At 73.6% G+C, this 56,800-nt stretch carries 49 protein-coding genes and 3 tRNA genes (2 of these 52 only partly in view); 34 read left to right on the top strand and 18 right to left on the bottom strand.

Going from position 1 to position 56,800, the window contains the following annotated elements:
* Window positions 1–489 carry the beginning of a Na+/H+ antiporter gene (locus FHX73_RS18615; protein WP_145906061.1) on the bottom strand. The gene continues 1,092 nt to the left of window position 1, outside the view, so only the first 489 of its 1,581 coding nucleotides appear in the window; it begins with the start codon at window positions 487–489; the stop codon falls past the left edge of the window.
* 149 nt (window positions 490–638) lie between these two features.
* On the opposite strand from FHX73_RS18615, the gene FHX73_RS18610 reads away from it, so the two are divergent.
* From FHX73_RS18610 to FHX73_RS18600, 3 genes are all read left to right on the top strand, one after another.
* Window positions 639–712 (top strand) — tRNA-Lys (locus FHX73_RS18610).
* A 119-nt stretch (window positions 713–831) separates the two neighbouring features.
* Window positions 832–1,275 carry a hypothetical protein gene (locus tag FHX73_RS18605; protein ID WP_145906060.1) on the top strand — a complete coding sequence of 148 codons (444 nt, stop codon included), beginning with the start codon at window positions 832–834 and terminating at the stop codon, window positions 1,273–1,275.
* A 45-nt stretch (window positions 1,276–1,320) separates the two neighbouring features.
* Window positions 1,321–4,500, top strand: a complete 3,180-nt coding sequence (locus FHX73_RS18600) for a S41 family peptidase (protein WP_246213591.1) — start codon at window positions 1,321–1,323, stop codon at window positions 4,498–4,500.
* Between the two features lie 66 nt (window positions 4,501–4,566).
* Here the strand turns inward: FHX73_RS18600 and FHX73_RS18595 are convergent, their stop codons facing one another.
* Both FHX73_RS18595 and FHX73_RS18590 read right to left on the bottom strand, forming a co-directional pair.
* Window positions 4,567–4,803: a hypothetical protein gene (locus FHX73_RS18595; protein WP_145906059.1), complete on the bottom strand. Its 237-nt coding sequence runs from the start codon at window positions 4,801–4,803 to the stop codon at window positions 4,567–4,569.
* 95 nt (window positions 4,804–4,898) lie between these two features.
* The gene (locus FHX73_RS18590) at window positions 4,899–5,717 is read right to left on the bottom strand and encodes an SDR family oxidoreductase (RefSeq protein ID WP_145906058.1); all 819 of its coding nucleotides are present in this window, start codon (window positions 5,715–5,717) and stop codon (window positions 4,899–4,901) included.
* Window positions 5,718–5,814: 97 nt separating this feature from the next.
* Here FHX73_RS18590 and FHX73_RS18585 point away from each other — a divergent pair, with 97 nt between their 5' ends.
* Window positions 5,815–6,237: a MarR family winged helix-turn-helix transcriptional regulator gene (locus FHX73_RS18585; RefSeq protein WP_145906057.1), complete on the top strand. Its 423-nt coding sequence runs from the start codon at window positions 5,815–5,817 to the stop codon at window positions 6,235–6,237.
* 70 nt (window positions 6,238–6,307) lie between these two features.
* Here the strand turns inward: FHX73_RS18585 and FHX73_RS18580 are convergent, their stop codons facing one another.
* From FHX73_RS18580 to FHX73_RS18565, 4 genes are all read right to left on the bottom strand, one after another.
* A complete protein-coding gene (locus FHX73_RS18580) occupies window positions 6,308–8,344 on the bottom strand; it encodes a phosphocholine-specific phospholipase C (RefSeq protein WP_145906056.1) in 2,037 nt (678 codons plus the stop codon).
* Window positions 8,345–8,524: 180 nt separating this feature from the next.
* A complete protein-coding gene (locus FHX73_RS18575; RefSeq protein WP_145906055.1) occupies window positions 8,525–9,163 on the bottom strand; it encodes a pentapeptide repeat-containing protein in 639 nt (212 codons plus the stop codon).
* A gap of 24 nt (window positions 9,164–9,187) precedes the next feature.
* A complete protein-coding gene (locus FHX73_RS18570) occupies window positions 9,188–10,378 on the bottom strand; it encodes a low temperature requirement protein A (RefSeq protein ID WP_246213590.1) in 1,191 nt (396 codons plus the stop codon).
* Between the two features lie 418 nt (window positions 10,379–10,796).
* Window positions 10,797–12,506, bottom strand: coding sequence for an ABC transporter family substrate-binding protein (locus FHX73_RS18565; protein WP_145906054.1), 1,710 nt, complete (start codon window positions 12,504–12,506; stop codon window positions 10,797–10,799).
* Window positions 12,507–12,884: 378 nt separating this feature from the next.
* On the opposite strand from FHX73_RS18565, the gene FHX73_RS18560 reads away from it, so the two are divergent.
* The 11 genes from FHX73_RS18560 to FHX73_RS18510 all read left to right on the top strand — a co-directional run bounded on the left by FHX73_RS18560 (window position 12,885) and on the right by FHX73_RS18510 (window position 23,721).
* Entirely contained in the window at window positions 12,885–13,871 is a 987-nt protein-coding gene (locus FHX73_RS18560; protein WP_145906053.1) for an ABC transporter permease, read from the top strand.
* Window positions 13,868–14,836, top strand: a complete 969-nt coding sequence (locus tag FHX73_RS18555; RefSeq protein ID WP_145906052.1) for an ABC transporter permease — start codon at window positions 13,868–13,870, stop codon at window positions 14,834–14,836. The genes FHX73_RS18560 and FHX73_RS18555 overlap by 4 nt, the downstream gene beginning before the upstream one ends.
* The gene (locus FHX73_RS18550; RefSeq protein WP_145906051.1) at window positions 14,833–16,887 is read left to right on the top strand and encodes an ABC transporter ATP-binding protein; all 2,055 of its coding nucleotides are present in this window, start codon (window positions 14,833–14,835) and stop codon (window positions 16,885–16,887) included. The genes FHX73_RS18555 and FHX73_RS18550 overlap by 4 nt, the downstream gene beginning before the upstream one ends.
* Before the next feature lie 125 nt (window positions 16,888–17,012).
* A complete protein-coding gene (locus tag FHX73_RS18545) occupies window positions 17,013–17,771 on the top strand; it encodes a bestrophin-like domain (RefSeq protein ID WP_145906050.1) in 759 nt (252 codons plus the stop codon).
* Window positions 17,772–17,993: 222 nt separating this feature from the next.
* Window positions 17,994–18,962, top strand: a complete 969-nt coding sequence (locus FHX73_RS18540) for an MFS transporter (RefSeq protein WP_246213859.1) — start codon at window positions 17,994–17,996, stop codon at window positions 18,960–18,962.
* A complete protein-coding gene (locus FHX73_RS18535; protein WP_281292688.1) occupies window positions 18,959–21,184 on the top strand; it encodes a molybdopterin oxidoreductase family protein in 2,226 nt (741 codons plus the stop codon). The genes FHX73_RS18540 and FHX73_RS18535 overlap by 4 nt, the downstream gene beginning before the upstream one ends.
* Window positions 21,185–21,186: 2 nt before the next feature.
* The gene (locus FHX73_RS18530; protein WP_145906049.1) at window positions 21,187–21,780 is read left to right on the top strand and encodes a 4Fe-4S dicluster domain-containing protein; all 594 of its coding nucleotides are present in this window, start codon (window positions 21,187–21,189) and stop codon (window positions 21,778–21,780) included.
* Window positions 21,777–22,496 (top strand): Rieske (2Fe-2S) protein, encoded by a 720-nt coding sequence (locus FHX73_RS18525; RefSeq protein WP_145906048.1) that lies wholly within the window; start codon window positions 21,777–21,779, stop codon window positions 22,494–22,496. The genes FHX73_RS18530 and FHX73_RS18525 overlap by 4 nt, the downstream gene beginning before the upstream one ends.
* Window positions 22,493–22,873 carry a hypothetical protein gene (locus FHX73_RS18520; RefSeq protein ID WP_145906047.1) on the top strand — a complete coding sequence of 127 codons (381 nt, stop codon included), beginning with the start codon at window positions 22,493–22,495 and terminating at the stop codon, window positions 22,871–22,873. Before FHX73_RS18525 ends, FHX73_RS18520 begins: the two co-directional genes overlap by 4 nt.
* Window positions 22,874–22,960: 87 nt before the next feature.
* A tRNA-Lys gene (locus tag FHX73_RS18515) sits at window positions 22,961–23,034 on the top strand.
* 120 nt (window positions 23,035–23,154) lie between these two features.
* A complete protein-coding gene (locus tag FHX73_RS18510; RefSeq protein WP_145906046.1) occupies window positions 23,155–23,721 on the top strand; it encodes a DJ-1/PfpI family protein in 567 nt (188 codons plus the stop codon).
* Between the two features lie 11 nt (window positions 23,722–23,732).
* Here FHX73_RS18510 and FHX73_RS18505 read toward each other — a convergent pair whose 3' ends face one another.
* Window positions 23,733–24,125, bottom strand: coding sequence for a VOC family protein (locus FHX73_RS18505; RefSeq protein ID WP_145906045.1), 393 nt, complete (start codon window positions 24,123–24,125; stop codon window positions 23,733–23,735).
* A 62-nt stretch (window positions 24,126–24,187) separates the two neighbouring features.
* Between FHX73_RS18505 and FHX73_RS18500 the strand changes: the two genes are divergently transcribed.
* The 5 genes from FHX73_RS18500 (at window position 24,188) to FHX73_RS18480 (ending at window position 29,568) form a co-directional block, all read left to right on the top strand.
* The gene (locus tag FHX73_RS18500; RefSeq protein WP_145906044.1) at window positions 24,188–24,640 is read left to right on the top strand and encodes a MarR family winged helix-turn-helix transcriptional regulator; all 453 of its coding nucleotides are present in this window, start codon (window positions 24,188–24,190) and stop codon (window positions 24,638–24,640) included.
* 27 nt (window positions 24,641–24,667) lie between these two features.
* A tRNA-Lys gene (locus FHX73_RS18495) sits at window positions 24,668–24,741 on the top strand.
* Between the two features lie 65 nt (window positions 24,742–24,806).
* Window positions 24,807–26,012: a sensor histidine kinase gene (locus FHX73_RS18490; RefSeq protein WP_246213589.1), complete on the top strand. Its 1,206-nt coding sequence runs from the start codon at window positions 24,807–24,809 to the stop codon at window positions 26,010–26,012.
* Window positions 26,013–26,193: 181 nt separating this feature from the next.
* Window positions 26,194–28,473, top strand: coding sequence for a transglycosylase domain-containing protein (locus FHX73_RS46320; RefSeq protein WP_145906043.1), 2,280 nt, complete (start codon window positions 26,194–26,196; stop codon window positions 28,471–28,473).
* Between the two features lie 99 nt (window positions 28,474–28,572).
* Entirely contained in the window at window positions 28,573–29,568 is a 996-nt protein-coding gene (locus FHX73_RS18480; RefSeq protein WP_145906042.1) for an EamA family transporter, read from the top strand.
* A gap of 408 nt (window positions 29,569–29,976) precedes the next feature.
* Here FHX73_RS18480 and FHX73_RS18475 read toward each other — a convergent pair whose 3' ends face one another.
* Window positions 29,977–30,327: a chorismate mutase gene (locus FHX73_RS18475; protein WP_145906041.1), complete on the bottom strand. Its 351-nt coding sequence runs from the start codon at window positions 30,325–30,327 to the stop codon at window positions 29,977–29,979.
* 195 nt (window positions 30,328–30,522) lie between these two features.
* On the opposite strand from FHX73_RS18475, the gene FHX73_RS18470 reads away from it, so the two are divergent.
* From FHX73_RS18470 to FHX73_RS18460, 3 genes are all read left to right on the top strand, one after another.
* Window positions 30,523–31,290: a VOC family protein gene (locus tag FHX73_RS18470; protein ID WP_145906040.1), complete on the top strand. Its 768-nt coding sequence runs from the start codon at window positions 30,523–30,525 to the stop codon at window positions 31,288–31,290.
* Window positions 31,291–31,356: 66 nt separating this feature from the next.
* The gene (locus FHX73_RS18465) at window positions 31,357–31,782 is read left to right on the top strand and encodes an OsmC family peroxiredoxin (RefSeq protein ID WP_145906039.1); all 426 of its coding nucleotides are present in this window, start codon (window positions 31,357–31,359) and stop codon (window positions 31,780–31,782) included.
* A gap of 316 nt (window positions 31,783–32,098) precedes the next feature.
* Window positions 32,099–34,012, top strand: coding sequence for a putative bifunctional diguanylate cyclase/phosphodiesterase (locus tag FHX73_RS18460; RefSeq protein WP_145906038.1), 1,914 nt, complete (start codon window positions 32,099–32,101; stop codon window positions 34,010–34,012).
* Here the strand turns inward: FHX73_RS18460 and FHX73_RS18455 are convergent.
* Complete coding sequence (locus FHX73_RS18455) at window positions 34,009–35,082, bottom strand: LLM class flavin-dependent oxidoreductase (protein WP_145906037.1); 1,074 nt, start codon at window positions 35,080–35,082, stop codon at window positions 34,009–34,011. The two genes, FHX73_RS18460 and FHX73_RS18455, sit on opposite strands and share 4 nt — an antisense overlap.
* 116 nt (window positions 35,083–35,198) lie before the next feature.
* Here FHX73_RS18455 and FHX73_RS18450 point away from each other — a divergent pair, with 116 nt between their 5' ends.
* The 3 genes from FHX73_RS18450 (at window position 35,199) to FHX73_RS18440 (ending at window position 39,103) form a co-directional block, all read left to right on the top strand.
* Window positions 35,199–36,473: a multidrug effflux MFS transporter gene (locus FHX73_RS18450; RefSeq protein WP_145906036.1), complete on the top strand. Its 1,275-nt coding sequence runs from the start codon at window positions 35,199–35,201 to the stop codon at window positions 36,471–36,473.
* Between the two features lie 453 nt (window positions 36,474–36,926).
* Window positions 36,927–37,562, top strand: a complete 636-nt coding sequence (locus FHX73_RS18445; RefSeq protein WP_145906035.1) for a DedA family protein — start codon at window positions 36,927–36,929, stop codon at window positions 37,560–37,562.
* Between the two features lie 278 nt (window positions 37,563–37,840).
* A complete protein-coding gene (locus tag FHX73_RS18440) occupies window positions 37,841–39,103 on the top strand; it encodes a polysaccharide deacetylase family protein (RefSeq protein WP_145906034.1) in 1,263 nt (420 codons plus the stop codon).
* 52 nt (window positions 39,104–39,155) lie between these two features.
* Here FHX73_RS18440 and FHX73_RS18435 read toward each other — a convergent pair whose 3' ends face one another.
* Window positions 39,156–40,040, bottom strand: coding sequence for an alpha/beta hydrolase (locus tag FHX73_RS18435; protein ID WP_145906033.1), 885 nt, complete (start codon window positions 40,038–40,040; stop codon window positions 39,156–39,158).
* A 119-nt stretch (window positions 40,041–40,159) separates the two neighbouring features.
* On the opposite strand from FHX73_RS18435, the gene FHX73_RS18430 reads away from it, so the two are divergent.
* Entirely contained in the window at window positions 40,160–41,911 is a 1,752-nt protein-coding gene (locus tag FHX73_RS18430) for a glycosyltransferase family 2 protein (RefSeq protein WP_145906032.1), read from the top strand.
* Window positions 41,912–41,919: 8 nt separating this feature from the next.
* Window positions 41,920–43,845, top strand: a complete 1,926-nt coding sequence (gene glxA, locus FHX73_RS18425) for a radical copper oxidase GlxA (protein ID WP_145906031.1) — start codon at window positions 41,920–41,922, stop codon at window positions 43,843–43,845.
* Window positions 43,846–43,882: 37 nt separating this feature from the next.
* On the opposite strand, the gene FHX73_RS18420 is transcribed toward glxA, so the two are convergent.
* The 5 genes from FHX73_RS18420 to FHX73_RS18400 all read right to left on the bottom strand — a co-directional run bounded on the left by FHX73_RS18420 (window position 43,883) and on the right by FHX73_RS18400 (window position 49,033).
* Window positions 43,883–44,809, bottom strand: coding sequence for a glycoside hydrolase family 6 protein (locus FHX73_RS18420; RefSeq protein ID WP_145906030.1), 927 nt, complete (start codon window positions 44,807–44,809; stop codon window positions 43,883–43,885).
* Window positions 44,810–44,826: 17 nt separating this feature from the next.
* Entirely contained in the window at window positions 44,827–45,549 is a 723-nt protein-coding gene (locus FHX73_RS18415) for a uracil-DNA glycosylase (protein ID WP_425461397.1), read from the bottom strand.
* Between the two features lie 65 nt (window positions 45,550–45,614).
* Window positions 45,615–46,796, bottom strand: a complete 1,182-nt coding sequence (locus FHX73_RS18410; protein ID WP_145906029.1) for a low temperature requirement protein A — start codon at window positions 46,794–46,796, stop codon at window positions 45,615–45,617.
* 83 nt (window positions 46,797–46,879) lie between these two features.
* Window positions 46,880–47,467, bottom strand: coding sequence for a TIGR03086 family metal-binding protein (locus tag FHX73_RS18405; RefSeq protein ID WP_170304952.1), 588 nt, complete (start codon window positions 47,465–47,467; stop codon window positions 46,880–46,882).
* A gap of 147 nt (window positions 47,468–47,614) precedes the next feature.
* Window positions 47,615–49,033: a DHA2 family efflux MFS transporter permease subunit gene (locus tag FHX73_RS18400; RefSeq protein WP_170304951.1), complete on the bottom strand. Its 1,419-nt coding sequence runs from the start codon at window positions 49,031–49,033 to the stop codon at window positions 47,615–47,617.
* A 321-nt stretch (window positions 49,034–49,354) separates the two neighbouring features.
* On the opposite strand from FHX73_RS18400, the gene FHX73_RS18395 reads away from it, so the two are divergent.
* From FHX73_RS18395 to FHX73_RS18385, 3 genes are read left to right on the top strand one after another with little or no spacing between them, the layout of a single operon-like run.
* Window positions 49,355–50,065: an SGNH/GDSL hydrolase family protein gene (locus FHX73_RS18395; protein WP_211786220.1), complete on the top strand. Its 711-nt coding sequence runs from the start codon at window positions 49,355–49,357 to the stop codon at window positions 50,063–50,065.
* Window positions 50,062–51,129 carry a methyltransferase gene (locus tag FHX73_RS18390; protein ID WP_145906026.1) on the top strand — a complete coding sequence of 356 codons (1,068 nt, stop codon included), beginning with the start codon at window positions 50,062–50,064 and terminating at the stop codon, window positions 51,127–51,129. The genes FHX73_RS18395 and FHX73_RS18390 overlap by 4 nt, the downstream gene beginning before the upstream one ends.
* Window positions 51,130–51,149: 20 nt before the next feature.
* A complete protein-coding gene (locus FHX73_RS18385) occupies window positions 51,150–53,696 on the top strand; it encodes a hypothetical protein (protein WP_145906025.1) in 2,547 nt (848 codons plus the stop codon).
* A 111-nt stretch (window positions 53,697–53,807) separates the two neighbouring features.
* Here the strand turns inward: FHX73_RS18385 and FHX73_RS18380 are convergent, their stop codons facing one another.
* The gene (locus FHX73_RS18380) at window positions 53,808–54,587 is read right to left on the bottom strand and encodes an HAD-IIA family hydrolase (RefSeq protein WP_145906024.1); all 780 of its coding nucleotides are present in this window, start codon (window positions 54,585–54,587) and stop codon (window positions 53,808–53,810) included.
* A gap of 202 nt (window positions 54,588–54,789) precedes the next feature.
* Complete coding sequence (locus tag FHX73_RS18375; RefSeq protein ID WP_145906023.1) at window positions 54,790–55,023, bottom strand: hypothetical protein; 234 nt, start codon at window positions 55,021–55,023, stop codon at window positions 54,790–54,792.
* Window positions 55,024–55,204: 181 nt separating this feature from the next.
* Here FHX73_RS18375 and FHX73_RS18370 point away from each other — a divergent pair, with 181 nt between their 5' ends.
* From FHX73_RS18370 to FHX73_RS18360, 3 genes are all read left to right on the top strand, one after another.
* On the top strand, window positions 55,205–56,275 hold the full coding sequence (locus FHX73_RS18370) for a Gfo/Idh/MocA family oxidoreductase (protein WP_145906022.1): 1,071 nt from the start codon (window positions 55,205–55,207) through the stop codon (window positions 56,273–56,275).
* Between the two features lie 52 nt (window positions 56,276–56,327).
* The gene (locus FHX73_RS18365; RefSeq protein ID WP_145906021.1) at window positions 56,328–56,654 is read left to right on the top strand and encodes a DUF6412 domain-containing protein; all 327 of its coding nucleotides are present in this window, start codon (window positions 56,328–56,330) and stop codon (window positions 56,652–56,654) included.
* 79 nt (window positions 56,655–56,733) lie between these two features.
* Window positions 56,734–56,800, top strand: partial view of a YidC/Oxa1 family membrane protein insertase gene (locus FHX73_RS18360; RefSeq protein ID WP_145906020.1) — the 5' end (the start) only. The gene runs 656 nt beyond the window's last position; 67 of the gene's 723 nt are visible here — the first part of the coding sequence; its start codon is at window positions 56,734–56,736; its stop codon lies off the right edge, out of view.

Below are 56,800 nucleotides of genomic sequence, written 5' to 3'. Positions count from 1 at the left end.
CAGCGAGTAGATGACGATCGCCGTGACGTCGTTGAACAGCCCCTCGCTCTCCAGCACCGCGACCAGCCGCCGGGGCAGCCCGACGCTGCCGGCCACCGCGACCGCGGCCACCGGGTCGGGCGGCGAGACCAGGGCGCCCAGCGCCACCGCGGCGGCGGTCGGCAGGGCCGGCAGCAGGGCGTGGAAGGTGCCGGCCACGGCGGTGGTGGTGACCACCACCAGGCCGACCGCGAGCAGCAGGATGGAGGTGACGTTGGCCCGGAAGTAGGCCAGCGAGGCCCGCCGGGCGACCGCGAAGATCAGCGGCGGCAGCACCAGCGGCAGGATCAGCTCGGGCTCCACCGCGACGTTCGGGATCTGCGGCTCGATCGCCATCAGCAGCCCGAGCACGGTCATCAGCACCGGCTGCGGGATGCCGGACTTGCGGGCCAACGGCACGGTCACCACCGAGGCGAGCAGCACCAGGAAGAGCAACGACAGCTGGCCCACCGGTTCGCACCCTCCACCCCACTCGAACGGACAGAACGAGTGTAGATATGACAAACCAACACTTCGGTCCACCACGCCGCACCACCCGCGTCACCGGCCCCGATTCGGTGATTCCGGCCCCGACCAGGTACTGTTCTCGGTGTCAGCAGGCGCCGCTAGCTCAGTTGGTTAGAGCAGCTGACTCTTAATCAGCGGGTCCGGGGTTCGAGTCCCTGGCGGCGCACAGACACCCTGAGGGGCTCCTCGCAGCAGCGAGGAGCCCCTCAGGCGTTTCCCGTCGCACCACGCCGACCGCGGCCGCTATCCTGGCCGGCGGCACGGCCCTGAACGGAGGGCTACGAGATGCGAGTCGGAATCACCGGGTACCAGGGGCTGTCGGACGTCACCGAGCTGCTGGTCCGCGGCGAACTGTGGCGGCTGATCACCACCTACGGCCCCTACGAGCTGGTCGGGGTGACCGCGCTGCGCCCGGGCCCGGAGACCTGGTTCGCCGAGGCGGTCCGGGAGCACGGCGGCAAGGTCGAAGTGGTGCTGCCCGCCTCGGCCGGCCCACTGCCGGACACCGAGCTGGCCCGCGGGGCCACGGCGGTGCACCGGCTCGCCCCGGCCGAACGCGGAGGCCTCGGCGACGACCTCGGGCGGGCCCTGGTCGGCATGATCGACGAACTGGTCGCGGTCTGGGACGGCGGGTCGGACGGCGAACCCGCCCGGATCGCCGCGCTGACCCGCCGGGCCGGCCTCTGGGTGCACGAGATCTGGCCGGCCGGCTGCGAGCGCCCGGCCTGAGCCGCTCCGTTTGCCGGGTCCCGGGGCGCACCAAAGGATGGGCCTGTGAGTGGTTACCTGCGATTCCCCCACCTGCGCGGCGACCTGCTGGCACTGACCGCCGAGGACGACGTCTGGCTGGCCCCGCTCTCCCCCGACGGTGTGTCAGGACGGGCCTGGCGGCTCAGCGCAGACCGCACCCGGGTCTCCCACCCCCGCCTCTCGCCGGACGGCGCGACGGTCGCCTGGACCTCCTGGGCCGCGCTCAATCCCGAGGTGTGGACGGCCCCGAGCACCGGCGGCCCGTCGGTCCGGCTGACCTACTGGGGCAGCCAGGACACCCGGGTGCGCGGCTGGCTGCCGGACGGCGAGGTGCTGGCCGTCACCTCCTACCACGAGCCGTTCGCCCACTACACCTGGGCGCACGCGCTGCCGCTGAACGGCGCGCCCGGCCGGCGCGAGCCCTGGGGGCCGGTGCGCGACGTCCAGGTGACGGCCGAGCACACCCTGCTGCTCACCGGCGCCGCCCCGCACGAGCCGGCCGCCTGGAAGCGCTACCGGGGCGGCGCCACCGGCCGGCTCTGGCTGGACGGCGAACTGCTGCTGCCCGACCTGCCCGGCCACCTCTCCTCGCCGATGCTGGTCGCCGACCGGGTCGCCTTCCTCTCCGACCACGAGGGCATCGGCAACCTCTACTCCTGCGCCCTCGACGGCTCCGACCTGCGCCGGCACACCGACCACGACACCTTCTACGCCCGCGAGGCCAGCACCGACGGCCGCCGGGTGGTCTACCAGCACGCCGGCGACGTCTGGCTGCTGGACCGGCTCGACTCCCCCGCGCCGCGCCGCCTGGAGGTGCCGCTCGGCGGCTCCCGCACCGGGCGCCGCCCCTACCAGGTGACCGCCTCCCGGTTCCTCAACGACCTGGTCTGCGACGCCACCGGACGCACCGGCGTGGTCGGCGTGCGGGGCAGCCTGTACTGGCTGACCCACCGCGACGGCCCGGCGCGGGCGCTGGCCGACACGCCCGGGGTGCGGGCGCGGCTGCCCGCCGTGCTGGGCCGCACCGGCGAGGTCGCCTGGGTCACCGACGCGGAGGGCGAGGACGCGCTGGAGCTGGCCCCGCTGCCCGGCTCCGCCGCCCGGGGCGACGCCCGCCGGCTGGCCGCCGGGCGGCTCGGCCGGGTGCTGGAAATGGTCAGCAGCCCGGACGGCGGCACCCTGCTGGTGGCCTCCGACGACGGCCGGCTGCTGCTGGTGGACGCGGGCGACGGCGCGGTGCGCGAACTGGCCCGGTCCGCCTGGGGCCCGATCCGCGGCCTGGCCTGCTCGCCGGACTCCCGCTGGGCGGCCTGGTCGCAGCCAGTGGCCGGCCGCTCGCTGCGCCGGATCCGGCTGCTCCGGCTGGACCGGGCCGAGGCGCTGCCGCTGGACGTGACCGACGGCCGGTTCGAGGACGAGCAGCCGGTCTTCACCCGGGACGGCCGCTACCTGGTCTTCCTCTCCTGGCGCGGCTTCGACCCGGTGCACGACGTGCACACCGGCGACCTCTCCTTCCCGCTCGGCTGCCGCCCGTACCTGGTGCCGCTGGCGGCCGACACCCCGTCACCGTTCGCCGCGCCGGTCGGCGACGAGCCGGACCCGGCGCCGGGCGACGGCACGGTGCTGGTCGACCCGGAGGGGATCGGTGACCGGCTGGTGCCGTTCCCGGTGATCGCCTCCAAGTACTCCACCCCGGCGGCGGTCCGCGGCGGCCTGGTCTGGCTGCGCTGGCCGATCTCCGGCGCGCTCGGGCAGACCTTCGCCAGCCCCTCGGACACCTCGGGCCGCCCCTCGCTGGAGCACTTCGACCTGACCTCCGCCACCCGCTCGACGCTGCAGGAGCAGGTCGACGGCTTCGCGGTGGCCGGCGACGGCTCGGCGGTCTCCACCTTTTCCTCCGGCCTGCTCAAGCTGCTGCCGCTGGTCGGCGCGGCGGTCCCGGTGGACCTGCGCCGGATCACCCACACCGTGTACCCGGGCCCGGAGTGGCGGCAGTCCTTCCACGAGGCTGCCCGGCTGGTCCGCGACCAGTTCTGGGACGAGGGGATGGGCGGCCTGGACTGGCCGGCCCTGGTCGCCCAGTACGAGCCGCTGCTGGACCGGATCGCCTCCCCCGACGACTTCGCCGACCTGCTGCGCGAGCTGCTCGGCGAGTTGGGCACCTCGCACGCCTACGTCACGCCGGCCCGGCGCGGCGAGGGCCCGGCGCCGGTGCAGCAGCCGATCGGGCTGCTCGGCGCCTCGATCCGGCACGCCGAGGACGGGCGCTGGCTGCTCGGCCGGGTGCTGCTCGGCGAGACCTCCGACCCGCGGGCCCGGGCCCCGCTGGCCGGCCACCAGGTGCGCGAGGGCGACGAGTTGGTGGCGGTGGCCGGCCGGCCGCCGGACCCGGTGCGCGGCCCCGCCCCGCTGCTGGCCGGGGCCGGCGGCAGCACCCTGGAGCTGGCCTTCCGGCGCGGCGACGGCCCGGTGCGCCGGGTCGCGGTGACCCCGCTGACCGACGAGCGCCCACTGCGCTACCAGGACTGGGTGGCCCGCCGGCGGGCGCTGGTGCGGGAGTTCAGCGACGGGCTCTGCGGCTACCTGCACATCCCCGACCTGGGCGGCTCGGGCTGGGCCCAGTTCAACCGGGACCTGCGGCGCGAGCTGGACCGGCCGGCCCTGGTGCTGGACGTGCGGGGCAACGCCGGGGGCAACGTCTCCGAGCTGGTGCTGGAGAAGCTCAGCCGACGGGTGCTGGGCTGGGACCACACCCGGGGCCGCCGCCCGGTGCGCTACCCGAGCCACGCGCCGCGCGGCCCGCTGGTGGCGCTGGCGGACGAGGCGACCAGCTCGGACGGCGACGTGATCATCCTGGCGGTGAAGCTGCTGGGGCTGGGCCCGGTGGTCGGGCGGCGCACCTGGGGCGGGGTGGTCGGCACGATCGGCCGGCACGTGCTGGGCGACGGCACCCAGATCCAGATCCCGGCCAACGCCTCCTGGTTCACCGAGGGCTACGGCTTCGGGGTGGAGAACCACGGGGTGGCGCCGGACATCCGGGTGCTGCGCGGCCCGGCGGACTGGGCGGCGGGGCGCAACACCGAGCTGGCCGAGGCGGTCCGGGTGGCGCTGGAGCTGCTGCGCGAGCACCCGGCGGCGGCTCCCCCGCCGGCCGGCACCCCGCGGCCCGACCTGCGCCGGCCACCGCTGCCGCCGCGGGGTTGAGCGGGCGGACGGCAGCGGACGGGGCGCCCCTTCCGGGGCGCCCCGTCCGCTGCCGCGGTCAGCCGGTCACCGCTCCCACTCGTGGCCGCCCTCCTCGGTCATGTCGGACTTGGCCTGCTCGACCTGGTCCTCGTTGCCCGGGGCGGCCTTGCTCGACATGTTGCGCATGGCGTCTGCGGCCGGGCCCGGCATGTGATCGGCGGCCTGCTGGCCGGCGTCGGCGGCACGCTGCCGGGCGGCCTCCTCGACCTGGGCGGCCTTGTCGCTGTGGCCGCCGAGCATCTCCTTGATCCTGTCCATCATGCCCATGTCTCCTCCTCGCGGTTCGTCCGACCTGGGCAGTCACCAACATGTCACCGGTCGCACCGGCCCGCATGTCGGGCGGACGGGCGAGCGGCTCAGGCGATCCAGGCGGAGGTCACGGCCTGGACGGCGGAGCCGTCGGTGTCGGCCAGCTTGAGGGCGGCGACCGCCTTGGCGCGCTCGGAGGTCTGCACCCGGAACGGCGGCTGCTCGGCGGTGAGGGTGGCCACGATGACCTCGGCCGCCTCGCGGACCGGCTGGGCGGCGGCGAACGCGCCCTGGACGTGGGCCAGGTAGGACTGGAACGGCTTGCCGTAGCGCTCGTCCTGCTGGAGCTCCGGGCCGATCCCGCCGACGTTGGCCACGAACTCGCTGGCCACGGCGGCCGGCTCGATCACGCTGACCGTGACGCCCTGCTGTGCGGCGACGGGGGCCAGCGACTCCAGGTAGCCCTCGACGGCGAACTTGGCGGCGCAGTAGGCCTCGTTGAACGGCTGGCCGACCACGCCGCCGACGCTGGTCACGGTGAGCAGCCGGCCGCCGCTCGCCCGCAGCAGTGGCAGGGCGGCCTTGGAGACGGTGAGCACGCCGAAGAAGTTGACCTCCATGACGCCCCGGACCTCCTCGATCGAGTCGAGTTCCAGGGTGCCGACGTGGCCGGCGCCGGCGTTGTTGACGACCGCGTCCAGCCGGTCCAGGCCGTCCAGGCAGGCGGTGACGGAGGCCGGGTCGGTCACGTCCAGCGCGCGGACCTCCAGGTTGGCGCGCTCGCCCGCGGCGGCCAGCAGCGCGCCGGCCTTGCCGGTGTCGCGCATGGTGGCGATCACGTGCCAGCCGGCCTCGGCCAGTGCCACGGCGGTGGCCAGCCCGATTCCGGAGGAGGTCCCGGTCACCAGCACGGTCTTGGTGGTCATCGTCCACTCCTACTTACTTATTGGCCATAACTACTGTTCGCCATAACTATGCTCAGGGACAGTTCACCATGTCAAGCACTTCGTTAGACTGACCCGCATGCCAGCCACTCCCCCGGACGACCTCACCCGGCAGCTCGTCGGCCTCTTCGCCGCGGCCAACCGCCGCTACGCCCGGGAGATCGAGACCGCCGCCGCCGCGCACCGGCTCACCGCGCTGCAGGCCAAGGCCCTGCTGGCGGCCGACCGGCCGGTGCCGATGCGGACCATCGCCGACACGGTGCACGCCGAGCCGTCCAACGTGACCGCGATCATCGACAAGCTGGAGCAGCGCGGACTAGTGGAGCGCCGGCCCGACCCGGCCGACCGGCGGGTCAAGCTGGTCGCGGCCACCGAGGACGGCCACCGGGTCAGCGCCGACCTGCTGGCGCGCACGCCCTTCGTCAACGACCCCTTCGCGGCGCTGGACGACGCCGAACGCGAGCGGCTGCTGGACATGCTGCGGCGGGTGATGGAGAGCTGAGCGCGCACCGGAAACGCCGCGGCGCCCACCCCCTGACGGGGGTGGGCGCCGCGGTTCGGGCGGGTGCGGATCAGCCGCTGACGCTCGGCGCGCCGCTCTCCAGGTGGCCGGTGAACCGCTGCGACCAGCTGCTGTCGCCGCTCACCGTGACGGTGAAGTCGTACCAGCCGTTCTGGTAGGCGACGGCGTTGAAGTAGTCGCTGGTGCTGGCACCGGGCTGGACGGTGTACGTCCACGGGCCGTCGGTGCGGTAGTTGGTCGAGGTGATGGTGAAGGTCACCGCGCTGGTGCCGGTGTTGGCCAGCTTGAACCAGAGCGCGAGCTTGCCGGTGTCCGGAGCGGCGGCATAGGAGGCGGTCACCGCGGCGGTCTTGCCGGACTTGGTGGTGTCGCCCTGGAAGCGGCGCAGGAAGCGGTTGGGGCCGACCACGGTCAGGTCGTACTTGCCGTTGCCGTAGTTGGTGCCGCAGTTGAAGAAGTCGCTGGTGCTCGCGCCCGGGTCAACCGTGTACTGCCACGGGCCGCCGCTGCGGTAGGCGTTGGCGTAGGCCGCGAAGTGCGCCGAACTGCCGCCGGTGGCCGCGCTGTTGTCCATCGCCAGCCAGACCTTGGTGACGCCGCCGGCGTCGAACTCCAGGTGGTCCAGGTTGGCGTTCGGCTGGTAGGCCAGGGCGCGGGCCGGGCGGGTGCCGCTCTCCTGGGCGGGCAGCGCGTTGGTGACTGGCGAGGGGTTGCCCAGCGGGCCGCAGGTGGCCAGGCCGATGGTCTGCGAGGTGTCGGGCAGCGACGGCATGCCGTAGACCGGGTTGGCGAAGTCGAAGACGCTGGTCAGGTCGCCGCAGACCTTGCGCCGCCAGGCGCTGATGTTGGCGCAGGTGGCCGGGGTGCCCAGGGCCGCCGTCCAGGTCTCCAGGAAGCGCAGCACCGAGGTGTGGTCGAAGACCTCGGAGTTGACCCAACCGCCGCGCGTCCAGGGCGAGATGGCGAGCATCGGGACCCGGAAGCCGAGGCCGATGTTGGTCGAGTTGTAGAACTCGCCGGCGGTGCCGGCCGGGGCGACCGGCGGCGGCACGTGGTCGAAGAAGCCGTCGTTCTCGTCGTAATTGATCAGCAGCACGGTGGAGTTGAACACGTTGGGGTCCGCGTTCAGCGCGTTCATCACCATGTGCACGAAGTGCGCGCCGTCCTCCGGGGTGGCGTACGGGTGCTCGGAGGACTGCTGGTCGGCGACCACCCAGGAGACCTGCGGCAGGGTGCCGGCGAGCACGTCCGCCTGGATCGCGGCGGCGATGTCGTCGGGGGTGCGGCCGGTCACGCTGGGCACCGAGCCCATGCCCTTGACCGCCAGGTCGCTGCCGGCCGGGGCGTTGGCGAACTGGCTGAAGTAGGCCAGGGCGTTGTCGCCGAAGTTGTCCGAGGCGTTCTGGTAGACCTTCCAGCTCACGCCGGCGTTCTCCAGCGCCTCGGCGTAGGTCTGCCAGGTCAGGCCGGACTCGTCGCCGCCGTCGTAGGCCGGGCCGCCGGCGGTGCCGGACGGGTCGATCATGCCGGACCAGTGGTAGGTGCGGTTCGGGCCGGTGGCCGAGAGCACCGAGCAGTGGTAGGCGTCGCAGATGGTCCAGTTGTCGGCCAGCGCGTAGTGGAACGGGATGTCCGAGCGCCGCAGGTAGCCGAGGGCGCGGTTGGTGCGCTTGGCCGAGACCCAGGAGTCCATCTTCCCGGTGTTCCAGGCGGCGTGCTGGTCGCTCCAGGCGTGCGAGAGGTCGCCGTTGCACTGCGAGACCTGCTCGGAGCTGCCGGCGCTGAACGCCCACGGGTACTGCCGCGCGGAGCCGTTCGGCTGGTTGAAGACCGAGTAGCCGCCGGAGAGCTGGATGGTGGCCTTGTCGCCGAAGCCGCGGACCCCCTTGAGGGTGCCGAAGTAGTGGTCGAAGCTGCGGTTCTCCTGCATCAGGACCACCACGTGCTGGACGTCGGTGATGGTGCCCGTGCCGGTGGTCGTGGCGGCGGGCGCGGGGGTCGCGGCGCCGACCGTGCCGGCCACCGCGGCGCCGGCCGCGGTGGCCGCCGAGACGGCCATGAAGGTCCTGCGGCTGAGGTCAGTCATCGGGAGGGCCAACCCTTCGGTTGTGTGTACAACATGGGCCGCGCACATCCTGGCCCCTGCGGCCCGGCGGCACCAGGCTCCCGACGCAATGCTTGGCGGACTGTTCTTGTGCCGGTCAGCGAGCGGCCCGGGGGTTAACTCCGGGCCGCCACGGTGTGTCCGTTCACGCCTGCGAACCAGTCAGTCCCGCACCTCGACGCCGAGCGCCCGGGCGAACTGCGGGGCCAGCTCGATCAGCTGGGCGGAGGAGATCAGCGCGCCGCTCAGCCCCTCGTGGCCGTCCGGGAGTTGCAGCCGGGTGGCGCCGCGCAGGTCGGTGCGCTGCTGCCGGGCCCGGCCGAACCGGACCTCCTCCAGCGAGCTGCCCGGGAAGGACACGCCGGTCAGCCGGGCCTCGGAGAAGTCCACGTCGACCAGCTGGCAGTCCTCGAAGACCACGTCCCGCAGCACCGCGCCGCGCAGGTTGACGGCCTGCACCTTGCACTGGCGCAGCGTCAGCCGCCGCAGCTGGGAGCCGTAGGCGGCGACGCCGGCCAGCAGCGAGCCGGTCACCGTGGTGTCCTGCCATTCGGTCTCGGCCAGGTCGGTGGCCACCCAGCGGGTCCGCTCCACCCAGCACTCGGTGAACCTGGCGCGGCGCAGCCTTCCCTGACTGACCGTCAGGTCGGTGAGCGCGCACTCCAGGAAGGCCGCGCCAGCGGCCTGCGGGGCGTCCAGCTCGCGGTCGGCGAGCCGCACCGTGTCGTAGCGTTCGTCGGCGCGCAGCGGACCGTCGTGCGGGCGCAGCAGGTGGGCGTAGGGCTGGTCGGCCAGGGACATGGGCGGTGCTCCGCTCGGTAGGGGTCAGTCGATGCTGGCATCCGGCACCGACGGGCGGGTGCTCAGCCACAGCCCGGCCGCGATGGCGGCGGCCGCGACCAGGCCGGCGGCCAGCACTCCCCCGTCGCCGAGCGCGGTGCAGGCCAGCACCAGTGCGGCCGCGACCGGCAGCACCCACTGGGCCGGGCCCGACTTGCCGTGCCGGGCGTGCAGCAGCCAGACGGTGAACAGGTAGACGGCGCTCGGCACGGTGACGGTGGCGGCGGCGGCCTCGGCGGAGATGTGCGCCTTGCCGACCGCGTGCTCCACCGCGACCTCCAGCCCGGCGCCGACCGCGGCGGCCGAGCCGAAGACCAGGTAGTGGCCGTAACCCCACAGGAAGGCCTGCCGGTTGCCGCGCAGGTGCTCGTGGATCGGGGCGGCGAAGTAGATCCACCAGGCGGCGAAGCAGATCAGCAGCCCGCCGACGGCGATCGGGATCAGCTCGTGCAGCGCCTCGTGCTCGTCCACCGCGCTCTGCATCGCCACCGTCGCGGCGGAGACCGTCTCGCCGAGCACGATCAGGGTGAACAGGCCGTACCGCTCGGCGATGTGGTGCGGGTGCCAGGGGCTCTGGGTGCGGCGCTCGGCGACGGCCGGCACCGACAGTTCGGCGATCGCGCCGATCGGCAGGAACCAGTTGACCGCCGACTTGGGCACCAGCAGCATCACCACCCAGAACAGTTGCACCAGGGCGACGCCGAGCGCGTAGCTGCGCGCCATCGCGCGGGCCGCGCCCTGCTCGCCGCGGGCCGCCCGGAGCCACTGGGTGAACTGGGCCAGTCGCATCACCACGTAGCCGAAGACCGCCAGCTTGAAGTCGGCGTTCAGGAAGAGCCGCGGGATGCCGGCCGCGAAGATCAGCGCGCCGGTGATCTGCACCAGGGTGGTGAGCCGGTAGGGCACGTCGTCGCAGTCGTAGGCGGAGGAGAACCAGGTGAAGTTCATCCAGGCCCACCAGACGGCGAAGAAGGCCAGCGCGTAGTGCAGCAGCGCGCTGCCGGTGCCGTGCCCCTCGGCCAGCGCGCCGGCCAGCTCCCGGCCGGCCTGGCCGACGGCGACCACGAAGCAGAGGTCGAAGAAGAGTTCCAGCGAGGTGGCGACCCGGTGCGGCTCGTCGCGGCGGCGCGGCCGCATCGGGCGCACCAGGGGTTCGGTGTGACGGGTCGACGGCATTCGGCTCGGACTCCCAGCGGGCTCGGCGGACGGGGACGTTCCGCCCCCGGGGCCCCGATGGTGACAGTCCGCAGTGGTCGGCGCACGCACCGGAGCGCCGTGGCACGCCAGCCGTCCGTCCGGGGCCGCGCGGCGACCGGCCGGACGGTCAAGGTGAGTTGACGGGTGAGTGCGCGAACCGGGTGACACCGTCCATGGCGGGCCGAGTGCCCGGGTGTCGTGGGGTGCAATCGCCCTGATTGCCCGGTTACATTCCCTTCCAGTGGAACGGCGAGAAGGGCGTGCGGGCAACGCGGAAGGTCAAGGCCGGTGCGGCGGCGGTGGAGGGTAGCCCTCCACCGGCGGACCGCACCGGCCTCGTGATCACCGCGCTGCCCGGCAGCGCGCCCTCACCACCCGGTCCCGACCGGACGGCGGGTCACTTCTGCCAGCCCACCTTGGTGTAGTCGAAGTCGGCCAGGCCGGCCGAGCCGTAGTTGGCCAGGCCCTTGCGGTAGGCCACCACGTAGGGCCGCTGGTACAGCTCGACGGTGTGGCCGAGCTCCCAGATCTTGGCGTCCGCCTCGTTGTAGAGCTTGGCCGCCTGGCTCGGGTCCAGGGTCTGCGAGGCCTGCTTCAGCAGGCTGTCGATCTCCGGCGTGCTGAGCTTGGAGTAGTTCTGGAAGACGTTGTCGCCCTGCGGCATCTGGTACGAGGGGATGATGTTCGCCGGCGGGAAGGAGCCGGTGTTCCGCCAAGTCGCCAGGTCGAACTTGCCGACGTTGAGGTACTTCTCGTCCAGGTCGTTGGCCGGCACCTTGTCGACGTCGATCTTCACGCCGGCCTGCCCCAGCATGTTCTGGACCGCGGTGGCCAGGTCGATGGTCTGCTGGGAGGTGGCGTCCGAGATGATGAAGTGCAGCTCCAGCGGCTGGCCGTCCTTGGTGCGCGGCTTGCCCGCCCCCGCGTCCTGCCAGCCCGCCTGGGTGAGCAGCTGCTCGGCGCCGGCCAGGTCGTACTTGCCCCACTGCCCGGAGTTGTCCTGGTAGCCGAACTGGTTGGTCATCAGCAGGTGGTTGCCAAGCAGCGGGAACGGCACCGGCACCCCCTGGTTCTCCACCTTGGTCAGGGCCTGCCGGTCGAGCGCCTTCTCCAGCGCCTGGCGCACCTTCTGGTCGGCCAGCGCGCCGTTGGAGCCGAAGGAGATGTGCACCTCGTCCCACGGGAAGGAGGTGCGGATCACCCCGTCCTTGTAGTCCTTGAGCTGGGCGTAGGCGTCCGCCCGGCCGGCGCTGGCGTAGTCGACCTCGTCGTTGAGGAAGGCCTGGGTGGTGGCCGAGGCGCTCAGCACCCGGTAGGTGAACTTGTCCAGCTTGGGCTTGTTCCCCCACCAGTTGGGGTCCGGCACCACGGTGAGGGTCTGCGCCGACTTGTCCATCGAGCCGATCTTGAAGGCGCCGCCGGTGATCGGGACCTTCTCGACCCAGCCCTTGTTGAAGTCGTCCGGGGTGGAGATCCCGGCGGCCGGCAGCAGCGGGTAGAACAGGCTCTGCCAGTCCGCGAACGGGGTGCTGAAGGTGACCTTGACCTGGGTCGGGTCGTCGCCCTGGGAGACGTCGCTGATCTGGTTGTAGCCCAGCGTGCTGGCGGTGTTGAAGGCCGGGTTGGTGCCGCTGGCGGCCTGCCAGACGGCCTTGAAGTCCTGGAAGCCCAGCTGCTTGCCGTCCGACCACTTGGCCTTCGGGTTGAGCGTGTAGAGCACCACCTGCGGCGAGGTGGAGACCACCTTGGCGGACTGCAGGAACTCCGGGACCGGCTGGTAGACGCCGTTGGCGTCGACCCGGAAGAGCAGCGGCTCGATCATCTTCATGATCTCCACCGAGTCGCCGTAGGTGCCGTCCACCTGGAGCGGGTTCCACTGGTCCGGCCACTGCTGCAGCGGGATTCTCAGCTCCCCGCCGTCCTTGACGTTGCTCAGCGGCTGCGGGTTGATGTCCTCGGCGCTCATCGGCTGGGCACTCGCGCTGCTGCTCGCGCCGCCACCGCCACCGCCCGAGCTCGAACTGCAGCCGCTCAGCACCAGGGTGAGTGCGGCGGTCGCGACCAGGCTGCGGGCGACGAGCCGGCGGCGGCGGACGGTGGCGTCCATGACGGGTCCCTCCTCGGGTTTTCGGGGTGCGTCGGTGGATTCGGTGCCCGCCGGGTGTGGCGGGAGTTGATCGCGGGCAGTCAATGGGGTGTGCCGCGGAAGGAACCTAACAGCGGATCAGTTCAGCCACCAGAGGACCGTGTTCATTGCTGATCGAATCGCCATCGACGGCAACACTGCGGCAACATCCTCGTCGTGACCGACTGATTCACTCTGACCTGCGGGTTCGACCAACCGGACGAACCGGCGCTGCGCGAACCCTTGACCGCCGGATCGGCCGGTCGCAGAATTCCGCTGCTCGGTCTTGCGTGAAACCCCGTCAAAGCGAAGGCATTTGGTCATGACGAACCGTCGCACCACGCGCCCGAACGGCTGCTGATGCTGCGTTATCTGGCGAAACGCCTCGCCTACTACCTGGTCCTGCTCGTCGTCTCGGTCTTCCTGGCCTACGCCCTGGCGAGCAGCGCGCTCAACCCGCGGGCCTACTTCGAGAACAAGCAACCCCGCCCGGCCGCCGCCGCCGTGGACCGCCAGCTCACCGCGCTGAACATCAACGACCACACCCCCGTGGTCGTCCGGTTCGGCCACTGGGCCGACGGCGTGCTGCTGCACGGCGACCTCGGCGAGACCATCCACGGCACCTCGGTCAACGCCGACTTCGGCCGCCGACTGCTGGTCTCGATGCGGCTGCTGGTGATCGGCAGCGTGCTCGGCATGCTCCTCGGGGTGGCGATCGGCGCCTGGAGCGCGGTGCGGCAGTACCGGATCTCCGACCGGGTGCTCACCTTCACCTCCTTCGTGCTGCTCTCCACCCCGGTCTTCCTGTTGGCGCTCTTCCTGAAGAACGGCGCGATCGCCCTGAACCAGGCCACCGGTCACCAGTTGATCAACTTCACCGGCTACGAGACCCCGGGGCTGACCGGCGGCCTGGGCGCGCACCTCGCCGACTGGGGCGTGCACCTGCTGCTGCCCACCCTCTCGCTGACGCTCATGGGACTGGCCGGCTACAGCCGCTACCAGCGCGGCACCATGCTGGACGTGCTCGGCTCCGACTACCTGCGCACCGCCGAGGCCAAGGGCCTGACCCACCGCCAGGCACTGCTGCGGCACGGGCTGCGCACCGCCGTGATCCCGATGTCCACCCTGTTCGCCTACAACTTCCTGGGCATCTTCACCGGCGCCACCTTCACCGAGAAGATCTTCGGCTGGCACGGCATGGGCGAGTGGTTCATCGACTCGATCCAGGAGAACGACACCAACTCGGTGGTCGCGGTGACCCTGTTCACCGCCGTCACGGTGCTGCTCTCCGGGCTCTTCGCGGACGCGCTGCACGCGGCGCTCGACCCGCGGGTGCGTGCCTCGTGAGCGCCCCGCGCAGCCGCGGGCGGCTGGTGCTGGCCCGGCTGCTGGCCTCCAAGGGCGTGGTGGTCGGCGGATCGATCGTGCTGCTGCTCTTCCTGCTCGCCTTCGTCGGCCCCTACCTGACGCACTGGCGCTACACCGACATCGACTACGCGGCGATGCGCCAACCACCCTCCGCCCAGCACTGGTTCGGCACCGCCGGGCTCGGCCAGGACGTCTACGCGCAGACCCTGCGCGGACTGCAGAAGTCGCTGATCATCGGTCTGCTGGTGGCGCTGCTCTCCACCGGGCTGGCCGGCCTGGTCGGCGCCTGCGCCGGGTACTTCGGCGGCTGGACCGACCGGCTGCTGATCTTCTTCGTCGACCTGATGCTGGTCTTCCCGAGCTTCCTGATCATCACGATCATCTCGCCCCGGCTGAAGAGCAGCGGCTGGATCGCCTTCGTGGTGCTGCTCGCCGCGTTCAACTGGATGATCACCGCCCGGGTGGTGCGCTCGATGACCATCTCGCTCAAGGAGCGGGAGTTCGTCCGGGCCGCGCGGTTCATGGGCGTGCGGCCGATGCGGGTGATCTGGCGGCACATCCTGCCGAACTGCGCCTCCTACCTGATCGTGGACGCCACCATCGCGGTCGGCGCCGCGGTGATGAACGAGACGGCGCTCTCCTACTTCGGCTTCGGCGTGCAGCCGCCGGACGTCTCGCTCGGCACCCTGATCGCCGACGGCACCGACTCCGCGTCCACCTACCCGTGGCTCTTCTACTTCGCCGCCGGACTGCTGGTGCTCTTCGTGCTCGCGGTCAACCTGGTCGGCGACGGGCTGCGGGACGCGCTCGACCCGACCGCCGACGCCGGCCGGCGGCCCTCCCCGCGGGCCCGGCGGCGGGCCGCCGCCGTCCCCGCGCAGGCCACCGCCGCCGTCGACCCCGTGAACGACGCCAAGGACCACGACCTCAAGGAACGTGCGTGACCACCACCGCCACCCCGCTGCTCACCGTCCGCGACCTGAGGGTGGAGTTCGCCGGCGGGCGGGCCAAGGCCGCCGCCACCGCCGTGCGCGGGGTCGACCTGACGCTGCGCCAGGGCGAGACCCTGGGCATCGTCGGCGAATCCGGCTCCGGGAAGTCGGTCACCGCGCTCGCCGTGCTCGGGCTGCTGCCCGGCACCGCCACGGTGCGCGGCTCGGTCGCCCTGGACGGGCGCGAGCTGGTCGGGCTGCCGGCCGGCGAGCTGGCGAAGATCCGCGGCGACCGGATCGCCATGGTCTTCCAGGACCCGCTCTCCGCCTTCACCCCCGTCTACCGGATCGGCGACCAGATCGCCGAGGCCGTCCGGGCGCACCACCGGGTCGACAAGGCCGCCGCCCGCCGCCGGGCCGCCGAACTGCTCGACCTGGTCGGCATCCCCGACCCGCAGCGCGCCCTGGACGCCTTCCCGCACGAGTTCAGCGGCGGCATGCGGCAACGCGCCATGATCGCCATGGCGGTGGCCAACGAGCCCGACGTGCTGCTCGCCGACGAACCCACCACCGCCCTGGACGTCACCATCCAGGCCCAGGTACTGGACGTGCTGCGCACCGCCCAGCGGGAGACCGGCGCCGCACTGGTGCTGGTCAGCCACGACCTCGGGGTGGTCGCGCAGATGGCCGACCGGGTCGCCGTGATGTACGCGGGCCGGGTGGTCGAGACCGCGCCGGTGGACGAGCTGTTCAGCGCGCCGCGCCACCCGTACACGCTCGGCCTGATCGGCGCGGTGCCCCGGCTGGACCGCACCGGCGGGCCGCTGGTGCCGATCCCCGGCCAGCCGCCGGCGCTCAGCGACCTGCCACCCGGCTGCCCGTTCGCCCCGCGCTGCCCGCTCGCCGGGCCGGACTGCCTGACCGCCGAACCGCCGCTCGCGGGCGGGGCCGGCGACGGCGCGCACCTGGCCGCCTGCCTGCGGGCCGACCGGCTGGCCGCCGACCGGCCGGCGCCCGCCGAGGTCTACCCGGTGCCCCAACTGCCGCCGGTCGGCGGGGCGGTGGACCGCGCCGAGCTGCCGCCGGTGCTCAAGGTGAGCGGACTGGCCAAGACCTTCCCGGTACTCAAGGGCACCGTGGTCAAGCGCCGGGTCGGCGAGGTGTACGCGGTCGACGGCGTGCACCTGGACATCCGCCGCGGCGAGACCCTCGGCCTGGTCGGCGAGTCCGGCTCCGGCAAGTCCACCACGCTGTTCGAGGTGCTCGGCCTCGCCAAGCCGCAGCGCGGCCGGATCGAGATCCTCGGCCAGGACACCGCCACGCTCTCCCGCGCCGCCGCGCACCGGCTCCGCGCCCAGCTGCAGATCGTCTTCCAGGACCCGATGGCCAGCCTGGACCCCCGGATGCCGGTCGGCGACATCATCGCCGAGCCGCTGCAGGCCCAGCGCGCTGCGCGCGAGCGGATCGCCGCCCGGATCCCCGAACTGCTCACCCAGGTCGGCCTGGACCCCGAGCACGCCGCCCGCTACCCGCACGAGTTCTCCGGCGGCCAGCGCCAACGCATCTCCATAGCCCGGGCGTTGGCCGTCTCCCCGCAGCTGCTGGTGCTCGACGAGCCGGTCTCCGCGCTCGACGTCTCGATCCAGGCCGGGGTGCTGAACCTGCTCCAGGAGCTCAAGGCCACCCTGGACCTCTCCTACCTGTTCGTCTCGCACGACCTCTCGGTGATCCGCCACCTGGCCGACCGGGTCAGCGTGATGTACCTGGGCCGCACCGTCGAACAGGGCCCGGTGGACGCCGTCTTCACCACCCCGCGGCACCCCTACACCCGCGCCCTGCTCTCCGCCGTCCCGCTCCCCGACCCCGTCGCCGAACGCGCCCGCACCCGCGTGCTGCTCCCCGGCGACCCGCCCTCCCCCACCTCCCGCCCGACCGGCTGCGCCTTCCGCACCCGCTGCCCGCTCTACCCGGAGCTGGGCGAGGACCAGCGGGCGCGCTGCGAGGGCGAGGCGCCGGCGGTGGACCTGACGGAGGATCACGGGGCGGCCTGCCACTGGGGCTGACCCGGCCTCACCACCATGGCCGGACGAGCGCATCGGGGCGTGTCCCGATGGGTGCACGATCGATCGCATGCGAGAAATGACTCCATGTATCGAATCCATGACGCAGTGCGGCCGGGCGGTGCCGGATGAACGCCATCGACGTGTGGGTGCTGGTGGGGTCGCTGCTGTTCGTGGCGGTGGTGCTGGCCGTGGTCACGAAGTCGTTCCCGCACACCAGCCGGGAGCCGCACAACGACGTGGCGGGGTTCATCTTCGCGGTGGTGGGGGTGCTGTACGCGGTGCTGCTGGGGTTCGTGGTGATCACGGTGTGGGACAACTCGGCCGCGGCGAAGGGGACCACCTTCAAGGAGGCCGACGCGCTGGCGGGCGTGTACTGGATGTCCCGGCAGATGCCGATGCCGCTCGGGGCGCAGCTGGAGGACCAGACGCTGCAGTACGCGCACGCGGTGATCGGGCCCGAGTGGCGCGACATGGAGGACCACCGGAGCGACCCGGGGGCGACCCAGCTGATGTACGACATCCGGGCCTCGGCGCTCTCCTTCCAGCCCTCGAACGCCCGGGAGCAGGTGCTCTACCAGCGCACCGTGGACGACGTGGAGGAGTTGGCCGGCCAGCGGCGGGCCCGGCTGAGCGAGATCGAGGACCTGGTGCCCACCCTGCTGTGGGTGTCACTGGTCGGCGGCGGCGCGCTGACCATCGGCTTCACCTTCCTGTTCGGGCTGTCCAACACCTGGGCGCACCTGGCGATGGTGCTGATCCTCACCAGCCTGGTGGTGGTCCCGCTGGTCGCGATCAAGGAGATGGACTACCCGTTCAAGGGGGTGAACGCGGTCCAGCCGATCGCCTACCAGGTCTTCCTGGCCAGGCTTCCCCCCGAGCGCTGACCCGCCGTCACCCGTACGCCCGAACCGTCGGGCGGGTCGGCCGGGCGCGGCCTAGCGTGACAGCGAGGATGTGACCGTCAGTCACCGACGCGAGGGTGGAGGTTCCGAGTGGCCCTGGCCGAGGAGACCGTGCCCGAGGACACACCATCCGAGCCGCCACTGCCGCGCCCGCCCGCACTGCCCCGGCCGTTCCTGCCGTCGGTGCTGGTCGCACTGCTGCTGATGCTGGCGATCGTGCTGGGCAGCCGGGGCCTGCGGGACTTCGACTCGGCGCTGGTGCCGTACGCCGCCGCGACCGTGCTGCTCGCCTTCGGGGTGACCTACCGCTATACCTCCTGGGTGAGCGGTCCGGCCGCCCGCCGGCTGTTCGTGCAGGGCTGGCGCACCGCGCTCTCCCGGACCAACCTGCGGGCGGCGCCGACCGCGCTGCCCCGGCTGGCGCTCACCTACCTGGGCTTCCAGAAGTTCCTCGGCGCCCGCTCGCACGCCCGCTGGATCGCCCACCAACTGGTCTTCTGGGGCTGCCTACTGGCGGTGCTGATCACCTTCCCGCTGACCTGGGGGTGGTTCACCTTCACCGCCGCGAGCCCGCAGGGGCCCGGCTACCAGATGCGGCTGTGGGGGTACCGGCTGTTCAGCTTCCGCCAGGACAGCCTCCTCGGCTGGTCGATGTTCCACGGCCTCGACCTGGCCGCCGTGCTGGTGATCGGCGGGGTCGGCTACTTCCTGTGGCTGCGCACCCGGGACCGGCGGGCGGTGACCGGCCAGCGGTTCGGCTACGACTTCGTGCCGCTGATCGCGCTGCTCACCGTCTCGGTCACCGGCCTGCTGCTGACCTTCTCCGAACTCGCCCTGCACGGCGGCGGGTACGAGTTCCTGGCGATCCTGCACATGGTCTCGGTGGTGCTGACGCTGATCTACCTGCCGTTCGGCAAGTTCTTCCACATCGTGCAGCGGCCGGCCGCCGTCGGGATGCAGCTCTTCAAGGACACCGCCCGCCGCAAGGGCGAGGCGCTGGCCTGCCGGCGCTGCGGGGAGCCGGTGGACACCGCGCCGGCCGTGGCCAACCTGCGGGAGACCATGCGGGAGTTGGAGCTCGGCTGGGACCACGGCGCCGAGTACTGCCCGCGCTGCCGCCGGGTGCTGCGCGGCGGCGCCTACCTCGACCAGGTCAAGCGGGGGTTCCGGTGACCGTCCCCGACGGACCGCACCCGGTGCTCGCCGAGCGCACCGGCGAGACCCTGGTGCCCACCCACTGCTGCTTCTGCGGCGTGCAGTGCGGGATGTACCTGCGGGTCGACCGGCGCGGCAAGGTCTTCGGCGTGGAGCCGCGCGACCACGACATCAACCGGATGCGGATGTGCCCCAAGGGCATCAACGCCTACCAGCAGATCAACCACCCGGACCGGCTGACCGCCCCGCTGCTGCGCGAGCGCCGGGACCAGCCGTTCCGCGCGGTGGGCTGGGAGGAGGCGCTGGACCACACCGCCGAGCGGATCCGGCGGATCCAGCAGGAGTCCGGGCGGGACGCCTTCGGGGTGCTCGGCGGGGCCAGCCTGTTCACCGAGAAGGCCTACCTGGTCGGCAAGTTCGCCCGGGTCGCGGCACGCACCCGGCACGTCGACTACAACGGCCGGCTGTGCATGGTGAGCGCCGCCGGGGCCAACAAGCTCGCCTTCGGCATCGACCGGGCCGCCAACCCGTTCGCCGACATCCTGCAGACCGACTGCCTGCTGATCGCCGGGGCCAACGTGGGCGAGTGCTTCCCGGTACTCACCCAGTACCTCTGGGGCGCCCGGGACCGCGGCGCGAAGCTGATCGTGGTGGACCCGCGGGAGACCGTGATCGCCCGCACCGCCGACGAGCACGTGGCGCTGCGCTCCGGCACCGACGCCGCCTTCTTCAACGCCGTACTGCACGTGCTGGTCCGCGAGCAGCTGACCGACGAGGACTTCCTGGCCGCGCACGCCACCGGCTGGGCGGAGCTGAAGGCCAAGGTGAGCGAGTACCCGCCGGACCGGGCGGCCCGGATCTGCGGCGTGCCGGCCGAGCAGGTGGTGCGGGTGGCGCGGATGTTCGGCTCGGCGCCGCGGGCCATGGCCTGGCACGCCCGGGGCATCGAGCACCACACCCAGGGCGTGGCCAACTGCCTGACCGTGATCAACCTCTGCACCGCCACCGGCAACCTCGGCCGCCCGGGCGCCGGTTACGGCACGCTGACCGGCCAGGGCAACGGGCAGGGCGGCCGCGAGCACGGCCAGAAGTCGGACATGCTGCCCGGCGGCCGGTCGATCTCCGACCCGGTGCACCGCGCCGAGGTGGCCGCGATCTGGGGCATCGCCGAGGCCGACCTGCCGCCGGCCGGCACCTCGATGATGGAGATGGTCTGGCAGATGCAGGCCGGCGAGATCCGCGGCCTGCTCGGCGTCTGCAACAACCCGTTCGTCTCGCTGCCGCACTACGCGACCGTCAAGGACGGCTACGACAAGCTCGACTTCCACGTGCAGCTGGACTTCTTCCTCTCGGAGACCGCCGCCAACGCCCACGTGGTGCTGCCCGTCACCACCTGGGCCGAGGACGAGGGCGTGATGGCCAACGCCGAGGCCCGGGTGGTCAAGCACAACAAGGCGCAGGAGCCCCCGCCGGGCGTGCGCACCGACACCTGGGTGCTGTGCGAGCTGGCCCGCCGGCTCGGCCACGGCGACAAGTTCGACTTCCCCGGCTCCCGCGAGGTGTTCGAGGAGCTGCGGCGCGCCTCGGCCGGCGCGGTCAACGACTACTACGGCATCACCTACGAGCGGCTGGAGGCCACCGGCGGCCTCGCCTGGCCCTGCCCGGACCTCGAACACCCGGGCACACCAAGGCTGTTCGAGGACGGCCGGACCTACCACCCGGACGGCAGGGTGCACCTGCAGACGGTGGACTGGCACCCGCCGGCCGAACCGCAGGACGCCGAGTACCCGCTCACCCTGACCACCGGCCGCACCGTGGCGCACTTCCTCTCCGGCAACCAGACCCGCCGCCTCGACCCGCTGGTGGCGCAGACCCCGCGCCCCTGGGTCGAGCTGCACCCCTCCCTCGGCTACGCCAACGGCCAGCCGGTCAAGGTGAGTTCGCGGCGCGGCTCGATGGTGCTGCCGGCCCTGGTGACCGAGGCGATCCGGCCCGACCACGTCTTCGTGCCCTACCACTGGGCCTACCCGGTGGCCGCCAACGAGCTGACCATCGACGCGCTCGACCCGCGCTCCAAGATCCCCGAGTTCAAGGTCTGCGCGGTGCGGATCGAGCCGGCCGCCGCCGTCGACCCGGTCGCGGCGCCGCCGCGGCCACCAGGGCGCGCAGCACACCCGGCACCTGACGACATGTCACCACCCACCGCCCCGCAAGGGCGCGGCACCGACGACCGGAGGTAACCGTGCTCGGCCGCACCCTCTTCATCGACCCCGGACGCTGCATCGGCTGCCAGGCCTGCGTGTCGGCCTGCCGGGAGTGCGACTCGCACCGCGGCACCTCGATGATCCACGTGGACTACCCGGACGCCGGGCACTCGACCGCCGCACTGCCGACCGTCTGCATGCACTGCGAGGACCCGGTGGCACCGTGCGCCGAGGTCTGCCCGGCCGAGGCGATCCTGGTGACCGCCGACGGCGTGGTGCAGACCGCCGACCCGACCCGCTGCATCGGCTGCGGCAACTGCGTGGGCGCCTGCCCGTTCGGCGTGCCCCAGGTGGATCCGGCGCAGAAGCTGCAGCTCAAGTGCAACCTCTGCTACGACCGCACCTCGGCCGGGCTGGCCCCGATGTGCGCCACGGTCTGCCCGTCCGGCGCGCTCTTCTACGGCACCCTGGAGCAGCTGACCACCGAGCGCCCGGGCGTCTCGGTGGTCACCGAGTTCGCCTTCGGCGAGGTGGTGGTGAGCACCGGGGTGGCGATGGTCGCGCCCGCCTCCCACCGGGGTCCGGTGCCCGGCGGGCTGCCGCTGGTCGAGGTGAACGGCCGACCGGCATGAGTGAGTTCGAGGAGGAGCGGGTCCGGGCCGACTCGCTGACCACCCGTCGGGACTACCTGCGGATCGTCACCACCGTCTCCGGCGGCCTGGCCATCGGCTCGACGGTGATCGCCGCCGGGGTGCTGCCCCGGCACGGGGACGGCGGCGCGCCGCCGATGCTGGTGGCCGAGAAGCTGTCGCGCGGCCAGGCGGTGGCCTTCGAGTACCCGACCGACCGGGACCGGGCGATGGGCGTGCGGCTGGCCGACGGCACCCTGGTCGGCTACTCGACGGTCTGCACCCACCTGGCCTGCGGGGTGCTCTGGCAGCCCGACCGGGGCGACGAGGGCGAGCTCTACTGCCCCTGCCACGACGGGGTGTTCGACGTGCGCACCGGTGACGTGAAGTCCGGCCCGCCGCCCCGGGCGCTGCCCAAGGTGGTGCTGGTGGAGGACACCCAGGGGCGGGTCTGGGCGATCGGCACGGCCCGCTCGGGCGAGAGCGAGGAGCAGGGGCTGTGCCGCCAGTTGCGCCAGAGCGACCCGGTGGCGGCCGAGCAGGCCGGCTGCGACGGACCGAGCAGCGACCCGAACGGCGGTGCGGGCGGACCGAGTTCCGCGCCGAGCTCGGACCCGAACGAGGACCCCGATCAGGACCCGAACCAGGGCCCCGGCCAGGATCCGGGCCAGGATCCGGGCCAGACCGGGACCAACAGTCTGACCGGAGTCCGGACATGACGGACCAGCAGGACGACCAGGACGACCGCCCGCCCACGTACACCGCGCACAGCACCGAGGCCCGGTTCAACCGCCCGCTGCACGAGCGCTACCCGCAGATCCGCCCGAACAGCGGCTGGGCCGACTCCCGGGTGCGGGCCAGCGGCCCGGGCCGGGGCGCCGGCGGCGAGCGCGAGCCGGAGCGATCGGCGCTGCTCACCGCCCGGTTGGCCATCGCGATCACCGTGGTGGTCGGCCAGCTCTGGGCACTCACCGTCGCCACCGACGCCTGGATGCGCGGCGACACCCGGACCGCCTGGTGGACCACCGCGCTCTCCGGCGGCTCCTTCCTGGTGGTGCTGCTGGTCTGGGCGCTCGGGCCGCGCCGGGATCGGTGAATCGACAAGGCCGGTGACGCCCGGTGGCCATCCGATGACGATTCGGTGTTTCCCCGCAGGCCGTGTAGTGTTCTCGTCTGTCAGCAGGCGCCGCTAGCTCAGTTGGTTAGAGCAGCTGACTCTTAATCAGCGGGTCCGGGGTTCGAGTCCCTGGCGGCGCACAGACACCCTGAAGGGCTCCTCGCAGCAGCGAGGAGCCCTTCAGGCGTTCGGCGGCGTTTCGCGGCGATCGGCCCGGGCATGCAGGAGGCCTGATCCCTCCACCCAGAATCGAGGCCGAGATGGCTGTGAAGGTGCTGATCGTCACCGGGGACGCCGCCGAGTCGCTGGAAGTGCTCTACCCCTACCAGCGGCTGCTCGAAGAGGGCTACCAGGTGGACATCGCCGCGCCGCAGCGCAAGAAGCTCCAGTTCGTGGTGCACGACTTCGTGGAGGGCTTCGACACCTACACCGAGAAGCCCGGCTACACCTGGCCCGCCGACCTGGCCTTCGCCGAGGTGGACCCGAGCGAGTACGTCGCCCTGGTGATCCCCGGCGGCCGGGCACCCGAGTACCTGCGCAACGACCCCGAACTGCAGCGGATCACCCGGCACTTCTTCGAGGCGGAGAAGCCGGTCGCGCAGATCTGCCACGGCCCGCAGATCACCGCCACCGCCGGGGTGCTGGCCGGCCGCACCACCGCCGCCTACCCGGCGCTGGAGCCGGACGTGCAGGCGGCCGGCGCGACCTTCCGGGACGGCGAGGCCGTGGTGGACGGGGTGCTGGTGTCGGCCCGGGCGTGGCCGGACCACCCGGGCTGGCTGCGGGCCTTCGTGGAGGTCCTGCGCAGCAAGGCGCCGGCCAAGTAGGCAGCGCCGTTTCAGTAGGACTGCAGCTCGATCAGCCGGCCCTCCGGGTCGCGCAGGTGCGCGGTCCGCAGGTTCGGCCCCCAGTGCGGGCGGTCGGTGGCCGGTGCCACCACCGTCCCGCCGTGGGCCAGGCAGTGCGCCAGCGCGGCGTCCACGTCGGCGACCCGCAGCGCGAGCATCGTGGCGTCCGAGGCCGGGGCCCGGACCTCGCCGAGCACCTCCGCGAGGCCCGCCCGGTCGAGCAGCGAGAGCACCGCCTGGTCGTCCAGGTCCCAGTTGGCGTACGGCCCGCCCGCGTCGCCCTTCTGCCGGACGGCGCCGCACAGCTCGGGCAGCACGGCGTCGTAGAAGTGGAAGCAGGCGGCGAAGTCGCCCACCAGCAGACGGGGGTAGAGCGCGTCCATGGTCCCTCCCGGAATATTCGTGGGTGAACACCCATTATTGGTCGTCACCCTACACTTCCCGCATGCAGACCATCCCGCCGAGCCTGCTCGACCTGACCACCTTCCTGCTCGCCCGCACCGGCCGGACCGCCCGCGCCCGGCTCGCCGAACGGCTGGCCGAGCAGCAGCGCAGGCTGTGGCACCTGGCCGTGCTCGCCGCGCTGCACGACTTCGGCCCGCTGGTCCAGCGCGACCTGGCCGAGCGGCTGGCGATCGACCCCAGCGACCTGGTCAAGGTGCTCGACGACCTCGCCCGGGCCGGCCAGGTCGAGCGCACCCGCTCCACCGCCGACCGCCGGCGGATCCAGGTGGACCTCACCGCGGCCGGCCGCACCGCGCTCACCGAGCAGCTCACCGCGGCCCGGGCGGTGCAGGAGGAGGTGCTGGCCCCGCTGGACGCCGCCGAGCGGGCCGCGCTGCACGGGATGCTGGTGCGGATCGACGCCGCGCAGTCGATTTCGGCATCCGGCCGCTGATCAGGTAATGTTCACCGCGTTGCACAGGCGCCGCTAGCTCAGTTGGTTAGAGCAGCTGACTCTTAATCAGCGGGTCCGGGGTTCGAGTCCCTGGCGGCGCACACCAACGGAAAAGGCGCTCCTTCGGAAGAAGGAGCGCCTTTTCCTGCTTGATCGGAGACGCCCCATGAGCCTCCTCGACCCGGTGCGCCGCAAGCGCTTCCCGGCCTGGCTCGGCGACCTGCTGCTGGTGGTCCCCGCCCTGCTGGACGCCCTGCTCAACTTCCCCCCGCCGCGCGACTGGCACTTCTGGGTGTCGGCCGCCGCCGCCCTGGTGCTGCTGGCCCGCCGCCGGTTCCCGCGCGCCGTGCTGCTGCTCACCCTGCCCGGGCTGTACGCGGGCAGCGCGCTGGTCGCCCCCATGATCGCCGTCTACACGGTGGCCCGCGGCGGGCTGCCGGCCTGGCAGAAGCGGATCGGCGCGCTGCTCGTGGTGGTCGGCAGCTTCCTGCCCTGGCCGATCACCTACCTGGCCAAGGAGTCGCTGAGCGACCTCACCCAGCACCTGATCTACGCGACCATGCTGGGCCTGGGTCCGGTGGCGCTCGGGCTGCTGGTGCAGACCCGGCTCGACCTCTCCCAACGGGTCGCCGAGCTGGCCGAACTGCGCGACCACGAGCGCCGGCTCTTCGCCATGACCGTGGTCGCCGAGGAGCGGGCCCGGATCGCCCGGGAGATGCACGACGTGGTCTCGCACCAGGCCGGCCTGATCGCGGTGCAGGCCGGCGCGCTCCAGGTGACCACCCAGGACCCGCGCGCCCGGGAGATGGCCGGCACCCTGCGCCAGCTCGCGGTGGCCACCCTGGAGGAGCTGCGCTCGATGATCCTGGTGCTCCGGGCGGCCGGCGCCGGGCCGACCGAGCTGGTGCCGCAGCCCCGGCTGGCCGACCTGCCCCGGCTGGTCGGCGCCGCCGAGGTGGCCGCCACGCTGCGGTTCGAGGGGCTGGACCCGGCCGAGCGCCCGCTGCCCGAGCCGGTCGAGCGGGCCGCCTACCGGACCGTCCAGGAGGCCCTGACCAACGTGCGCAAGCACGCGCCCGAGGCGGCCACCGACGTACTGGTGCGGATCGAGCCGGACTGCCTGCTGGTCACCGTGCACAACGGGGCGCCCCAGCGGGAGGCCGCGCCGGCCGACGAACTGCCGGGCGGGCAGCACGGGCTGGTCGGGCTGCGCGAGCGGGCCGCGCTGCTGGGCGGGCGGATCCGCGCGCAGCCGGCGGGCGCCGGGTTCGAGGTGGCGCTCTGGCTGCCGCTGCCCGAGGTGCCGGGCGGCCGGGCGGCGGACACGGGAGCGGACACAGGAGCGGGAGCGGGAGCCGGCGCGACCGGCTGATCCGGTGTCACATAACGGTCGATCGGTCGCAGGTCACAGCAGAACCTGACGGAAAGGGACAAAAGTCCCTACCGGGTGGCGAAAAGCCCCCGGCAGGCTGACTTGACCCCTGTTCCCCGTTCCACCGACCGCCCGACCGCGTGCACGCACCAGCACGGGGCTCGCAGAAAGGCCTGCTCCCGTGCCGCGACCGACCGACGCCCCGCCCTGGCCCCGCCGACTGCTGCACTCCGGCCGGCCGCACCGCCGCGGCTGGCGCCGGCTCGTGCCGACCTGGCGCTTCGCCCTCTTCTCGGTGCTCGGCGTGGTGCTGCTCACCGCCGGCTTCCTGGCGCTCGGGCTGGCCCTGGTCAAGGTGCCGGACGCGCACGCCGCCGCCGTGGCCCAGCGCAACACCTGGCTCTACCGGGACGGCACGGTGCTGGCCCAGACCGGCGAGACCAACCGGCAGAGCGTCGCCCTGGACCAGGTCTCCCCCGCGGCGCAGCACGCCGTGCTGGCCGCCGAGGACCGCGGCTTCTACCGCGAGGGCGCCGTCAACCCGGGCGCGCTGCTGCGGGCCGGCTGGAACACCGCTACCGGCAAGGGCGCGCAGGGCGGCTCGACGATCACCCAGCAGTACGTCAAGAACGCCTACCTGAGCCACGAGCGGACCGTCGGGCGCAAGGTGCGCGAGCTGTTCATCGCGCTCAAGGTGGACGCCACCCAGGACAAGGACGAGATCCTGGCGAACTACCTGAACACCACCTACTACGGGCGCGGCGCCTACGGCATCCAGGCCGCCGCCCAGGCCTACTTCGGGGTCGACGCGGGCAAGCTGGACGCCGCCCAGGGCGCCTACCTGGCCACCCTGCTGAACGCGCCGTCCGCGTACGACACCGCGACCGCCACCGAGGCCGGCCGCAAGGCCGCGCTGAACCGGTGGAACTACGTGCTGGACGGCATGGTGCAGGAGAAGTGGCTGCCCGCCACCGACCGGGCCGAGCTCGCCTTCCCCGAGGTGCGCGCGCCGCAGCCGGCCCTCGGCCTCACCGGCCAGGCCGGCTACCTGGTGGACGCGGCCAAGTCCTACCTGGTCTCGCACAAGCTGCTCGACGAGGCCGCGCTGGCCCGGGGCGGCTACCGGATCACCCTGAGCATCGACAAGGACCGGCAGGCCGACCTGCAGGACGCGGTGCAGAACCGGCTCACCTCGCAGCTGGACCCGAAGGCCCGCCCCGGCGACGCCGACATCCAGGCCGGCGCCGTCTCGGTGGATCCGGCGAGCGGCGCGGTGCTGGCGATGTACGGCGGGGCGGACTACACCTCGCACTTCGTCAACAACGCCACCCGGCGCGACTACCAGGCCGGTTCGACCTTCAAGCCGATCGCGCTGGCGGCCGCGCTGGAGAGCGGGGCGAAGACCCAGGACGGCCGCACCATCACCCCCGACAGCGTCTACGACGGCGCCAACCGCCGCCCGGTGCAGGGCGGTTCGGCCAAGCCGCCGTACGCGCCGCCGAACGAGGGCGAGCGCGGCTACGGCCGGATCACGCTGCGCCAGGCCACCGACTGGTCGGTCAACACCGCCTTCGCCCAACTCGCCCAGGACACCGGGCTGGAGAAGGTGCGGCAGACCGCGATCGCGCTCGGCCTGCCGGCCGACACCAACGAGCTGGACGCCGTGCCCTCGATCCCGCTCGGCGTCTCGATGCCCAGCGTGCTCGACCTGGCCGGGGTCTACGCGACGCTGGCCGCCGACGGACAGCGCACCGAGCCCTGGCTGGTCCAGTCGCTCCAGGCCGACGGCGCCGAGGTCGCGCTGCCGCCGCACCAGAGCTCCCGGGCGGTCGGCCAGCAGACGGCCCGTCAGGTGACGGACATGCTTCAGGGCGTCGTCTCCGACTCGGGCGGCACCGGCTGGCGGGCGGCCGCACTGGGCCGCCCGGCGGCCGGCAAGACCGGCACCACCGACGGCAACCGCTCGGCCTGGTTCGCCGGGTACACGCCGGGGCTGACCACGGTGGTGGCGATGTTCGGCGAGCAGGACGGGACCGGCAAGCAGGTCACGCTCTCCGGCGCGGCCGGCGGCGGGCACGTCGCGGGCGGCGGGTACCCGACGCAGATCTGGACCGACTACATGAAGGCGGCCCTCAAGGGGCAGCCGGTGCAGGGCTTCAGCTCCCCGGGCCGGTCCGCGACCACCGAGGACGCGCCGCCGGCCACCCCGTCGCGCGGCGCCACGCCCACGCCCGGCGCCACCCCGACCCCGGCGCCCGGCACCGGCGAGCCGGCCACGCCGGTGGTCCCGGCCGACCCGGAGACCACCGCGCCCGCGCCGCGCCCCACGCCCACCCGCACCCCGCCCACCCCGCAGCCGACGCCGACCCCGGACCGGCCGACGCCCACCCCGACGCCCACCCGCACCCCGACGCCGACGCCCACGCCGACCCCGACGGCGGGCGCGACGCTCCTCGGCTGAGCACGCCTCCGCCCCCGGGGCGCGCCGGCCGATCCGTGCGCCCTTGTGCCGGGGCGCCCCACTCCGCCCCCTTTGTTCGTGTCCTGGCAGAATGCCCGGATGCGCAGCACCTCCCCGACCGCGCCGGCGTCCTCGCGACGGGCCGTCGGCCTCACCCTCGCCCTGATCTCCGCCATCTCCTTCGGCGGCTCCGGCACCGCCGCCAAGCCGCTGATCGAGACCGGCCTCTCGCCCCTCCAGGTGGTCTGGCTCCGGGCCTCCGGCGCCGCCCTGGTGCTGCTGCCGCTGGCCTGGAAGCACCGGGCGATCGTCCGCGAGCGCCCCGGGCTGCTGCTCGGCTTCGGCGTGTTCGCGGTGGCCGGGGTGCAGGCCTGCTACTTCGCGGCGATCTCCCGGATCCCGGTCGGCATCGCGCTGCTGATCGAGTACCTCGGGCCGCTGCTGCTGCTCGGCTACGTCCGCCTGGTGCAGCGCAAGCCGGTCAGCCGGCAGGCCGCCATCGGCGCGGCCGTCGCCGTCACCGGCCTGGTCTGCGTGGTGCAGGCCTGGCAGGGGATGCGGTTCGACGCGATCGGCGTGCTCTTCGCGCTGGCCGCCGCCTGCTGCCAGGTCGGCTACTTCGTGCTCGCCGACGCCGGCAGCCGCGGCGACCGCCCGGCCGACCCGCTCGGCGTCAGCGCCTACGGCCTGCTGATCGGCGCGCTCGTCCTGACCGCCGTCGCCCGGCCGTGGGAGGCCGACTGGTCACGGCTCGGCGGCTCCGCCGTGCTGGCCGGCCACCACGTGCCGGCCCTGCTGCCCGCCGCCTGGATGATCCTGGTCGCCACCGTGCTCGCCTACCTGACCGGTGTGGTCTCGGTGCGCCACCTGTCGCCGCCGGTCGCGGGCGTGGTGGCCAACATCGAGGCGGTGGTCGCCACCGTGCTCGCCTGGATCCTGCTCGGCGAACACCTCGGCGCGCCCCAGCTGTTCGGCGGCGCGCTGGTCCTGCTGGGCGCCCTGGTCTCGCAGACCACCCGCACCGCGGAGTCCGAACCGGAGCCCGTCCCCGTCGCCCCGGCGCAGCGGCTCGCCGCGTCCGAGGAGCGCGGCTAGCGCCTCCCGGGCGGGTCGGTCGGCGGGTTCGGGCCGCCGCTCGGCGGCGGCGGGTTGCGCGGGCCGGGCGGGGGCGGCGGGACGCCCGGCAGGCTGGTCGGCGATCCGGACGGTTCCTTCTGCGGGCTCAGCTGCCTGTCCAAGCTGTCGGCGGACGGGAACGGCGGGTGCGGCCGGCCCGGGCCGCGGGTCGGCCCGCGGGAACCCCGGCGGCGGCCGGGCCAGGACGGGCCCGCGGCATCGGAGGGCGGCTGTCGGCTCATGCGCGGTGCCTCTCGGTCGGCCTGCGCCCATGATGCCCGGTCAGGTCCCGCCCGCGGGCCGGAACCCGCAGGCGTGCCGCTACCGGGTGCGGACCGCCACGGCGGTGCCCAGGGCGTCACTGATCACGGATCAGCGGGCCACCCGTCAGTTCTGGCCCTCGTGGCCGCCCGCGGCATCGCTCGCGATCGCCTCGTGATGGCGGATCACCTCGGCGATGATGAAGTTGAGGAACTTCTCCGCGAACACCGGGTCCAGGTGCGCCCCGGCCGCCAGGTCGCGCAGGCGCTCGATCTGGTCGCGCTCGCGGTTCGGGTCGGCGGCCGGCAGGCGGTGCTCGGCCTTCAGCCGGCCGACCCGCTGGGTGGCCTTGAAGCGCTCGGCGAGCATGTGCACCACGGCGGCGTCGATGTTGTCGATGCTCTGGCGCAGGCCGGTGAGCTCGGCTCGGACGGCGGGGTCCACGTCGCCGATGGTGTTCAGGGGCTGCTCGCTCATTGCTTATCTGCTCCCGGGTGGGCGGGCTCGGGCCGGGCAAATCTAACAGGAGGCACGCGCGGGGGCCGGAGGATTCCAGGGATCGTCCGGCATGTGGACCCGATCACCGAGTGGCGCAGTGCGGTTGCCGAGCGTCACCGGCGGATCGATCCTGGCCCGGAAGGATCGAGCCCCAGACCGAAAGGCCCCGCCCCGATGCCCGTACGCGACTCCTACCCCGACGGCGCCCCCTGCTGGGCCGACCTGACCTGCGCCGACCCGCTCGGCGCCCAGGACTTCTACGGCCCGATCCTGGGCTGGGAGTTCGAGGAACTCGGCCCCGAGCTGGGCGGCTACACCATGTGCCTGTCCGGCGGCCGCCCGGCGGCCGGCCTGCTGCCCCCGCCGGCCGGGGCCGAGCGGCTGCCGGCGGCCTGGAACGTCTACCTCGCCGCGGCCGACCTGGCGGCCGTCTACCGGCGGGTGGCGGCGGCCGGCGGCGAGGGCGTGCTCGGGCCGCACCGGGTGCCGGGCGCCGGCCTGCTGGCGTTCGCCTTCGACCCGACCGGTGCGGCCTTCGGGCTCTGGCAGCCGGGCGGCCACGCCGGGGCGGCGGTGTACGGGGAGCCGGGCGCGATGTGCTGGAACGAGCTGGCCACCCCGGCCGCCGAGCGGGCCGACGCCTTCTACGCCGAGCTCTTCCCCTACCAGCAGAAGCAGGTCGGCGACGGGCGGGAGTTCGACTACACGGCCTGGACGGTGCCGGGCTCTGACGGGCTGCCGGTCTGCGGGCGCTACCGCACGGCGGTGCCGCGGCCGTACTGGTCCAGCTACTTCGCGGTGACCGAGGCGGACCACGCGGCCGAGCAGGTCGCCGGCCTCGGCGGCCGGGTGCTGCGGGAGCCGTTCGACTCGCCGTACGGCCGCCTGCTGCCGTGCACCGACCCGGCCGGGGCACAGGTGACGTTCTGTCAGCTTCCGTGACCGGGAGGGCCTAGGGTGGCCCTGGCGTGACCGGACCGACAACCCAATCCGCAGGAGGCACCGATCATGGCAACCGTTCGCACCGCTCGCACCGCCTGGCAGGGCAATCTGGTGGCCGGTCAGGGCGAGGTGACCTTCGCCTCGTCCGGCATCGGCACGTTCCCGGTCTCCTGGCCGGCCCGCTCCGAGGAGCCGAACGGCAAGACCAGCCCGGAGGAGCTGATCGCCGGCGCCCACTCGGCCTGCTTCTCGATGGCCCTGTCGCACGGCCTGACCGGTGCCGGCACCCCGCCCACCAAGCTGGACGTGCAGGCCGACGTCACCTTCCAGCCGGGCGTGGGCATCACCGGCATCGTGCTCAGCGTCGAGGGCCGGGTGGAGGGCCTGGACGAGGCGGGCTTCGTCAAGGCGGCCGAGGACGCCAAGGCGAACTGCCCGGTGAGCAAGGCGCTGGCCGGCACCACCATCACGCTCAACGCCAAGCTGGTCTGACACCCCGGCAGCTGACCGGGCACCAGCACCCGGAGCGCACACCCTCGGCGCACACCGCACGGTGGCCGCCGGGGGTGTGCGTTCTCCGCTGCGGCGCAGCGTCCCCGCTCCCCCGGTGCTCCCCCGATTTCCGGCGAATCACCCTGTCGGCAGTGGCCCCGCGTTCCCGTCGCGGCCTATGATCGGGCCCAGTGAAGCGAGCGTCAGCAGCGGACGGGAGCATGCCGTGCGAGGCCGGAACGAGGGGGCCGACGCACACCATCAGGGCGTGCGGCAGGCAGCGCCGTGCCCACCCGCCGATTCGAACCCGGAACCAATGGTTCCGATTCCGCTGAATCCCCCTCAATTCCCCACCGCACAGCCCCCGGCCCCCCAGGACGGCACCGCCCACTGCCCGCACTGCGCCGCGCCCCTGCCGGCCGCCCAGGCCCCCGGCACCGACCGGCTGCTCGCCGCGCTGCGCGCCAGCGAGTCCCGGTTCCGCGCCACCTTCGCCGACGCCGGCATCGGGATGCTGCTGATCGACACCGACGGCCTGGTGATCGAGGCCAACCCGGCGCTCGCCGAGATGCTCGGGCACGAGATCGCCGCGCTGGTCCGGATGCACATCAACGACATCCTCACCCCGCAGGAAGGCGCCCGCCGGCTCTACCGGGAGCTGGTCGAGGGGGTGCGCGACCGGCTGCGGCTGGAACGCCCGCTCAAGCACCGGGAGGGCCGCGAGGTCTGGAGCAGCGTCACCATCTCGCTGGTCCGGGACGCGGCCGGCGCCCCGCTCTACACCCTGGCGATGTTCGAGGACGTCACCGAGCGGCGCCGGCTCGGCGACCGGCTGGCCTACCAGGCCCTGCACGACCCGCTGACCCGGCTGCCCAACCGGGCCTTCTTCTTCGACCGGCTGAACGCCGCCTGCGCGGCCGGCCCGGAGACCGAGGGCGAGGCCGCCGGGCGCCGGGTCGGCATCTGCTACGTGGACCTGGACGGCTTCGCGGCGATCAACGACACCCTCGGCCACCACATCGGGGACCAGCTGCTGAGCGCGGTGGCCGCCCGGCTGGAGCGCGGCTTCGCGATCGGCGACCGCCAGGTGGTCGCCCGGCTCGGCGGCGACGAGTTCGCCGTGCTGGTCACCGACAGCGAGGGCAGCGAGCAGCTCACCGCACTGGCCGGCCAGTTGCTGGCGGTGCTGGAGCGGCCCTTCGACGTGGCCGGGCACCGGCTGGCGGTGACCGCGAGCATCGGAGTGGTGGAACGGCCGGTGGCCACCACCAGCCCGACCGACCTGGTCAAGGACGCGGACGCCACGCTCTACTGGTCCAAGGCCGACGGCCGGGCCCGGTGGACCCTCTACGACCGGGACCGCGGCGCCCACCAGCTGACCCGCCGACTGCTCACCACCGCGCTGCGGCCGGCCCTGGAACGCGGCGAGTTCACCGTCGAGTACCAGCCGCTGGTCGGCCTGGCGGACGGCGCCGTGCACGGCGCCGAGGCCCTGGTGCGCTGGCGGCACCCGCGGTTCGGCACCCTCTCCCCCGACCGGTTCATCCCGCTCGCCGAGGAGTCCGGCGCGATCGTGCCGCTCGGCAAGTGGGTGCTGGAGGAGTCCTGCCGGCAGGCCCGGGGCTGGCTGGCCGAGTTCCCGGACACCGGGGTCTTCGTCAGCGTCAACCTGGCGGCCCGTCAGGTCTGGGACTCCGACGTGGTGGCCGACGTCGCCCAGGTGCTCGACCGCACCGGGCTGCCGGCCCGGCTGCTCCAGCTGGAGCTGACCGAGAGCGCGGTGCTCGGCCCGAGCGGGCGGCCGCTGCAGGCGCTGCAGGCGCTGGCCGACATGGGCGTGCGGATCGCCATCGACGACTTCGGCACCGGCTACTCCAACCTGGCCTACCTGTCCCGGCTGCCGGTGCACGCGCTGAAGCTGGACGGCACCTTCATCGAGGGCTTCCGCGACCCGGCCCCGATCGGCCGCCCCGAGCCGCGCTCGCGGCGCAGCGAGGCGGACGAGCAGATCGTCGGCGCGATGGTGCGCCTCGCCCACGACCTGGGGCTGACGGTGACCGCCGAGGGCATCGAGAGCGCCGCCCAGGCCGAGCGGCTGCGCCAGACCGGCTGCGACACCGCCCAGGGCTGGTTCTTCGCCAAGCCCGGAGACCCGGCCGCGGTCGCCTCGATACTGCGCGAGGGGCGGATCCGCAGCTCGGACCCCGAGTGGTCGCCGGTGGCGCCCTAGCGGCCCGTCAGGCCGTAGGCCTCGGCGATGAGTTCGTAGGACTCCAGCCGGGCCGGCACGCCGTGGATGTGCGAGGTGACCATCAGCTCGTCCGCGCCGGTCCGCTTGCGCAGCTCCTCCAGGCCCTCGGCCACCGGGCCGGGCTCGCCGAGCACCACGTTGGCCAGCCAGGAGTCGATGAACTCCGCCTCGGCCGGGCTGTACGGGTAGGCGGCGGCCTCCTCCGGGGTCGGGATCGGGCCGGGCGTGCCGCGGCGCAGCCGGAGCATGCCGAGCGCCGCCGAGCGGGCCAGGTGGCGGGCCGCCTCCTCGCCGCCCGCCGGCACGGCCACGGCGCTCACCCCGATCAGCGCGTACGGCTCGGCGAGCACCGCCGAGGGCCGGAAGCTGCTGCGGTACAGGTCCAGCGCGGGCACCGTGTTGGCGGCGCTGAAGTGGTGCGCGAAGGCGAACGGCAGGCCCAGCCGGCCGGCCAGCCGGGCGCTGAAGCCGGACGAGCCGAGCAGCCAGATCGGCGGCCGCTGCGGCCCGTTGGGCACGGCGCTGAGCCGGGCGTAGGGGTGGCTGTCGGGGAAGTCGCCGTCCAGGAAGTGGGTCAGCTCGGCGAGTTGGGTCGGGAACTCCTCGCCGTCCGCCAGGCTGCCCCGGCGCAGCGCCCGGGCGGTGGCCTGGTCGGTGCCGGGCGCGCGGCCCAGGCCCAGGTCGATCCGGCCCGGGTGCAGCGCCTCCAGCAGGCCGAACTGCTCGGCGATCGCCAGCGGCGCGTGGTTGGGCAGCATCACCCCGCCGGATCCCAGCCGCAGGGTGCTGGTGTGCGCGGCCAGGTGGGCGATCAGCACCGCGGGGGTGGAGCTGGCCACCCCGGGCATGCCGTGGTGCTCGGCCACCCAGAACCGGTGGTAGCCGAGCCGCTCGGCGGTGCGGGCGAGTTCGGTGGTGGCGGCCAGCGCCTGCCCGGGCGTGGTGCCCGCGCCCACGGTGGCCAGGTCGAGGATCGAGAGCGGTGCGGGCGCGGTGCCGCGCACCACCCCGCGGACGTCCTCGCGCTCCGGTCCCGCGTCACCCGTCATCGGCTCCACCGCTGGCCACCTCTCGTTCCCCGCGGCCGTCCGTCGCCCGGCCGTCGGGTGGGCCAACAGCTTCCGAACCGACCGTGTTCCCGAATGGTGGGACGTATGTTGGTGCGATGCCTGACACCTCGCCGACGGCGCCGGCCACCGCCACGTCGCCCAGTCCGCCCGCCGCGACCGGCACCGCCCGGGTGGGCCTGCTGCTCATCCTGGTGCTGGGCTCGCTCAGTGCGATGGCGCCGCTCTCGATGGACATGTACCTCCCGGCGCTGCCCCGGGTGACCACCGCCCTGCACACCCAGGACGGGCTGGTCCAGCTGACCCTGACCTCCTGCATGGCCGGGCTGGCGCTGGGCCAGCTGGTCGCCGGGCCGCTGAGCGACTCGCTCGGCCGGCGCCGTCCGCTGCTCGTCGGCCTGGTCTGCTACGTGCTCTCCACCGCCGCCTGCGCCGTGGTGCCGGACGTCCGGCTGCTGATCGCCTGCCGGCTGGTGCAGGGGCTCTCCGGCGCGACCGGCATCGTGATCGCCCGGGCGATCGTGCGGGACCTCTTCGACGGGCTGGCCGCCGCCCGGTTCCAGACCACGCTGATGATGATCTCCGGCTCGGCCCCGCTGATCGCCCCGATCATCGGCGGCCAGCTGCTCCGGGCGACCTCCTGGCGCGGGGTGTTCGTGGTGCTGACCGTGCTCGGCCTGGTGCAGCTGGCGGCGGTGGCGCTGCGGGTGCCGGAGACCCTGCCGCGCGGGCGGCGGCACTCGGGCCGGCTGCCGGACACCCTGCGCACCATGCGCGGCCTGCTCGCCGACCGGTTGTTCACCGGCTACCTGCTGACCCTGGCCCTCGGCTACGGCACGCTCTTCGCCTTCCTGGCCGGCTCGCCCTACGTGCTGCAGGAGGTGTTCAAGGCCTCGCCGCAGCAGTACAGCCTGCTGTTCGCGTTGATCGAGCTGGGCCTGGTGCTGATGACCCAGGTCACCGGCCGGGTGCTGCTCGGCCGGTTCCCCTCGCACGGGGTGCAGTTGGTCGGCGTGACCGGGCTCACGGCGGCCGGCACCCTGCTGGTGCTGATGTCCTCGCTCTGGCACCAGGGGCTCTGGCCGGTGACCGGGATGCTCTGCCTGATGGCGGTCTCGCTCGGCGTCTCCAGCCCGCCCTCCTCGGCGCTGGCGCTCCAGCGGGCGCCGCAGGCGGCCGGCACCGCCTCGGCCCTGGTGGGCACGGCGCAGTTCCTCACCGGCGCGGTCGCGCCGGCCCTGGTGGGCCTGGGCGGGCACGGCTCGGCGCTGCCGATGGGCGTGGTGATCCTGGGCTTCGCGGCGGCCTCGCTGCTGGCCTTCGTGGCGCTCGTCCGGCCCTGGCAGCGGACAGCGGACCCACTGCGCTCCTGACCGGGCGCGCGGCGGGCCGCGCCGCGCGCCGGGCGGCTGTGAGCTCCGACACATTCCGCGGCCGGCGCCGCCCGGCAGCCCGACGCACCGTCAACTGTGCTGCCGGGCCGGGTCCGTTGGCGAGGGTCCGCCAGCGCGGGTTCTCGCCAGCCGGCGGGCTGGCCGCCGGGCGGCCGGATCCGGCAGGCTGGGTGACCAGTGCGGTGCCGACCAGCGCCTGCACTCCTCAGCCAGGCCAGTGGACTGGACCAGTCCTGGGCCACCCCGAGGGCCCCTGCGGCGGACACCCCGCCGCAGGGGCCCTCGGTCGTTCCCCGGCGCGGGCGGCCGGTTCGGGCACCACCGGCTCACCCGGTACCCAGGGGGCGCTGAGGAACTCCTCATCCGGGGCGGCTAGCGTGGGGGCGGTGCCACCTGTGCTCTCCGGGCGGTCCGGAGAGGGGAAGTCCGATCATGGGAAGTGCGACGGTCCTGACGTCGTCATGGTTCTGCGTGCTGGCCGTGCTGGCCGTGCTCGGCGACGCCTTCCTCCCCTTCCTGCCGAGCGGCACCCTGGTCGTCCTCGCGGTGCTGAAGACCAAGGAGACCGCGGACGCACCCTTCCTGCTCGGCCTCGCGGTGGCCTGCGCCTCCTTCCTCGGCGACGTGCTGCTGCTCTCGCTGGCCCGGCGCGGCGCGCCGTTCCTGCGCCGCCGGCTGGCCCGCAGCCCGAAGACGGCGGCCAGCGTGCGGCGGGTGCAGCGGGCCCTGGAGAACCGGACCAACCGGGCGGCCGCGACCGTGGTGATCGTGGCCCGGTTCGTGCCGGGCGGGCGCACCGTGCTGGACCTGGCGATGGGCCACCTGCCGGAGCGCTCCCGGCGGTTCCTGCACTGGTCGGCGGTGTCGGCGGCGGTCTGGGCCGGCTACATCGTGACCCTGGGCTGGCTGAACAGCCACTGGTTCAACACCACCTGGCTGTCGCTGGCGGTCTCCTGCGCCGCCGCCACCGCGATCAGCGCGGCGGTGGCCCGGCTGGTCCGGCGCAGCCGGCAGCTCTCCGTGGTGGCGCAGCTCGACGAGCCGGTCGAGGCGGTCGAAGCGGCCTGAGGCCGCCGGGCGTTCAGGTCTTCGGGCAACGCCCAGCTTTGTCCCAGGTTCGCAACAGAACCCCCTTCCCCGGAGCCGTCTGCCGACTTTTCGTCGTCGTGCCGACCAGTGTCTAGGTGTTCATCCGGGCGACTGTCCAGGAAGCACCGGCGGTCTTGGACCCCGGGCATACTCCATGACATCCTGATGAAAAAATAGTGATCAAATGCCGTGAATTGCCCGGTTGCTGTTGCCCGCTTGCCCACGGGCCGGCCGGGCGCGACCTGGCTGGGGAGACCATGAGCAGCATCTCGCGCAGGAACGTGCTGAGCGCCGGGGCGGCCACCGCCGCCCTCGGAGCGCTGAGCGCGTGCGGAAGCACCAGCGCCAACGGCGCCCAGGACGCCGCCAAGCCCGGTGCGAGCACCGGGGGCAGCGCGTCGCCGAGCGCCTCGCCGTCCGGCAAGGTGCGGCTGATCGGCGACGGCTCCACCTCGGACACCGGCCCGCAGCCCAACCAGCCCACGCCGGAGAAGCTGCAGCCGGGCCAGCGCCCGCCGCAGTTCGTGGTCTTCTCCTGGGACGGCGCCGGCGCCACCGACGACGGGCAGTTCGCCCGGTTCCTCAAGCTCGCCCAGGACCACAAGGCGACCTTCACCTTCTTCCTCTCCGGGATCTACTGCCTGCCGGCGGCCAAGAAGGACCTCTACCACCCGCCGCAGCACTCGGTGGGCGCCTCCGACATCCCGTACCTGTCGGACGGCGCGGTGAAGAACACCATCAAGATGATCAGCCAGGCCTGGCTGGACGGCCACGAGATCGGCACCCACTTCAACGGCCACTTCTGCGCCACCCGCCCCGACCACAACGGCGTCAACAAGTGGTCGCCGGAGGACTGGGAGAGCGAGATCCAGCAGGCCGTCGGCTTCGTCACCCAGTGGAAGACCAACACCGGCTTCACCGACGTGCCGCCGTTCCCGTTCGACTACACCAAGGAGTTGATCGGCGGCCGCACCCCCTGCCTGGACGGCCAGAAGGGGCTGCTGCCCACCGCCGCCAAGCTCGGCTGGAAGTACGACGCGAGCTCGCCGGGCGAGAAGCAGATGTGGCCGCAGAAGGTGCAGAACGGCCAGGTCTGGAACTTCCCGCTGCAGTCCATACCGTACCCGGGGCACACCTGGGAGGTGCTGTCGATGGACTACAACATCATGGCCAACCAGTCCAACGGCAACCCGAAGGGCGACCCCGGCCAGTTCGGCGCCTGGCGGGACGCCGCCCACCAGTCGTACCTGGCCGGCTTCAACCGGGCCTACAACGGCAACCGGGCGCCGTTCTTCATCGGCAACCACTTCGAGCAGTGGAACGGCGGCATCTACATGGACGCCGTGGAGGCCGTGTTGAAGGACATCGCGGGCCAGCCGGAGGTGCGGCTGGTCTCGTTCCGGCAGCTGGTCGAGTGGCTGGAGGTGCAGGACGAGGCGGTGCTGCGCAAGCTCCGCACGCTGGGCATCGGCCAGGCGCCGGCCGGGGGTTGGCAGAGCTTCCTGGGCGCGGCGAGCTGACGCACCGTCAGTTCGGCGACACGGGCGGGCCCGCACGGGCCCGCCCGTTCGGCTATCCCGCCGCCGCGGCCAGGATCCGCTCGGCGACCAGCGCCGCGCCTGCCCGCCCCATCAGCACCGAGTAGTGGTTGCTGTCCGGCAGCCGACTGGTCGTCAGCGTGGTCGCGGCCAGGTCGGCCTCGGCCAGCCGCTGTTCGTCGTAGAACCCGGTCGGCTGGTCGAGCAGGCCGCGCTCGGCCCAGATCAGTTCGGCCGGGCAGCGCAGCCGGCGCACCGCCGCCGCGGCGTCGGCGTCCAGCAGCACCTGCAGGCCGTCGGTCTGCGCCGCCTCGGGCGTGCAGGAGGAGCGCAGCCGCTCCCCGCTGCCGACCAGGTCGCGCGCGATGTAGCGCTCCCGGACGGCCGGCTCGATGCTCGGCCAGACCGGGTGGGCGGCCCAGTAGTCGCGGTAGGCGTCCAGGCTCGGGAAGGTCAGCGCGAGCCGGGCCAGCGAGGGGCCGAGCACGGTGGCCAGCACCTGGTTGCGCGGCACCCCGGCCGGCGGCGGCAGGCTCACCCCGCCGTCCACCAGCACCACGGCGCGGACCAGCTCGGGGGCGTCCGCGGCGGCCAGCGCGGTGACCCAGGCGCCCATCGAGTGGCCGGCCAGCACCACCGGACCGTCCGTCAACCCCCGCGTCAACTCCAGTACGTCCGCCGCGTGCCGGGCCAGGCCGAACGGGCCGGGCAGGGCGGCGCTGCGGGCCCGGCCGCGCAGGTCCGGGGCGACCAGCGCGACCCGGCCGGCCAGCGCCTCGGCGACCAGCGCCCAGGCCTCGGCGTTGGCCAGCATCCCGTGCGACGCCACCACGGTGGGCGCGGCCGGGTCCGCGGCGGGCCAGCGCAGCGCGGCCAGTCGGCCGCCGGACACCGGGACCGTCAACTCCTCAACAGGCATGGCCGGATACCTTCCCCGCGGCCGGAGCGCGGAACCGTCGGGCAGATCCACCCGAAAGGGTGATCACCGGGACGGAACCTCCGCCCGCTGACGAGGCCCTGACGGAGAGTTGGGCTGATATGAACAACGTCAGCACGAGGCCGGCGCCGCCCGCTCCCACCGGCCGCTACGACTACCCCGGGTTCAGCCGGCTCGCCGGTCCGCTCACCGAGCCCGACCCGCACCGGCCCTACCGGGTCGCCTACCGCGGCCTGCTGCGGGCCGAGCCGCACCGGCTCCGGGCCGCCCTGCTGCTGGTCGCCGCACCGCTGTTCGAGGCCGTACTGCTGGTCTGGCTGCTGCTGCCGGACCACTGGCCGCAGCGCCCGGGCGAGACCGACCCCTGGGTGCTCGGCGGCGACCGGGTGATGGTCGCCTCGGTCGCGGTGATCGAGCTGTGCCGCCTGGTGAACGTGGTCTCCAACGCGCACGCCACGCTGGTCGCCCGCGACCCGGTGCCGGTCCGCCCGCTGCCCGGCAGCCGGGTCGCCTTCCTGACCACCTGCGTGCCCGGCAAGGAACCCGCCGCGATGGTCCGGGCCACGCTGCGCGCCGCGCTCGACGTGCGCCACGACGGGCCTTACCACGTATGGCTGTTGGACGAGGGCGACAGCGCCGAGATGCGCGGGCTCTGCGCCGAGCTGGGAGTGCGCCACTTCAGCCGGGCCGGCCTGCGCCGGTTCAACCAGCGGCGCGGCCGGTTCCGGGCCCGCACCAAGCACGGCAACTACAACAGCTGGCTCCAGCGGCACGGCGAGGCCTACGACTTCTGGGTCTCGGTGGACACCGACCACGTGCCGGTGCCCGAGCTCTGCGAGCGGATGCTCGGCTACTTCCGCGACCCCGACGTCGCCTTCGTGGTCGGCCCGCAGGTCTACGGCAACTACCACTCCTCCCCCAGCTCGGTCACCCGGTTCTCGGAGAGCCAGCAGTTCCTGTTCCACGCCCTGGTGCAGCGGGCCGGCAACCGGTACGGCGCACCGATGTTCGTCGGCACCAACAACGCGGTGCGGATCGGCGCGCTGCGCGGCATCGGCGGGCTGGCCGACTCGATCACCGAGGACATGGCCACCGGCCTGGAGTTCCACCGCGCCCGCAACCCGCTGACCGGGCACCGCTGGAAGTCCGTCTACACGCCCGACGTGCTGGCGGTGGGCGAGGGGCCGAGCTCCTGGACCGACTTCTTCGCCCAGCAACTGCGGTGGAGCCGGGGCACCTACGAGACCCTGCTCACCCAGTACTGGCGGGTGGCCTGGCGGCTCGGCCCGGGCCGGCTGCTCAACTACACGCTGATGGTCTGCTTCTACCCGATGGCGGCCGTCACCTGGCTGCTCGGCGGCCTGTCCAGCGTGCTCTACCTGGGCTTCGGCGCCTCCGGGGTGCACGTGCCCTCCCAACTCTGGCTGATGCTCTACGGCGACGCCGCCGCGCTCCAGGTGCTGCTCTACACCTGGAACCGCCGGCACAACGTCAGCCCGCACGAGCCCGCGGGCTCCTCGGGCGTGGCCGGGATGGCGATGTCGGCGCTCTGCGGGCCGGTCTACGCCGCCGCACTGGTGCAGGCCCTGCTGCGGCGCCGCAGCCGCTTCGTGGTCACGCCCAAGGGCGCGGCCGGCAGCCCCGACCGGGCCGCCTCGTTCCGCATCCACCTCGGCTGGGCGCTGGTCTTCGCCGGCGCGCTGGCCGCCTCCGCGGTCACCGGCGACGGCCAGCCGGCGATGCGCGTCTGGGCCGCGATCGCGCTGCTCAGCTGCCTGCTCCCGATGGCCGTGCACCTGATGGACCGGGCCCGGCAGCGCCGCGCCCGGCAGCCCGAGAGGCATCTCCCGTGAAGGATCCGATGAAGCTCCGCAACCGCACCAGGCGGTGGGCGGTCTCCGGCACCGCCGCCCTGGCCGTCGCCGGGATGAACGCGCCCGCGCTCACCGACTTCGCCGCCCAGCAGTACCACCAGTACCTGATCCGGCAGCCCGCCTACCGGGCCCGCTACGGCTCCTGGCAGACCCTGCTCTTCCCGGCCGCCTTCCGGATCAGCGCGGTGCACGCGACCCTGCTGCGGACCGGCAAGGTACTGATCGTGGCCGGCTCCGGGAACGACACCGCGGCCTTCGCCGCCGGCACCTTCAAGAGCCTGCTGTGGGACCCGGAGAAGAACACCTACAAGCTGATCCCCACGCCCGACGACATGTTCTGCGGCGGGCACACCTCGCTTCCGGACGGCTCGGTGCTGGTGGCCGGCGGCACCCAGCGCTACGAACAGTTGGACGGCACGGTCACCAAGGCGGCCGGCACCATGCGGGTGCGCAACGAGAACCCGGACGGGCCGGTCACCCTGCCCAAGGGCAGCGTCTTCACCGCGCCGGACGGCCGCGCCTACGCCAGCACCGCGCCGGTCACCGTGCCCGCCGCGGTGAAGACCGGCAGCGGCGCCGCCACCAAGGTGGCCGCGAGCGAGCAGCACGTCTTCGTCGAGTCGCTCACCGCCGGCCAGGGCTCGGTCAGCACCACCACCACGACCTACCACGTGCGCGGCCTGTCCGGCGCGGCCGCGCGCAACGTGTACGGCATGGCCGACTCGCTCACCCTCGCCAAGCAGGACTTCCAAGGGCTGCGCACCGCCTGGGAGTTCAACCCGGACAGCGAGGAGTACGAGCCGGTGCCGCCGATGCGGTACGCGCGCTGGTACCCGACCCTGACCGGGCTGGGGGACGGCCGGGTGCTGGCCGTCTCCGGGCTGGACGACACCGGGCAGATCCTGCCCGCCACCGGCAACGAGCTCTTCGACCCGGCCAGCCGTACCTGGTCCCCGGGGCCGGACGGCTACTTCCCGACCTACCCGACGCTCTTCCTCACCGAGAGCGGGGAGTTGTTCTTCACCGGCTCCAACTCCGGCTACGGACCGGCCGACCAGGGCCGCACCCCGCGGCTGTGGAACCTGACCACCGACACCTTCCGCACCGTGCCCGGGCTGCGCGACCCGGACCAGCTGGAGACCTCCTCCTCGGTGCTGCTGCCGCCGGCGCAGCGCCAGCGGGTGATGGTGCTCGGCGGCGGCGGGGTGGGCGAGTCGGACAAGTCCACGGCGCGCACGGCGATCGCCGACCTGAGCGTGCCGAACCCGAGCTTCGCCCCGGGCCCCGACCTGCCGGCGGGCGGCACCCGCTACCTGAACAGCGTGATCCTGCCCGACGACACCGTCTTCACCACCGGCGGCTCGGCCGACTACCGGGGCAAGCAGCTCAGCGACCGGCTGAAGGCGCAGGTCTACCACCCCGATACCAACAGCTTCACGCCGGCTGCCGATCCCACCGTCGGGCGGGACTACCACTCGGAGGCGCTGCTGCTGCCCGACGGGCGGGTGGTGGTGCTCGGCTCCAACCCGCTGTTCGCGGACCGGGCGGACACCGAGCCGGCCAAGTTCGAGCAGCGGGTGGAGATCTGGACGCCGCCCTACCTCTACCACGGCGACCGGCCGAGCCTGACCGCCGCGGACGCCTCCGTCAAGCTCGGCGGCACCCTCACCGCCGACTCGCCGGACGCCGCCTCGATCGCCACCGCCCGGCTGATCCGGCCGAGTTCGGTCACCCACGTGACCGACGTGGAGCAGCGCTCGGTCGCGCTCACGGTCACCGCCGCCCCCGGCGGGCGACTGGCCCTCGGCGTCCCGGCCAACCCGAACCTGCTGCCGCCGGGCTGGTACCAGCTCTTCGTCACCGACCACAACGGCACCCCCTCGGTGGCCCGCTGGGTCCAGGTGACTACCTGAGGAACGGTGCGTCAGATCCCAATGATCTGACGCACCGTCACTTCGCCAGCCCGAGCGCGTAGTCCAGCCAGAACTCGCCCGCCGGCGGCTCGCCCCGGCCGCAGTCGCCGTCGGACTCGCCGGGGTTCTTGACCCACAGGAAGGCGTCGACCGACGGGTCGCCGGTGGCGGTGGTGGGCGGGGCGCCGAGCGCGCGGCCGGGCGGGTTGCACCAGGCGGTGGGCGCGAGCGCGCCATTGCCGTTGCGGCTGGTGTCGATCACGAAGTGCTTGCCGCCGAGCAGCCCGGAAAGCTGCCGGCCGTACGCCGAACTCTGCGGCGTGGTGTAGAAGTTGGAGACGTTCACGGCGAACCCGTCGGCCCGCTGCAGGCCGGCCGCCCGCAGCCCGTCGGCGATCTGCGCCGCCTGGCCGGCGTACCCCGGGTTGCCCGCGTCCAGGTACACCCGCACCTTCGGGTGCGCCTTCAACTCGCCGACCGCGTAGGCCAGCAGCTGGTAGCGGTCGGCCCCGGCCGTGGCGCAGCCGGTCACCGTCAGCGCCACCGCGTCCGGCTCCAGCACCACCCAGGCCGCCCGGTCCCCGATCGCCGCGGCCAGCCGGTCCACCCAGGCCCGGTAGGCCGCCGGGTCCGCCGCCCCGCCGCGCGAGTAGGCGCCGCAGTCCCGCCCGGGGATGTCGTAGGCGACCAGCACCGGCAACTGACCAGCCGCCGCTGCGCCGGTCACCACCTGGGCCGCGACGCCGGCCGCGTCGTCCCCGGTCAGCCAGCGCGCCACTGGCTGCGCCGCCAGCCGGCGCAGCGCCGGCAGGTCCGCCGTCCGGCCCTGCTCCTGGGCCAGCCGCACCGCCTGCTCAGCGGCCGTGCCGGGCCAGCGGTAGAACCCCGGGGCGGGCGGCGGCGGCGCGCCCGCGCACCCGGCGGCCAGTGAGCCGGCCAGTAAGCCCGCCAGTGCCGCCGCCACCCGCCCCCGACGCACCGTCAGTTGCCCGCCAGGTCGGGGATCCGCCAGTCCACCGGCTCGCCGCCGAAGCCCGCGAGCGCCTCGTTGATCTGCGAGAACGGCCGGCTGCCGAAGAACAGCTTGGCCGACAGCGGCGAGGGGTGCGCCCCCTGCACCACCACGTGCCGCGAGGTGTCGATCAGCGGCAGCTTCTTCTTGGCGTAGTTGCCCCAGAGCACGAAGACGCAGGGCTCCTCGCGGGCGCTGACCGCCTTGATCACCGCGTCGGTGAACTTCTCCCAGCCCTTGGCCTTGTGCGAGTTGGCCTCGTGCGCGCGCACCGTCAGCACCGCGTTGAGCAGCAGCACGCCCTGCTCGGCCCAGGGCATCAGGTAGCCGTTGTCCGGCACCGGCAGCTCCAGGTCGGCGTGCAGCTCCTTGAAGATGTTCCGCAGCGAGGGCGGCGTCTTGGTGCCCGGCAGCACCGAGAAGCTCATGCCGTGCGCCTGGCCGTCGTCGTGGTACGGGTCCTGGCCGAGCACCAGCACCCGGACGTCCCGGTAGGCGGTGGCGGCCAGCGCCGAGAAGACCTGCCCGCGCGGCGGGAAGACCTGGTGCTCGGCCCGCTCGGCCGCGACGAACTCGGCCAGCTGGGCGAAGTACGGCTGCTCGGTCTCCCCCGCCAGCACCTCCCGCCAGGACCCGGGCAGTTCGAACTCGTTCTCCAGCACGGCAGCTTCCACCTCAGCGACCTCGGTCACCGCATCATCCTCTGTCTCGGACCCGCTCGTTCACCCCGCACGCTACACAGCCGCGCCGACAGCGCCTATTCGGCCGCCGGCCGCGGCGCCGGGGCCGCCGCCACCGCCGCCCGGGCCCGCCGGATCCGGGCCTCCTCCACCGCGGTGAGCAGCACCAGCAGCACCGCCAGGGTGCTCAGCACCGCCAGCGCGGGCAGCCGCAGCACCGCCATCGCCGGCACCAGCAGCAGCACCACCGCGGCCGCCACCAGCCGGGTGTGCGCCAGCACCCGGAACATGACCCACCGGGTGTACCCGAAGGTGAGCAGGTAGAGCGCGCAACCCCCGTGCAGCAGCGTGAGGGTGCCGAGGTCGAGGCGCTCGCCGGGGTGGGCCACCGTCATGTGGAAGCCGACCGCGATGGTGATCACCGCGGCGACCAGCACCAGGTGCGCGTAGGAGAACACCCGGCGGACCAGGTCGCGGCGCGCGGGTGCCACCGTCACCGCGTGCCGCATCGCCTCGTTGGCGTGCGCGAAGTAGCTCCACCACAGGCCGCAGGAGATGGTGAACGCGGCCACCACGGCCAGCAGTTCACCACTGGTCAGGTCGGTGGCCGCGGCCGCCGGGGCGCCGGTGCTGACGATCGACTCGCCGAGCGCGACCAGCATCAGCAGGCCGAACCGCTCCGGCAGGTGCCCGGGGTGGTAGGTCACCCGGGCCAGCCGGGAGCGCAGCAGGGTCGGGCCGGCCAGGTCGATCAGCGCGCCCGCCGCCCAGAGCCCGAGCCGGGCGTCGCCGTGCAGCAGCCCGCCGGTCAGCAGCAGCGGTCCGCTGATCGCCGCGCCGATGCCGAACGGCCCGCGCCAGACGCCGCCGCGCAGCCGCAGGATCAGCCCCAGCAGCACCAGCCGGGCGCCCCAGTAGGCCGCGCCGAACAGCACCCCGCGGGTGCCGTAGGCCTGCGGCAGCGCGAGCGCCATCAGCAGGCCGCACAGGCCGACGGCGAAGATCCCGACCCGGTCCCGGGCACTGTCCACGTCCCGCACGTTGGCCTGCACGGTGGTGCCCACCCAGCACCAGTAGACCGGGATGAAGACCACCAGGGCGCGCAGCAGTCCGCCGCCGCCGTGGTGGTCGTAGAGCAGGTTGGAGACCTGGGTGATCGCGAAGACGAAGACCAGGTCGAAGTAGGCCTCCGCCCAGGTGACCCGCTTCTCCGGTATCTCCCGCCGCTCGCTCTCCCGCTCGCGGACGCTGCTGTCCACCGCCGTCACGTCTCCCCCATCGCCTGCGCAGCACCGGGCTCAACGGCGGCCCGGTGCTGCGCATGGTAGTGGGGAACGGCCGGTCAGCCCGCCGGCGTCCAGCTCCGGTCGCGGCCGAGCAGCGCGAGCGCCCGGTCGAAGGCGTCGGCCTCCTGCTCGGCCTCGCGCACCTCGGCGAAGAACTTGCCGGGCCCGCGGTCGGCCGGCTCGGCCGGCACCTTGCCGGCGACCGCCAGCAACACCTGGGCCAGCTCGGCCGGGGGCTCGAACGGCAGGCCCAGGGTGGCGGCCAGGTCCCAGCCGTGCACCAGGGTGTCCAGGTAGTGGAAGGAGATCGCGATGTCGGCCGGGATGTCCACGCCGGGCCGGATCTCCGGGATCCGGAACGGCTCCTCGGCGGTGGCGAAGGCGGCGGTCAGCTCGGCCGCCGAGATCGCCCACGGCGCCACCGGGGCGCCCTCGACCGGCCGGTCGCGCCACTGCTCGTGGTCGTCGCCGAGGCCGCGGGCGGCGGCGGCGAAGCCGTGGTTCTGGCCGATCATGTGTGCCAGCAGGGTGCCCAGGGTCCAGTCGGCGCAGGGGGTGGGCAGGTCCAGCTGGTCGGCCTTGACCTGCTCGACCACCTCGGTGGCCAGGGCCAGGGCCTGGGTGTGCAGGGCACGGATGTCCATCGGTACTCCTCGTGTGACGCGGTGACGCTCCGACACCCTCGGCATCGTCGCGTGCGACTCGGGCGCGCGCGGCTCGCCGCGCCCTGGGGGGAACTCAGCGAACTCGGCCAGCTCGGCGAACTCGGCGAACTCAGCCGACTCGGCGACTCAGCGGCCGGCCCGCTCGCGCACTCCGATCGACGAGACGGCCGCGGCCCCGGCGCAGATCGCCGAGGCGAGGAAGGCGCGCAGGTAGCCGTGCGGCCCGATCATCCCGGCGTTGGAGAGGATCGCGGCGAAGACCGCGATGCCGAGCGCGCCGCCGACCTGACGGGAGGTCATCAGCAGCCCGGTGCCGGCGGCGAACCGGTCGGCGGGCAGCGCGGCGGCGGCGGCGTTGGAGATGCCGGTGAGCGCGGCACCGATGCCGACGCCGGCCACGATGCCGATCGGCAGCATGATCTCCAGGTACTTCTGCTCGGTGCCGAGCAGCCCGTAGAGCGCGGCCAGCGAGCCGCCGAACATCGCGGAGCCGATGCCGACCGCCAGCCACTGCCGGCTCGGCCCGGCGAACCGGCCGACCACCACGGCGCCGAACGCGGCGGCGAAGGCGCCGGGCGAGACCGCGAGGCCCGCCTTGAGCTCGCTGTAGCGCCACACCGTGTTGAGGAAGAGCAGGCTGGAGAGCAGGTAGGCGTACATCGAGGCGCCGAAGAAGAAGGAGCTGACGTTGGTGCCGGCGAAGACCCGGCTGCGCCACAGGTCCCACTCGATGGCCGGCGAGGAGTGCCGGCGGGAGAGCACCAGGGCGAGCACGGTGCACACCGCGCCGCCGATCAGCAGCCCGAGCACCCGGGAGTCGGTCCAGCCCCAGTCGCTGCCCTGGGTGACGCCGAAGACCAGGCCGCCCAGGCCCAGGGCGAGCGCCACGGTGCCGATCGGGTCGGGCATCCGGCGGCCGTCGGTGCGGTCGGCGGCGAGCTTGCGGACCGTCAGGAAGGTGATGGCCACGCCGAGCGGAAGGTTGATCAGGAAGACCGCGCGCCAGCCCCAGACGTCGACCAGCAGGCCGCCGAGGCTCGGGCCGACGGCGGCGGCCAGCGAGCCGACCGCGCCCCAGACGCCGATCGCGGCGTGCCGGCGCGGCGCGGGGGTGTGCGCGAGCACCAGGCCGAGCGCGGACGGGATCATGCCCGCCGCCCCCAGGCCCTGCACGGCCCGGGCGATCACCAGCATGTCGAGCCCCTGGGCCGCGCCGGAGCCCAGCGAGGCGAGGGTGAAGAGCACGGTGGACCAGAGGAAGAGCCGGCGGCGGCCGACCACGTCGGCGACCCGGCCGGCCACCGCGAGCAGGGCCGCGAAGACCACCGTGTAGGCGGTGACCACCCAGGTCAGGTTGGCCAGGGCCTCGGTCGGGAAGCTCTTGTGCAGGTCCGCGAAGGCGATGTTGACGACCGTGGTGTCGAGCACCGCCAGGAAGGTGGCGCCCGAGGCGAGGGCCAGGGCGACCCGTTCCATCGGTGTTCGGGGCGGCGCGTCGGGTGCGGGGGTGGTCGCGGCGGTGGCCGCGGACTGGGACGTGGTCATGAGCCCCTCCGGTTGGCGGGCGCGGCGGATCAGCCGCGATCGGGCGACTACCCGAGAGTACCGCTTGGACGAACGATCGTGCAGTTTAACTTTCGGCAAAGCGGCCATGATCATGCCCGGCAAGCAATCACTGCCCGTCAGCACCCTCTCACGCCCCTGCGACAGCCTCCCCCGACACACCCCCTCCCCATATGGGAGAACACCGTGCGAACGTCCCGCGAACCAAAAAAAGCGCGACCGGTCGTGCTCTAGACTCGCCGCGGCTGTTGGGCAGGAGCGCGAGACCAAGCCACCAACCACGAACGATTGCGAAGCGACGTCATGCTGAGCGAGCAACTGAGCGGCGAAGCCGCCGACCCCTACTGCCTACGCGAGCACGAGGCCGAACGCCTGCTCGCCGGACACCCCTGGCGGCGGTTCGCCGTCCTCGGCGACAGCGTCGCCGAGGGGCTCGGCGACCCCGTCGCCGGCTACCCCGACGAGCCCTGGGCCACCCGGATCGCCCGTGAACTGACCGCCGTGCGGCCCGACCTGACGTACCTCAACCTGGGCCGGCGCAACATCCCCGCCGCCAAGGTCCGGGCCACCCAGCTGGCCGCCGCCCTGGAGTTCGGACCCGACCTGGCGCTGGTCGCCTGCGGCGGCTACGACATCCTGCGCCAGTCCTTCGACGCCGCCGCCACCGCCGACGAGCTGCGCGCCGTCATCACGCCGCTGCGCGAGCACGGCGCCGACGTGATCACGGTGAGCATGTTCGCCGGCGCCCGCTCGCCCCGGCTCTCCCCCGAGGCGCAGCGCGAACTCGACCGGCGGCTCGCCGAACTGACCGCCGCCACCCGCGCGCTCGCCGCCGAACTCGCCACCCTGCACCTGGACCTGACGGACCATCCGGCCGCCGGCGGCGACATCTTCAGCGCCGACGGCCGGCACGGCAACCGCCGCTGCCACGCGATCTCCGCCGCCGAGGCGGTCCGCCGCCTCGGCGCCCACCTGTCCGCCGCCGCCCCCGCGACCCCCGGAGCCCCCGAATGACCGAGCGCACCCCCGGATACGCCGAGCGCGTCGCCATGTTCGGCGTGCTCACCGGCGGCTGGACCGCCCAGTGCTGCTACGCGCTGACCCGACTCGGCGTGCCCGACCTGCTGGCCGACGGCCCCCGCCCGGTCGCCGAACTGGCCGCCGAGACCGGCGCCGACCCGCACGCGCTGCGCCGGGTGCTCGGCGTGCTCGCCGCCGCCGAACTCTTCACCGAGGACCGGGACCGCTACGGGCTCACCCCCGTCACCCGGCTGCTCTGCACCGGCACCACCCGCTCCAGCGCGGTCGCCGCGACCCTCTTCGGCGAGGAGGTGTACCAGTCCTTCGGCGAGATCCTGCACACCCTGCGCACCGGGCAGCCGGCCTTCGAGAAGGTGCACGGCGCGCCGTTCTACAGCTACCTGGAGCAGCACCCCGAGACCAGCGCCGCGTTCTCCGCCGCGATGGGCACCGCCTCGGTGCCGACCGCACTGGCCGGCACCGACCTGTCGGGCCTGGGCACCCTGGTCGACGTCGGCGGCGGCGACGGCGGGCTGCTGGCCCGGGTGCTCGCCCGGCACCCGCAGGCCCGCGGCGTGCTGGTCGAGCTGCCCAAGGCGGTCGACCAGGCCCGCACCAAGCTCACCGAGGCGGGCCTGGCCGACCGGGTCGAGTTCGCCCCCGGCAGCTTCTTCGACCCGCTGCCCACCGGCGGCGACGTCTACACGCTCACCCGGGTGCTGCACAACTGGGACGACGAGCAGGCCGTCGCGATCCTGCGCCGGGTCCGCGAGGCGATGCCCGCCCACGGCCGGCTGCTGGTCTTCGAGCGGCTGGAGGAGGAGCCCGGCGCCGCCGTCGAGCCGCCCGCGAACGAGCGGGCCGCGCAGGCCGCCTTCCAGGGCCGGCTGATCGACCTGCTGATGCTGCTCACCCTGGACGGCCGGGACCGCACCGAGGCCGAGTACCGCACCCTGCTCAGCACCGCCGGCTTCGAGGTCCGGGCGGTCCGCTCCGCTCCGCTGCGCTCGGCGCGCGCGGAGAGCCTGATCGAGGCCGTGCCCAGTTCCGACCAGTGACCGACGGAGGGTCAACAGCCATGCAGAGCAGTGAACGGACAGCACTGCTGAGCAGCGAACGGCCGGCCCCGCGCAGCGGCGGGCGGACGGCACCGCCGCGCAGCGAGCGCACCGCACCCCCGAGCGGTGGACCGGCGGCACAGCTGACGGAGCGCCTGCTGGTGGTCGGCGTCGGCACCGACCCGGCGTTCCACGACACCGTGGCCGCCGCGCTGCGCGACGCCACCGGCGACCAGCCGGCCCACCGGCCGGACGCGGACCCGGTCCACGCCGAGACGGTGCGCCGGGCGCGCCGCTTCCTCAACCGCGCGCTCGCCGACCAGCGGGTCGAGCAGCTGACCGCGGACACCCTCGCCGAACTGCCGGCCGTGCTGGCCGCCGCCGCCTCGGCCGGACACACCGACACCCTGGCCCTGCTGCTGGTCGACGCCGCCGGCGCCGGCCTGAGCACCGACCCGCTGGCCGACACCGTCGGCCCCGCGCTGGCCGAGCTGGCCGAGCGCCTGCCCGCCGGGCTGCGGGCCGACCTGTCGGCCTACACCGTGCACGTCTACACCGAGCCCGAACGCGCCGCCGACCCGACCCGGCTCGCCCCGCCGTACGCGGTCCGGCAGCTGCCCGGGCGCCCCGAACTGCTCGCCGCCGACGTGGTCCGGGCGCTCGCCGACTTCGTGCAGATGCACGACGCGGCGGACGCGCTGCGCGGCTCCGCGCCGGCCCAGCGGGCGCTGGCCGGGGCGCTGACCGGGTTCCTCACCGCCCGGGCCGGCCACGACTGGGGGCTGCACTACTACACCGGCTCGCTGGTCACCGGGCTGATCGGCGAACTGGAAGTGCTGGCCGAGCAGGGCGGCAACCCGGTGCTGCGCGGGCCCAGCGAGCACGCGCTGGCCGCCGGGGCGCTGGCCCGCTGGCAGCTGGACGCGGCGCCGTTCCTGATCGTGGTCACCAACGGCATGGTGGACGAGTTCCGCGGCACCCTGGCCAACCTGCGCGAGTCCCGGGCCCGCGGGTTCATCGTCTGCGCCGACTCCCCCACCGACGCCTGGTTCCCGTTCCAGGGCACGGTGCACGCGGCCGAGGACTCCCGCGAGGTGCTCAGGGCCCGCCGGCTGGAGGGCGTCTACCTGGACGACCCGGCCCGGCTCACCGAGGACCTGGCCACCGCCTTCGAGGCCTACCGGGCCGACCGGGGGCCGGTGGTGCTGCTGGTCTCCAACGCGGTGCTGGACGCCGCGACGCCGCCCGACCTGGTGCTCCCCGAGCCCCGGCCGGCCGGCGAACTGCGGGTCGGCGAGGACGTGTTGGCCGAACTGGCCCGGCTGGTCGGACAGCAGCCGGTCCGGATGCTGTGGCAGTGCGGACCGCTGGACGAGCAGCAGCGCGAGCTCACCTACGAGCTGGCCCGCACCGCCGGCATCGCGCTGGCCGACTCGCCGACCCGCCCCGGCACGGTGGCCCGCTACCACCGGGGCGAACGGGTGCCGGAGTACCTGGGCACGCTGGGCATGTTCGGCTGCTCGGCCCGGGTGCACGACTTCCTGCACCAGCAGGGCTGGCTGCGCCGCCGCGCCGACCAGTCGCTGCTCTTCCTGAACAGCCGGATCCCGGAGCTGGCCACCCCGTTCCAGCCCCGCCAGTTGGACCGCTCCCTGCACATCGCCCAGGTGACCAGGGACGCCTCGCACCTCGCCCCGTTCGCCGACCTCAAGGTGCACGCGGACGCCACCGGTCTGCTGCGGGAGCTGCGCGACCGGGTCCGGGTGGATCCCGAGGTGCTGGCGCTGCGGCGCGCGGCGATCGACGAGACCCGGGACAGCGCCTCGGACATGGTGCACCAGCTGCCGCTGCTGCCGATGAGCCCCAACTACTTCTACCACCACCTCGGCGGCCTGCTCGACGAGTTGATCACCCGTCACGACTACCGCTACACCGGCCTGTACGACGTCGGGCGGGGCGCCATGTCGGCGATCCGCAACCTGCCGCGCACCGGCACCGGCTTCTCCGGCTGGTACGGCCGGGCCCTGATGGGCGACGCGCTGCAGGCCGTGCCCTCGGTCGCGCTCACCCGGGAGGGCAACGTGCTGGCCTTCGTCGGGGACGGCGCGACCGGCCTGGTGCCCGACATCCTGCCCACCCTGATCCAGCAGTCGGTGCTCTACGGCGCCCGGCCGGCCGGCAACCTGACCGTCTTCCGGCTGGTCGACGGCGGCCACTCGGTGATCCGCACCTACCGGGAGACCCAGGCCGGCGCCACCGCCGACCGGCAGACCCGGGTGCTGCACCTGCTGCAGCCCGAGGGCGAGCAGCGCTACGGCGACCTGACGGTGCGCCACCGGCACATCGAGGACGTCGCCGGGTGCCTCGACGAGCTGGGCGAACGGCTGCGCACCCCCGGCGTGGTCGACGTCTACTCGGTGCTGCTCTCGCACAACAACGAGGGCGACGGCATGAGCCCGGCCGGCGCCTCCGGCTGGCAGCGCGACGAACTGCACGAGGTGGCCTTCACCATCGCCCGCACCGCCCGCCGGGCCGGCGAGGCGGCCCGCCGGAGCGGCCGCGCCTGAACACGGGACTGCCGCGCCCCGTTCACCAGGGCGCGGCAGTCACCGATCGGCTCTCCCGGGTCAGCTCGCTCAGATCGGCTCTCCCGGATCGGCTCGCTCAGATCGGCCCGCTCAGATCAGCTCGATCAGGTCCGCGATCGACTTCACGATCCGGGTCGGCCGGTACGGGAAGCGCTCCACGTCCTCGGCCGCGGTCAGCCCGGTCAGCACCAGCACCGTCTCCATGCCGGCCTCCATGCCGGCCACGATGTCGGTGTCCATCCGGTCGCCGATCATCACCGCGCTCTCCGAGTGCGCCCCGGCGGTGTTCAGCGCCTCGCGCATCATCAGCGGGTTCGGCTTGCCGACGAAGTACGGCTCCACGCCGGTCGCCTTGGTGATCAGCGCGGCCACCGAGCCGGTGGCCGGCAGCACGCCCTCGGTGGACGGGCCGGTCTCGTCCGGGTTGGTGCAGATGAACCGGGCGCCGGCGTTGATCAGCCGGATCGCCTTGGTCAGCGACTCGAAGCTGTAGGTGCGGGTCTCGCCCAGCACCACGTAGTCCGGCTGGTTGTCGGTCAGCACGTACCCGGCCTGGTACAGCGCCGTGGTCAGGCCCGCCTCGCCGATCACGTACGCCGTCCCGCCCGGCCGCTGCCCGCGCAGGAACTTCGCGGTGGCCAGCGCCGAGGTCCAGATGCACTCCTCCGGCACGTGCAGGCCCATCCCGGCCAGCCGGGCCGCCAGGTCGCGCGGCGTGTAGATCGAGTTGTTGGTCAGCACCAGGAACGGCTTGCCCGACTCCCGCAGCCGCCGGATGAACTCGTCCGCCCCCGGGATCGGCGTGCCCTCGTGGATGAGGACCCCGTCCATGTCGGTCAGCCACGACTCGATGGGCTTTCGCTCTGCCACGTCGGTGTCTCCTTGCGATGGTTCCAACAAATTCCCGACTGGCACCGAACCGGACACCCGCGGCCGGCCGGAGCGCCGGATGGCTGCCCCAACGCGCCCAGCCTATCGGCCGGGCCCCGCTCCCGTCAGGGGCCGCCGACTGCCGGACAACCGAGGTCAGGGGCAGTGCACCAGCGGGCCCTCCGACCGGTCAGCCCACCGGTCAGCCCGCCGACAGCGACCGGCTCGCCCGCTTGAGCAGCTTGGGCACGGCGATCTGGTGGATCGGCTGGGCCGTGCGCCAGACCACCCGTCCCACCGGGCTCTTGAAGCGCACCGCGGTGGCCCCCAGCACGCTCGCCTCCCGCACCACCACCACGTTGTAGGCGGCGACCAGCCCCGAGCTCTCCCGGAGTGCTTGCGGCACCTCGACGCGTCGCACCCTCACAGTCGCCACTCGACGAGTCTACCCGCGGAGCGCCCGCCGGCACCGGTTCGCGTGATTGCCGGAAATCATGAAGTCGGATACAGAAAAGCATTGTTGACGATTCATCAGACATGCTCGACGAGCCTCGTGCCACCTCGCGGCGGACGCGCCCTCCCGGCTCCCGACCACCGCGTGTGATGGACTCGCCGGTATGACTACCGCTTCCCCCGCCCCCTACCGCGTCGCGCTGCTCGGCTACGGGCTGGCCGGCGCCGCCTTCCACGCCCCGCTGATCGCCACCACACCCGGGCTGCGGCTGGCCGCCGTGGTGACGGCGAACCCCGAGCGGCGGGCCGAGCTGGCCGCAGCGCACCCGGAGGCCAAGCCGCTGGACCGGCCCGAGCAGGTCTTCGACCGGGCCGACGAGTACGACGTGGTCGTGGTGGCGACGCCCAACCGGACCCACCTGCCGCTGGCCCGGGCCGCGCTCACCGCGGGGCTGGCCACCGTGGTGGACAAGCCGCTGGCCACCTCCGCCGCCGAGGCGCGGGCGCTGTGCGGGCTGGCGGTCTCCCGCGGCGCCCTGCTGACGGTGTTCCAGAACCGGCGCTGGGACAACGACTTCCGCACCGCGCGCCGGCTGGTCGAGGACGGCGCGCTCGGGCGGGTGCACCGGTTCGAGTCGCGGTTCGAGCGGTTCCGGCCCAAGCCCAAGGCCGGCTGGCGCGAACTGGCCGACCCGGCCGAGGCCGGCGGCACCCTCTACGACCTGGGCAGCCACCTGGTGGACCAGGCGCTGACGCTGTTCGGCCCGGTCTCCTCGGTGTACGCGGAGATCGACGTCCGCCGGGACGGCGCGGTGGTCGACGACGACGCCTTCCTCGCGCTCAGCCACGCCTCCGGCGTCCGCTCGCACCTGTGGACCAGCGCACTGGCCCCGCTGGCCGGCCCCCGGCTGCGGGTGCTCGGCGACACCGCCGGCTACGTCAAGTACGGCCTGGACCCGCAGGAAGCCGACCTGCGGGCCGGGCTGCGCCCCGACACCCGGATCCCGTGGGGCGCCGAGGACCCGTCCCGGCACGGCACCCTCGGCACCGACGAGGCGCACACCACCGTCCCCACCGAGCTCGGCGACTACCCCGCCTTCTACGCCGAGCTGGCGCACGCCCTGACCACCGGCACCCCGCCGCCGGTGGACCCGATGGACGCGGTGGCCACCCTCACCGTGCTGGAGGCCGCCCGGCACTCCGCCGCCACCGGGCAGACCGTCATCATCGACTGACGTACCATCACCTCAGAGCGCCCTGCACCAGTTGCCCCGAGGAGGCCCGGCGATGCCCACCCCGCATCCGTTCGCGCTGCTCCTCGGCCTGCTGCGCCTGCTCACCGCGGCCCTGCTGCCCGGCGACCCGCACTCCTCCCTCGGCCTGACCGTGCTGGCCGCCGCCACCGCCCTGGTCGCGGCCGCCGGCACGGTCGCCGCGCTGCAGGTGCTGGGCCGGGTGCTGGCCCGCCTACTGGGGGCCCGCGCCCCGCAGGCCGTCCGCGACGGCACGCTGCGCCGGCGGGCCTGGCGCACCGCCTTCCTCCCGCAACGCGATCCGGATGCCAGGGGCCGCCGACGGCCCAGGGCACCGGGCGCGGCCCCGACGGCCGCGTAACGCACCGTCAGGCCACTGCCGCCGACACGCGGCCGTCCGCCGTCTCACATCCCGTCAGACGCCGGAGGGCACCCCCAGCATGTTCCTCTTCACCTTCATCGACCCCGCCGTGGGTCTCGCCCACACCGCGGTGACCACCCTGGCCG

The organism is Kitasatospora viridis, assembly GCF_007829815.1.
GTDB classification, from domain to species: Bacteria; Actinomycetota; Actinomycetes; order Streptomycetales; family Streptomycetaceae; genus Kitasatospora; species Kitasatospora viridis.
This window is presented reverse-complemented; position numbering and strand designations above follow the sequence as displayed.

Bases quoted from the DNA above. Each gene is read 5' to 3' on its own strand.
- FHX73_RS18605 (WP_145906060.1), top strand. From the start codon at position 832: ATGCGAGTCGGAATCACCGGGTACCAGGGGCTGTCGGACGTCACCGAG.
- FHX73_RS18595 (WP_145906059.1), bottom strand. From the start codon at position 4,803: ATGATGGACAGGATCAAGGAGATGCTCGGCGGCCACAGCGACAAGGCC.
- FHX73_RS18590 (WP_145906058.1), bottom strand. From the start codon at position 5,717: ATGACCACCAAGACCGTGCTGGTGACCGGGACCTCCTCCGGAATCGGG.
- FHX73_RS18585 (WP_145906057.1), top strand. From the start codon at position 5,815: ATGCCAGCCACTCCCCCGGACGACCTCACCCGGCAGCTCGTCGGCCTC.
- FHX73_RS18580 (WP_145906056.1), bottom strand. From the start codon at position 8,344: ATGACTGACCTCAGCCGCAGGACCTTCATGGCCGTCTCGGCGGCCACC.
- FHX73_RS18575 (WP_145906055.1), bottom strand. From the start codon at position 9,163: ATGTCCCTGGCCGACCAGCCCTACGCCCACCTGCTGCGCCCGCACGAC.
- FHX73_RS18570 (WP_246213590.1), bottom strand. From the start codon at position 10,378: ATGCCGTCGACCCGTCACACCGAACCCCTGGTGCGCCCGATGCGGCCG.
- FHX73_RS18565 (WP_145906054.1), bottom strand. From the start codon at position 12,506: ATGGACGCCACCGTCCGCCGCCGCCGGCTCGTCGCCCGCAGCCTGGTC.
- FHX73_RS18560 (WP_145906053.1), top strand. From the start codon at position 12,885: ATGCTGCGTTATCTGGCGAAACGCCTCGCCTACTACCTGGTCCTGCTC.
- FHX73_RS18545 (WP_145906050.1), top strand. From the start codon at position 17,013: ATGAACGCCATCGACGTGTGGGTGCTGGTGGGGTCGCTGCTGTTCGTG.
- FHX73_RS18540 (WP_246213859.1), top strand. From the start codon at position 17,994: ATGCTGGCGATCGTGCTGGGCAGCCGGGGCCTGCGGGACTTCGACTCG.
- FHX73_RS18525 (WP_145906048.1), top strand. From the start codon at position 21,777: ATGAGTGAGTTCGAGGAGGAGCGGGTCCGGGCCGACTCGCTGACCACC.
- FHX73_RS18520 (WP_145906047.1), top strand. From the start codon at position 22,493: ATGACGGACCAGCAGGACGACCAGGACGACCGCCCGCCCACGTACACC.
- FHX73_RS18510 (WP_145906046.1), top strand. From the start codon at position 23,155: ATGGCTGTGAAGGTGCTGATCGTCACCGGGGACGCCGCCGAGTCGCTG.
- FHX73_RS18505 (WP_145906045.1), bottom strand. From the start codon at position 24,125: ATGGACGCGCTCTACCCCCGTCTGCTGGTGGGCGACTTCGCCGCCTGC.
- FHX73_RS18500 (WP_145906044.1), top strand. From the start codon at position 24,188: ATGCAGACCATCCCGCCGAGCCTGCTCGACCTGACCACCTTCCTGCTC.
- FHX73_RS18490 (WP_246213589.1), top strand. From the start codon at position 24,807: ATGAGCCTCCTCGACCCGGTGCGCCGCAAGCGCTTCCCGGCCTGGCTC.
- FHX73_RS18480 (WP_145906042.1), top strand. From the start codon at position 28,573: ATGCGCAGCACCTCCCCGACCGCGCCGGCGTCCTCGCGACGGGCCGTC.
- FHX73_RS18475 (WP_145906041.1), bottom strand. From the start codon at position 30,327: ATGAGCGAGCAGCCCCTGAACACCATCGGCGACGTGGACCCCGCCGTC.
- FHX73_RS18470 (WP_145906040.1), top strand. From the start codon at position 30,523: ATGCCCGTACGCGACTCCTACCCCGACGGCGCCCCCTGCTGGGCCGAC.
- FHX73_RS18465 (WP_145906039.1), top strand. From the start codon at position 31,357: ATGGCAACCGTTCGCACCGCTCGCACCGCCTGGCAGGGCAATCTGGTG.
- FHX73_RS18460 (WP_145906038.1), top strand. From the start codon at position 32,099: ATGGTTCCGATTCCGCTGAATCCCCCTCAATTCCCCACCGCACAGCCC.
- FHX73_RS18455 (WP_145906037.1), bottom strand. From the start codon at position 35,082: ATGACGGGTGACGCGGGACCGGAGCGCGAGGACGTCCGCGGGGTGGTG.
- FHX73_RS18450 (WP_145906036.1), top strand. From the start codon at position 35,199: ATGCCTGACACCTCGCCGACGGCGCCGGCCACCGCCACGTCGCCCAGT.
- FHX73_RS18445 (WP_145906035.1), top strand. From the start codon at position 36,927: ATGGGAAGTGCGACGGTCCTGACGTCGTCATGGTTCTGCGTGCTGGCC.
- FHX73_RS18440 (WP_145906034.1), top strand. From the start codon at position 37,841: ATGAGCAGCATCTCGCGCAGGAACGTGCTGAGCGCCGGGGCGGCCACC.
- FHX73_RS18435 (WP_145906033.1), bottom strand. From the start codon at position 40,040: ATGCCTGTTGAGGAGTTGACGGTCCCGGTGTCCGGCGGCCGACTGGCC.
- FHX73_RS18430 (WP_145906032.1), top strand. From the start codon at position 40,160: ATGAACAACGTCAGCACGAGGCCGGCGCCGCCCGCTCCCACCGGCCGC.
- glxA (WP_145906031.1), top strand. From the start codon at position 41,920: ATGAAGCTCCGCAACCGCACCAGGCGGTGGGCGGTCTCCGGCACCGCC.
- FHX73_RS18405 (WP_170304952.1), bottom strand. From the start codon at position 47,467: ATGGACATCCGTGCCCTGCACACCCAGGCCCTGGCCCTGGCCACCGAG.
- FHX73_RS18400 (WP_170304951.1), bottom strand. From the start codon at position 49,033: ATGACCACGTCCCAGTCCGCGGCCACCGCCGCGACCACCCCCGCACCC.
- FHX73_RS18395 (WP_211786220.1), top strand. From the start codon at position 49,355: ATGCTGAGCGAGCAACTGAGCGGCGAAGCCGCCGACCCCTACTGCCTA.
- FHX73_RS18390 (WP_145906026.1), top strand. From the start codon at position 50,062: ATGACCGAGCGCACCCCCGGATACGCCGAGCGCGTCGCCATGTTCGGC.
- FHX73_RS18385 (WP_145906025.1), top strand. From the start codon at position 51,150: ATGCAGAGCAGTGAACGGACAGCACTGCTGAGCAGCGAACGGCCGGCC.
- FHX73_RS18370 (WP_145906022.1), top strand. From the start codon at position 55,205: ATGACTACCGCTTCCCCCGCCCCCTACCGCGTCGCGCTGCTCGGCTAC.
- FHX73_RS18365 (WP_145906021.1), top strand. From the start codon at position 56,328: ATGCCCACCCCGCATCCGTTCGCGCTGCTCCTCGGCCTGCTGCGCCTG.